This window comes from Nesterenkonia sp. AN1 (genome assembly GCF_000582475.1).
GTDB classification, from domain to species: Bacteria; Actinomycetota; Actinomycetes; order Actinomycetales; family Micrococcaceae; genus Nesterenkonia; species Nesterenkonia aurantiaca.
This window is the reverse complement of the sequence record NZ_JEMO01000023.1, coordinates 113,647-171,317: the sequence shown is the minus strand read 5'-3', so window position 1 is coordinate 171,317 and position 57,671 is coordinate 113,647. Positions and strand designations below refer to the sequence as shown.

At 68.9% G+C, this 57,671-nt stretch carries 46 protein-coding genes, 1 tRNA gene and 5 pseudogenes (2 of these 52 only partly in view); 27 read left to right on the top strand and 25 right to left on the bottom strand.

The window, feature by feature from the left end; all coding sequences use genetic code 11:
* The 4 genes from BG28_RS12480 to BG28_RS12465 form a co-directional block, all read left to right on the top strand.
* Positions 1–1,392 carry the 3' portion of a SulP family inorganic anion transporter gene (locus BG28_RS12480; RefSeq protein ID WP_036477326.1) on the top strand. 132 nt of this gene lie to the left of the window's left edge, so 1,392 of the gene's 1,524 nt are visible here — the last part of the coding sequence; the start codon falls outside the window, past its left edge; its stop codon occupies positions 1,390–1,392.
* Positions 1,393–1,489: 97 nt separating this feature from the next.
* The gene (locus BG28_RS12475) at positions 1,490–1,696 is read left to right on the top strand and encodes a Trm112 family protein (RefSeq protein ID WP_036477324.1); all 207 of its coding nucleotides are present in this window, start codon (positions 1,490–1,492) and stop codon (positions 1,694–1,696) included.
* 107 nt (positions 1,697–1,803) lie between these two features.
* A complete protein-coding gene (ahcY, locus tag BG28_RS12470) occupies positions 1,804–3,294 on the top strand; it encodes an adenosylhomocysteinase (protein ID WP_036477321.1) in 1,491 nt (496 codons plus the stop codon).
* 20 nt (positions 3,295–3,314) lie between these two features.
* The gene (locus tag BG28_RS12465; protein WP_036477320.1) at positions 3,315–3,578 is read left to right on the top strand and encodes a hypothetical protein; all 264 of its coding nucleotides are present in this window, start codon (positions 3,315–3,317) and stop codon (positions 3,576–3,578) included.
* A 6-nt stretch (positions 3,579–3,584) separates the two neighbouring features.
* Here the strand turns inward: BG28_RS12465 and BG28_RS12460 are convergent.
* The 7 genes and pseudogenes from BG28_RS12460 to BG28_RS12430 all read right to left on the bottom strand — a co-directional run bounded on the left by BG28_RS12460 (position 3,585) and on the right by BG28_RS12430 (position 13,367).
* Positions 3,585–5,065: pseudogene (locus BG28_RS12460) on the bottom strand (NAD-dependent succinate-semialdehyde dehydrogenase).
* A gap of 3 nt (positions 5,066–5,068) precedes the next feature.
* Positions 5,069–6,484 (bottom strand): 4-aminobutyrate--2-oxoglutarate transaminase, encoded by a 1,416-nt coding sequence (gene gabT, locus BG28_RS12455; RefSeq protein ID WP_051501421.1) that lies wholly within the window; start codon positions 6,482–6,484, stop codon positions 5,069–5,071.
* An 88-nt stretch (positions 6,485–6,572) separates the two neighbouring features.
* Positions 6,573–8,399 (bottom strand): amidase, encoded by a 1,827-nt coding sequence (locus tag BG28_RS12450; RefSeq protein WP_084479712.1) that lies wholly within the window; start codon positions 8,397–8,399, stop codon positions 6,573–6,575.
* Positions 8,396–9,484, bottom strand: a complete 1,089-nt coding sequence (locus BG28_RS12445; RefSeq protein ID WP_051501420.1) for an agmatine/peptidylarginine deiminase — start codon at positions 9,482–9,484, stop codon at positions 8,396–8,398. Before BG28_RS12445 ends, BG28_RS12450 begins: the two co-directional genes overlap by 4 nt.
* A 9-nt stretch (positions 9,485–9,493) precedes the next feature.
* Positions 9,494–11,019 (bottom strand): annotated as a pseudogene (locus BG28_RS12440) (APC family permease).
* Between the two features lie 14 nt (positions 11,020–11,033).
* Positions 11,034–11,915 (bottom strand): universal stress protein, encoded by an 882-nt coding sequence (locus BG28_RS12435; protein WP_051501419.1) that lies wholly within the window; start codon positions 11,913–11,915, stop codon positions 11,034–11,036.
* Positions 11,908–13,367, bottom strand: a pseudogene (locus BG28_RS12430) (flavin monoamine oxidase family protein). Before BG28_RS12430 ends, BG28_RS12435 begins: the two are co-directional and overlap by 8 nt.
* Positions 13,368–13,552: 185 nt before the next feature.
* Between BG28_RS12430 and BG28_RS12425 the strand changes: the two are divergent.
* A complete protein-coding gene (locus BG28_RS12425; protein WP_036477317.1) occupies positions 13,553–14,236 on the top strand; it encodes a TetR/AcrR family transcriptional regulator in 684 nt (227 codons plus the stop codon).
* Here BG28_RS12425 and BG28_RS12420 read toward each other — a convergent pair.
* Positions 14,217–15,647, bottom strand: coding sequence for a gamma-aminobutyraldehyde dehydrogenase (locus BG28_RS12420; RefSeq protein WP_036477455.1), 1,431 nt, complete (start codon positions 15,645–15,647; stop codon positions 14,217–14,219). The genes BG28_RS12425 and BG28_RS12420 overlap by 20 nt on opposite strands.
* Positions 15,648–15,777: 130 nt before the next feature.
* Here BG28_RS12420 and BG28_RS12415 point away from each other — a divergent pair, with 130 nt between their 5' ends.
* Positions 15,778–16,284, top strand: coding sequence for a DUF4188 domain-containing protein (locus tag BG28_RS12415; protein WP_036477315.1), 507 nt, complete (start codon positions 15,778–15,780; stop codon positions 16,282–16,284).
* A 269-nt stretch (positions 16,285–16,553) separates the two neighbouring features.
* Here BG28_RS12415 and BG28_RS12410 read toward each other — a convergent pair whose 3' ends face one another.
* Together BG28_RS12410 and BG28_RS12405 are read right to left on the bottom strand one after the other, a co-directional pair.
* A complete protein-coding gene (locus BG28_RS12410; RefSeq protein ID WP_036477313.1) occupies positions 16,554–17,366 on the bottom strand; it encodes an RDD family protein in 813 nt (270 codons plus the stop codon).
* Between the two features lie 49 nt (positions 17,367–17,415).
* Complete coding sequence (locus tag BG28_RS12405) at positions 17,416–18,189, bottom strand: isocitrate lyase/phosphoenolpyruvate mutase family protein (protein WP_036477453.1); 774 nt, start codon at positions 18,187–18,189, stop codon at positions 17,416–17,418.
* Between the two features lie 88 nt (positions 18,190–18,277).
* Between BG28_RS12405 and BG28_RS12400 the strand changes: the two genes are divergently transcribed.
* The 3 genes from BG28_RS12400 (at position 18,278) to BG28_RS12390 (ending at position 21,998) form a co-directional block, all read left to right on the top strand.
* Positions 18,278–19,267, top strand: a complete 990-nt coding sequence (locus tag BG28_RS12400; RefSeq protein ID WP_200869335.1) for a stage II sporulation protein M — start codon at positions 18,278–18,280, stop codon at positions 19,265–19,267.
* A 283-nt stretch (positions 19,268–19,550) separates the two neighbouring features.
* Complete coding sequence (locus BG28_RS14570; RefSeq protein WP_051501418.1) at positions 19,551–21,209, top strand: DUF1461 domain-containing protein; 1,659 nt, start codon at positions 19,551–19,553, stop codon at positions 21,207–21,209.
* 57 nt (positions 21,210–21,266) lie between these two features.
* A complete protein-coding gene (locus BG28_RS12390; RefSeq protein WP_036477311.1) occupies positions 21,267–21,998 on the top strand; it encodes an aspartate/glutamate racemase family protein in 732 nt (243 codons plus the stop codon).
* 105 nt (positions 21,999–22,103) lie between these two features.
* Here BG28_RS12390 and BG28_RS12385 read toward each other — a convergent pair whose 3' ends face one another.
* A complete protein-coding gene (locus BG28_RS12385) occupies positions 22,104–22,748 on the bottom strand; it encodes a VOC family protein (RefSeq protein WP_133726036.1) in 645 nt (214 codons plus the stop codon).
* A 138-nt stretch (positions 22,749–22,886) separates the two neighbouring features.
* Between BG28_RS12385 and BG28_RS16865 the strand changes: the two are divergent.
* The 3 genes and pseudogenes from BG28_RS16865 to BG28_RS12375 form a co-directional block, all read left to right on the top strand.
* Positions 22,887–23,192, top strand: a pseudogene (locus BG28_RS16865) (SURF1 family cytochrome oxidase biogenesis protein); the annotation flags it as partial.
* A 35-nt stretch (positions 23,193–23,227) separates the two neighbouring features.
* Complete coding sequence (locus tag BG28_RS14560; RefSeq protein WP_161634844.1) at positions 23,228–23,728, top strand: SURF1 family cytochrome oxidase biogenesis protein; 501 nt, start codon at positions 23,228–23,230, stop codon at positions 23,726–23,728.
* Positions 23,729–23,734: 6 nt separating this feature from the next.
* On the top strand, positions 23,735–24,256 hold the full coding sequence (locus tag BG28_RS12375; protein ID WP_133726038.1) for a DUF3817 domain-containing protein: 522 nt from the start codon (positions 23,735–23,737) through the stop codon (positions 24,254–24,256).
* 75 nt (positions 24,257–24,331) lie between these two features.
* On the opposite strand, the gene BG28_RS12370 is transcribed toward BG28_RS12375, so the two are convergent.
* A complete protein-coding gene (locus BG28_RS12370) occupies positions 24,332–25,717 on the bottom strand; it encodes an MFS transporter (protein ID WP_036477442.1) in 1,386 nt (461 codons plus the stop codon).
* Positions 25,718–26,043: 326 nt separating this feature from the next.
* On the bottom strand, positions 26,044–26,841 hold the full coding sequence (locus BG28_RS12365; RefSeq protein WP_036477440.1) for an alpha/beta fold hydrolase: 798 nt from the start codon (positions 26,839–26,841) through the stop codon (positions 26,044–26,046).
* A gap of 216 nt (positions 26,842–27,057) precedes the next feature.
* On the opposite strand from BG28_RS12365, the gene guaA reads away from it, so the two are divergent.
* Together guaA and BG28_RS12355 are read left to right on the top strand one after the other, a co-directional pair.
* The gene (gene guaA / locus BG28_RS12360; protein WP_051501427.1) at positions 27,058–28,608 is read left to right on the top strand and encodes a glutamine-hydrolyzing GMP synthase; all 1,551 of its coding nucleotides are present in this window, start codon (positions 27,058–27,060) and stop codon (positions 28,606–28,608) included.
* A 12-nt stretch (positions 28,609–28,620) separates the two neighbouring features.
* Positions 28,621–29,133 (top strand): DUF456 domain-containing protein, encoded by a 513-nt coding sequence (locus BG28_RS12355; RefSeq protein ID WP_036477307.1) that lies wholly within the window; start codon positions 28,621–28,623, stop codon positions 29,131–29,133.
* Positions 29,134–29,380: 247 nt separating this feature from the next.
* On the opposite strand, the gene BG28_RS12350 is transcribed toward BG28_RS12355, so the two are convergent.
* Positions 29,381–29,722 carry a hypothetical protein gene (locus tag BG28_RS12350; protein ID WP_036477305.1) on the bottom strand — a complete coding sequence of 114 codons (342 nt, stop codon included), beginning with the start codon at positions 29,720–29,722 and terminating at the stop codon, positions 29,381–29,383.
* Position 29,723: 1 nt separating this feature from the next.
* Between BG28_RS12350 and BG28_RS12345 the strand changes: the two genes are divergently transcribed.
* The 3 genes from BG28_RS12345 (at position 29,724) to cpaB (ending at position 35,004) form a co-directional block, all read left to right on the top strand.
* Positions 29,724–33,503 carry a DUF4011 domain-containing protein gene (locus BG28_RS12345; protein ID WP_133726039.1) on the top strand — a complete coding sequence of 1,260 codons (3,780 nt, stop codon included), beginning with the start codon at positions 29,724–29,726 and terminating at the stop codon, positions 33,501–33,503.
* Between the two features lie 134 nt (positions 33,504–33,637).
* Positions 33,638–33,874 carry a hypothetical protein gene (locus BG28_RS15720; RefSeq protein ID WP_161634843.1) on the top strand — a complete coding sequence of 79 codons (237 nt, stop codon included), beginning with the start codon at positions 33,638–33,640 and terminating at the stop codon, positions 33,872–33,874.
* A 344-nt stretch (positions 33,875–34,218) separates the two neighbouring features.
* Positions 34,219–35,004 carry a Flp pilus assembly protein CpaB gene (gene cpaB / locus BG28_RS15095; RefSeq protein WP_161634842.1) on the top strand — a complete coding sequence of 262 codons (786 nt, stop codon included), beginning with the start codon at positions 34,219–34,221 and terminating at the stop codon, positions 35,002–35,004.
* Here cpaB and BG28_RS12335 read toward each other — a convergent pair.
* The 4 genes from BG28_RS12335 to BG28_RS12320 all read right to left on the bottom strand — a co-directional run bounded on the left by BG28_RS12335 (position 34,984) and on the right by BG28_RS12320 (position 39,036).
* Positions 34,984–35,331, bottom strand: a complete 348-nt coding sequence (locus BG28_RS12335) for an FmdB family zinc ribbon protein (RefSeq protein ID WP_036477303.1) — start codon at positions 35,329–35,331, stop codon at positions 34,984–34,986. The two genes, cpaB and BG28_RS12335, sit on opposite strands and share 21 nt — an antisense overlap.
* 72 nt (positions 35,332–35,403) lie before the next feature.
* On the bottom strand, positions 35,404–36,108 hold the full coding sequence (locus tag BG28_RS12330; RefSeq protein ID WP_036477301.1) for a 5-formyltetrahydrofolate cyclo-ligase: 705 nt from the start codon (positions 36,106–36,108) through the stop codon (positions 35,404–35,406).
* A gap of 5 nt (positions 36,109–36,113) precedes the next feature.
* Complete coding sequence (locus tag BG28_RS12325) at positions 36,114–37,271, bottom strand: hypothetical protein (RefSeq protein ID WP_036477299.1); 1,158 nt, start codon at positions 37,269–37,271, stop codon at positions 36,114–36,116.
* Positions 37,272–37,362: 91 nt separating this feature from the next.
* Positions 37,363–39,036, bottom strand: coding sequence for a dolichyl-phosphate-mannose--protein mannosyltransferase (locus BG28_RS12320; RefSeq protein ID WP_036477297.1), 1,674 nt, complete (start codon positions 39,034–39,036; stop codon positions 37,363–37,365).
* A gap of 52 nt (positions 39,037–39,088) precedes the next feature.
* Between BG28_RS12320 and rsmI the strand changes: the two genes are divergently transcribed.
* The 6 genes from rsmI (at position 39,089) to BG28_RS12290 (ending at position 46,355) form a co-directional block, all read left to right on the top strand.
* Positions 39,089–40,012 carry a 16S rRNA (cytidine(1402)-2'-O)-methyltransferase gene (gene rsmI, locus BG28_RS12315; protein WP_084479708.1) on the top strand — a complete coding sequence of 308 codons (924 nt, stop codon included), beginning with the start codon at positions 39,089–39,091 and terminating at the stop codon, positions 40,010–40,012.
* Between the two features lie 66 nt (positions 40,013–40,078).
* On the top strand, positions 40,079–41,953 hold the full coding sequence (locus BG28_RS12310) for a long-chain fatty acid--CoA ligase (protein ID WP_051501412.1): 1,875 nt from the start codon (positions 40,079–40,081) through the stop codon (positions 41,951–41,953).
* 594 nt (positions 41,954–42,547) lie between these two features.
* Positions 42,548–43,090 carry an endonuclease domain-containing protein gene (locus BG28_RS15515; protein ID WP_152539290.1) on the top strand — a complete coding sequence of 181 codons (543 nt, stop codon included), beginning with the start codon at positions 42,548–42,550 and terminating at the stop codon, positions 43,088–43,090.
* Between the two features lie 167 nt (positions 43,091–43,257).
* On the top strand, positions 43,258–44,328 hold the full coding sequence (locus tag BG28_RS12300; RefSeq protein ID WP_235181100.1) for a TatD family hydrolase: 1,071 nt from the start codon (positions 43,258–43,260) through the stop codon (positions 44,326–44,328).
* A complete protein-coding gene (gene rsmA / locus BG28_RS12295) occupies positions 44,325–45,359 on the top strand; it encodes a 16S rRNA (adenine(1518)-N(6)/adenine(1519)-N(6))-dimethyltransferase RsmA (RefSeq protein WP_084479707.1) in 1,035 nt (344 codons plus the stop codon). Before BG28_RS12300 ends, rsmA begins: the two co-directional genes overlap by 4 nt.
* Positions 45,360–45,368: 9 nt before the next feature.
* The gene (locus tag BG28_RS12290; RefSeq protein ID WP_036477293.1) at positions 45,369–46,355 is read left to right on the top strand and encodes a 4-(cytidine 5'-diphospho)-2-C-methyl-D-erythritol kinase; all 987 of its coding nucleotides are present in this window, start codon (positions 45,369–45,371) and stop codon (positions 46,353–46,355) included.
* A 137-nt stretch (positions 46,356–46,492) separates the two neighbouring features.
* Here the strand turns inward: BG28_RS12290 and BG28_RS12285 are convergent, their stop codons facing one another.
* The gene (locus tag BG28_RS12285) at positions 46,493–48,364 is read right to left on the bottom strand and encodes an ABC-F family ATP-binding cassette domain-containing protein (RefSeq protein WP_036477291.1); all 1,872 of its coding nucleotides are present in this window, start codon (positions 48,362–48,364) and stop codon (positions 46,493–46,495) included.
* 128 nt (positions 48,365–48,492) lie between these two features.
* Between BG28_RS12285 and BG28_RS12280 the strand changes: the two genes are divergently transcribed.
* The 3 genes from BG28_RS12280 (at position 48,493) to BG28_RS12270 (ending at position 51,154) form a co-directional block, all read left to right on the top strand.
* Positions 48,493–48,564, top strand: a tRNA-Gln gene (locus tag BG28_RS12280).
* Between the two features lie 68 nt (positions 48,565–48,632).
* Positions 48,633–50,120, top strand: a complete 1,488-nt coding sequence (gene glmU, locus BG28_RS12275) for a bifunctional UDP-N-acetylglucosamine diphosphorylase/glucosamine-1-phosphate N-acetyltransferase GlmU (protein WP_036477287.1) — start codon at positions 48,633–48,635, stop codon at positions 50,118–50,120.
* Between the two features lie 53 nt (positions 50,121–50,173).
* Entirely contained in the window at positions 50,174–51,154 is a 981-nt protein-coding gene (locus BG28_RS12270; protein WP_036477284.1) for a ribose-phosphate diphosphokinase, read from the top strand.
* A 94-nt stretch (positions 51,155–51,248) separates the two neighbouring features.
* Here the strand turns inward: BG28_RS12270 and BG28_RS12265 are convergent, their stop codons facing one another.
* From BG28_RS12265 to BG28_RS12240, 6 genes are all read right to left on the bottom strand, one after another.
* Complete coding sequence (locus BG28_RS12265; RefSeq protein ID WP_036477281.1) at positions 51,249–51,890, bottom strand: TetR/AcrR family transcriptional regulator; 642 nt, start codon at positions 51,888–51,890, stop codon at positions 51,249–51,251.
* Between the two features lie 62 nt (positions 51,891–51,952).
* A complete protein-coding gene (locus BG28_RS12260) occupies positions 51,953–52,948 on the bottom strand; it encodes a phosphotriesterase (protein WP_051501410.1) in 996 nt (331 codons plus the stop codon).
* Positions 52,949–52,958: 10 nt separating this feature from the next.
* Positions 52,959–53,984 carry a DctP family TRAP transporter solute-binding subunit gene (locus tag BG28_RS12255; protein ID WP_036477279.1) on the bottom strand — a complete coding sequence of 342 codons (1,026 nt, stop codon included), beginning with the start codon at positions 53,982–53,984 and terminating at the stop codon, positions 52,959–52,961.
* 14 nt (positions 53,985–53,998) lie between these two features.
* A complete protein-coding gene (locus BG28_RS12250; RefSeq protein ID WP_084479703.1) occupies positions 53,999–54,904 on the bottom strand; it encodes a shikimate dehydrogenase in 906 nt (301 codons plus the stop codon).
* Positions 54,901–56,175 carry a TRAP transporter large permease gene (locus tag BG28_RS12245; protein WP_036477275.1) on the bottom strand — a complete coding sequence of 425 codons (1,275 nt, stop codon included), beginning with the start codon at positions 56,173–56,175 and terminating at the stop codon, positions 54,901–54,903. Before BG28_RS12245 ends, BG28_RS12250 begins: the two co-directional genes overlap by 4 nt.
* On the bottom strand, positions 56,172–56,711 hold the full coding sequence (locus BG28_RS12240; protein WP_051501409.1) for a TRAP transporter small permease: 540 nt from the start codon (positions 56,709–56,711) through the stop codon (positions 56,172–56,174). Before BG28_RS12240 ends, BG28_RS12245 begins: the two co-directional genes overlap by 4 nt.
* Before the next feature lie 221 nt (positions 56,712–56,932).
* Here BG28_RS12240 and BG28_RS12235 point away from each other — a divergent pair.
* Positions 56,933–57,671: pseudogene (locus tag BG28_RS12235) on the top strand (NAD(P)/FAD-dependent oxidoreductase) (it continues 730 nt past the right edge of the window).

The following is a 57,671-nucleotide window of genomic DNA, read 5'->3' as shown; positions in this document are numbered from 1 at the left end:
ATTCCCGAGGCCATCGCGTTCTCGATCATCGCCGGCGTGGACCCGCGGTACGGACTCTTCGCCTCCTTCACCATGGCGGTCTCGATCGCGTTCCTCGGCGGACGCCCCGCGATGATCTCAGCCGCCACCGCGGCGACCGCTCTGGTGATCGCCCCGCTGGTGGCGAGCCACGGCATTGAGTACCTCATTGCCACGGTCATCCTCGCCGGCGTCTTTCAGGTGCTGCTCGCGGTCCTGGGTGTGGCCAAGCTGATGCGGTTCATCCCGCGCTCGGTGATGGTCGGCTTCGTCAATGCTCTGGCGATCCTGATCTTCACCTCGCAGTTCCCCGACCTGATCGGCGTCCCCTGGCTGGTCTATCCGATGGTGGCGGTGGGTCTGGTGATCATCTACCTGTTGCCACGGATCACCACGGTGGTCCCGGCGCCGCTGATCGCCATCGCGCTGCTCACCGTGCTGGCAGTGGTCTTCGCGCTGAACGTCCCCACCGTGGGAGACAAGGGCGAACTGCCCGAGTCGATCCCTGAGCTGTTCATCCCGGACGTCCCCTTCACCATGGAGACCTTCCAGATCATCGCGCCCTTCGCGCTGGGCATGGCGGCCGTCGGACTCCTGGAGTCGCTGATGACCGCGAAGCTGGTCGACGACGTCACCGACACCCGCTCCGACAAGGTCCGCGAGTCCTGGGGCCAGGGCGCGGCAAACATCATCACCGGCTTCTTCGGCGGCATGGGCGGCTGCGCGATGGTGGGTCAGACCATGATCAATGTGAAGGCCTCTGGAGCTCGCACCCGGATCTCCACCTTTATGGCCGGCATCTTCATCCTGATCCTCGCCGTGAGCCTCGGAGATATCGTCGCCCTCATGCCGATGGCCGCGCTGGTCGCGGTGATGATCTTCGTCTCGGTGGCCACCTTCGACTGGCACAGCATCAAGCCTTCCACGCTGAAGATGATGCCCAAGTCCGAGACCTCGGTCATGGTGGTCACCGTGATCGCCACCGTCTGGACGCATAACCTCGCGATCGGCGTCGGGCTCGGTGTGCTCACCGCAATGGTGCTCTTCGCCCGAAGGGTGGCCCACCTGGCCACGGTGGAGCGCCGGATCGAGCAGCACTTCGGCGAGGAGATGGTGAAGTACGAGGTCTCCGGCGAGCTGTTCTTCGCCTCATCGAATGATCTCTACACCCAGTTCAACTACGCGGAGGATCCCGATCACGTGGTGATCGACATGTACAACTCCCACGTCTGGGACGCCTCCACGGTGGCCTCGCTGGACGCGATCACCGAGAAGTACTCCAAATACGGCAAGCGGGTGGAGATCTCCGGACTCAACACCGCCAGTGCCGCACTGCACGAGCGGATGGCGGGCAACCTCGGCGCCGGTCACTGACCCGCCCCGCAACAGCATGGCCTGACTGCACCCAGGGCCGGTGTCCTCGGATGACGACGCCGGCCCTGTGCCGTGGCCTGCGCGGTAGGCTGGGGCCATGCCCAGTGCCCAGCCTTCCGCCGCGCCGCACCCCGCCCCGGGGCCGCCCGCCGGCGCACTCTCTGAGAATCTGCTCAAGATCCTGCGCTGCCCGGTCAGTGGCAGCACCCTGCGCCAGGACGGGGATCAGCTGATCTCCACCCTGGATCCCAACCTGCGCTACCCGATTGAACGCGGCGTGCCGAAGCTTCTCGCCCCGCGCTGAGCCCGAACCTGAGCCAGACCCAGACCCAGAGCCCGAGCCAGCCCGCCGGACGTGACCACGCACGGCATCAGACCTTTACCCCAGACAGCAGAAGGACTTCTATACCTATGAGTTTCGACTACCGCATCGCGGACATCACCTCCCACGAAGCCGGCCGCCACCAGATCCGACTGGCCGAGCACGAGATGCCCGGACTGATGTCCCTGCGCGCGGAGTATGGCGAGTCCCAGCCGCTGGCCGGAGCCCGGATCGCCGGATCGCTGCATATGACGGTGCAGACCGCCGTGCTGATCGAGACCCTGACCGCGCTGGGCGCCGAGGTCCGCTGGGCCTCCTGCAACATCTTCTCCACCCAGGACGAGGCGGCCGCCGCCGTCGTCGTCGGTCCGCACGGCACTCCGGAGGACCCGCAGGGCGTCCCGGTCTTCGCCTGGAAGAACGAGTCCCTCGAAGAGTACTGGTGGACCGCCAGCCAGATCTTCGCCTGGCCCGGAGTCGATGAGGACCCCACGGTGGGCGCGAACATGATCCTCGACGACGGCGCCGACGCCACCATGCTGGTCCACAAGGGCGTCGAGTTCGAGGCCGCCGGTGCGGTGCCCTCGGCGCAGGACTCCGATCCCGAGGAGTACCACTACGTGCTGGCCACGCTGCGCAAGTCCCTTCAGGAGAACCCGCAGCGCTGGACCGGGATCGCGAAGAACCTGCGCGGGGTCACCGAAGAGACCACCACCGGGGTGAACCGGCTGTATCAGTTCGCTCGCGAGGGCAAGCTGCTGTTCCCGGCGATCAACGTCAACGACTCGGTCACCAAGTCAAAGTTCGACAATAAGTACGGCGTGCGGCACTCGCTGCCCGATGGCATCATGCGCGCCACCGATGTGCTCATCGGCGGCAAGGTCTCCGTGGTCTGCGGCTACGGCGATGTGGGCAAGGGTGCGGCCGAGGCGCTGCGCGGCCAGGGCTCCCGGGTGATCATCACCGAGATCGACCCGATCAACGCGCTGCAGGCTGCCATGGACGGCTACCAGGTCGCCCGCCTGGAAGACGTCCTGGAGACCGGTGACATCTTCATCACCACCACCGGCGGCAAGGACATCATCTCCGCCGAGGCGATGCAGAAGATGAAGAACAAGGCCATCGTCGGCAACGTCGGACATTTCGACAACGAGGTGGACATCGCCGGTCTGGCCGCGATCCCCGGCGTGCAGAAGGTCGAGATCAAGCCGCAGGTGCACGAGTGGGTCATGCCCGCCGACGGCACCCGCGCCCAGGGCCACTCGATCATCCTGCTCTCCGAGGGCCGGCTGCTGAACCTGGGCAACGCCACCGGGCACCCGAGCTTCGTGATGAGCTCCTCCTTCGCGAACCAGACCATCGCGCAGATCGAGCTCTTCGCAAAGACCGCTCCGGACTACACCGGGGCGGACCGCTACGAGACCGACGTCTACGTGCTGCCCAAGGTCCTCGACGAGAAGGTCGCCCGGCTGCACCTCGACGCCCTGGGCGCCCGGCTCACCGAGCTCTCCAAGGACCAGGCCGACTACCTCGGGGTGGACGTGGCCGGGCCGTATAAGCCGGAGCACTACCGGTACTGATCTACCGCCGCTGATCCCGCATGTACCGCTGGCGACTCACCGCGGCCCTGGTCTTCCTGGGGCTTGCGGTGGTGTCACCGGTGCTGCTGGTCGACTTCAACGACGACGGCGCGCCCGTGAGCCTCTGGCTGATGGGCGCGCCGTTCGTCTGCGGTCTGATCGGGGCCGGGCTGGCATTATGGGGCCGCAGCTGGGGGCTCGCCGTGGTCAGCGCCTTCGTAGGCTTCTTCGCCGTGCCGGCCTGGGTCTTCGCAGCCTCCGTGTCCGAGGCCATGACCCGGTGATCGCCTCTAGCTGCTCCAGGGGCTCTCGATCCCGATGTACTGGGTGCTGGTGTACTCGGCGAGTCCCTCCGCGCCGCCCTCGCGGCCCAGCCCGGACTGCTTGACCCCGCCGAAGGGCGCGGCGGCGTTGGAGATCACCCCGACGTTGAGGCCGAGCAGGCCGAAGTCGATCCGGTCCCCGATGCGCAGGCCGCGGGAGATGTTCTCGGTGAACACGTAGGAGGCCAGCCCGTATTCGGTGGCGTTCGCCATCGCCACCGCCTCATCCTCGTTGCCGAAGGTCAGCACCGGTGCCACCGGCCCGAAGATCTCCTCCTTCACCACCCGGGCATCGGGGGAGACGTTGCGCAGCAGCGTGGGCGCGAAGAAATGTCCCGGGCCCTCCACAGCGCCTCCGCCGAGGACCACCTCGGCTCCGCGCTGCACCGCGTCCTCGACCAGCTCCGCCACCGAGGCACAGGCCTTCGCGTCGATCAGCGGGCCGACGTCGACCCCCTCCTCGAGCCCGGAACCGACCTTCAGCGCGGACATGCGCTGCGCGAGCTTCGCCGTGAACTCCTCCGCCACCGATTCGTGGACCAGGATTCGATTGGCAGCGGTGCAGGCCTCGCCCATGTTGCGCATCTTTGCGGCCAGCGCCCCGGCCACGGCCTTGTCCAGGTCCGCATCCTCGAACACGATCAGCGGACCGTTGCCGCCGAGCTCCATGGAGGTTCGCAGCACATTCTCGGTCGCCTGATTCATCAGGTGCTTGCCCACGGCGGTGGACCCGGTGAAGGAGATCTTGCGCAGCCGCGGGTCGGCCAGCAGCGGCTCGGAGACCGCGGCGGGGGTGTCGGTGGGCAGCACGTTGAGCACCCCAGCAGGCAGCCCGGCCTCGACCAGCAGCGCGGTGAGGTACAGCGTGGTCAGCGGGGTCAGCGCGGCGGGTTTGAGGATCATCGTGCACCCGGCGGCGAGTGCTGGCGCGACCTTCCGGGTGGCCATCGCCAGCGGGAAGTTCCACGGGTGATCAGCAGACACGGGCCCACCGGCTTGCGGGTGACCAGCATCCGCAGGGTCCCCTCAGGGGTGTCGGCGTAGCGGCCGTGATCGCGCACCGCCTCCTCGGAGAACCAGCGCAGGAACTCTCCGCCGTAGACGACCTCGCCCTGGGACTGGACCAGGGGTTTGCCCATCTCGAGGGTCATCAGCAGGGCCAGCTGCTCGGCGTGGTCCTGCACCAGGTCGAATCCGCGCCGCAGGATCTCCGCGCGCTGCCGTGACGGGGTCCGGCCCCAGGAGTCCTGTGCCGAGGCCGCCGCATCCATCGCGGCACGGGCATCGTCGGCGCCCGCGGAGGCGACGCTGGCCAGGGTCTCCTCGGTGGCAGGGTTCTTCACCGCGAAGCGGGCCCCGGAGCTGGCCTGACGCCACTGCCCGTCGAGGAACAGGCTGGTCGGGGTCTGAGTGAGCAGCGCATCCAGGCGCTGTGGCGACACGTCCATGGTTCAGACCTCCTGAGCCGCGACGCTGTGCCGGCGCAGCGCGCCCTCCAGGACGTCGAGGGCCTCGCTGAGCAGCTCCTCGCTGATCACCAGCGGGGGCAGCAGCCGCAGGACATTGCCGTAGGTGCCGCAGGTCAGCACCAGGACGCCCTGGGCCAGACAATCAGCCGCCACGGCGCGAGTCGTCTCCGGGTCCGGCACGGTGCTGCCCGAGTGGACCAGTTCGATCGCCAGCATCGCGCCGCGACCCCGGACATCGCCGATCGGGCCCTCCGCGGTGCCCAGCTCATCTGCCAGGGCGCGCAGCCGGGGCAGCACCAGGGCCTCGATGGCTCGAGCCCTCCCGGCGAGGTCGTGCTCTTCCATGGTCTTGATCGCCGCCAGGGCTGCGGCGCAGGCCACGGGGTTTCCGCCGTAGGTGCCGCCGAGACCGCCGGGGTGCACGGCGTCGAGCAGATCCGCCCGTCCGGTGACTGCCGAGAGCGGCATCCCGCCGGCGATCCCCTTGGCCATGGTGATCAGGTCCGGGACGACGCCCTCGTGCTCAGAGGCGAACCAGTCGCCGGTGCGGCAGAACCCCGACTGGACCTCGTCGGCGATGAACACGACGCCGTGTTCGCGCGCCCACTCGGCCAGGGTGGGCAGGAACCCCTCGGCGGGAACGATGAATCCGCCCTCACCCTGGATGGGTTCGATCAGGATCGCGGCGAGGGAGCTGGCGCCGATCTGCTTCTCCATCTGATCGATCGCCCGCTTCGCCGCGGTCTTGCCGCTGATATGCGGGTGCGCGTCGCGGTAGGGGTAGCTCATCGGCATCCGGTAGACCTCCGGTGCGAAGGGCCCGAAATTGGTCTTATACGGCATGGACTTCGCGGTCAGCGCCATCGTGAGGTTCGTGCGCCCGTGATAGGCGTGGTCGAAGGCCACCACGGCCTGTCGGCCCGTGGCGAGCCGAGCGATCTTCACCGCGTTCTCCACCGCCTCCGCGCCGGAGTTGAACAGCACCGTGTGCTTGGCGTGATCACCGGGGGTCAGCCGGCCCAGCTCCTCGGCCACCTCGATGTATCCCTCATAGGGGGTGACCATGAAACAGGTGTGCGTGAAGTGCGCCACCTGCTCAGCCACCGCGGCGACGACGGCGGGGGCACTGGCTCCCACGGAGGTCACCGCGATCCCCGAGCCCAGGTCCACGAAGCTGTTGCCGTCCACGTCGCGGATCACGGCGCCGTCGGCGTCGGCGACATAGACCGGCATCACGGAGACCGCGCTGGAGGCCACCGCGGCGGCCCGGCGCTGGGCGAGCCGCTTCGAGGCGGGGCCCGGCACCTCGGTGAGCAGCTCACGACGCTGCGGAAGCCGGGTGGGCAGCGCCGAGAGTGCAGGGAGTGCGCCTTGGCGGGTGCTGGTGGGATCGGTCATCGGGGTCTGCCTTTCGAAGGAGGGGCGGGTGCGCAGCGGTGGTCTCAGCGGGGGCCCGGGGCGCAGGTGGCCTCGGCGCTGGACCGGCTCAGAGTCGGGGGGTCAGCGGGGGTTCGGTGCGGCGGGAGCCGGTGGATTCGAAGGCTGCCGCGATGCGCAGCAGCCGGGCATCGTCATAGGCGCGGCCGGCGAAGGTCAGCCCCACCGGCATCGAGGTGTCACCCATGGTGCCCATGGGCACCGTCACGGTGGGGATCCCCAGGTGGCGCCAGACCAGATTCCCGTTCGCGACCCAGACCCCGTTGCGCCAGGCCAGATCCGCGGAGTCCACCGAGTGATCGGCGTCGGCGGGTCCGACGTCGGCCACGGCGGGGAAGGCGATGACGTCGAGGCCGTGCTGCTCCATCCATCGGTCGAAGTCCAGCTCGCGGGTGCGCAGCAGCCCGTCGATGCCCTCCTGCATCCACGGCAGGCGCCGCAGCTGCAGGTCCGGGTGGGTGCGCACCAGGTCCGGCAGGCCCGCAATGTCATCCTCGAAGCCGTCATAGCGGTCCGGCAGAGCTGAAGGAGGAGCAGGGAAGATCTCGCGGCCGTCGACCCGGACCAGGCTGTGCAGCGCTGGATCGGCGTTGGCGGCCAGAAAGTCCTCGCAGGCCCAGGCCGAGAGCAGCCCCACCTCCTGGCGCAGATACTCCGCGGGGACCAGGCCCCGGGTCGCGATGCTCGGTGCCCCGGGCCGGTCGCCCTCGTAGTTCGTCACCACCGGCAGGTCACTGGGAGTGAGAGTCGCGCCGGCAGCGGTGAGGCTTGCCACGGCGGCCCGCCAGAGCTCCAGCACCGAGGCGCGTGGGATCACCGGGCGGCCGGTGGATCCGCCGATGCCGGTGATGCCCTCGGGTGAGGGCGGAGCGGTCCCCGCCTCGGGGTCCTCGCCCAGATACATCTGGGGAGCCCCGATGCGCAGCCCGCCAAGCGTCTCGCGGGCAGCCGCGGGATCCGAGATGTGCAGCGCGGCATAGGAGGCCGGTCGCAGCTCGGAGACCGGGGGCAGCGGGTGCCAGAGCTGGGTCCGCCAGAAGTCCCCGCGCGGCTGCGGGTCCTCGGCCACGATCACCTCCAAGACCTCGAGCAGGTCGGCCATCGTGCGAGTATGCGGCACGACGACGTCCATGGTCGGCACCAGCGGCCAGTTGCCCCGCATCGAGATCAGGCCCCAGGACGGGGTATAGGCGCAGAGCGCGTTGTTCGACGCCGGGGCTCGCCCCGAAGACCAGGTCTCCTCAGCCAGCCCGAAGCTGGCGAAGCTGGCCGCGGTGGCGGTGCCGGAGCCGTTGGACGAACCAGAGCCGAAGGCCGAGGTCAGATAAGCGGGGTTATAGGGGCTCTCGGCCCGGCCATAGAGGCCGCGCTGCATGCCTCCATTCGCCAAGGGGGGCATGTTGGTGAGCCCCAGCAGGATCGCACCGGCGCCGCGCAGCCGCTCCACCACGAAGCAGTCCCCGCCGGCCATCAGGTCCGCGAACGCCGGGGAGCCCGCGGCGACGCTCAGCCCGGCCACCCGATAGCTGTCCTTGGCGGTGTAGGGAATCCCGTCAAGCGCCCCGCGAGGCTGACCTGCGGCGCGGCGGGCGTCGGAGGCGCGGGCCTCATCCAGGGCGGCGGGATTCATCACGACCATGGCGTTGAGCCCCGGGCCCTGCCGGTCCTCCCGCCGGTCATAGGCCTCGATCCGGTCCAGATAGGCCTGCACCAGCTGCTCGCTGGTGACGCTGCCCTGCTCGAACGCCGCGCGCAGCTCGGCGATGCTGGCCTCGACGACGTCGAAGCCCGCCCCGCTGGTCGTGGCAGTCTCGGTGGTCTCCGCGCTCGCCGGAGGCCGGCTCGCAGAGGAGCCGCTCGATGGTGAGCCGCTCATCGGTCAGGGTCTCCGGGAAGGAGGTCCAGGGGTGCGGCGGGGTTCACCGCGGCGGGCTGCTGCTGGGTGATGCAGTGGATGCCGCCGCCGAAGCGCAGGATGTCCCGGGCGTCGAGAAGCTCGATGCGCCGGTCGGGGTAGGCCTTGGCGAGGATCGCGGCTGCTTCCTCGTCGGCAGGGTCGTCGTAGGCGCAGAGCAGCACCACCCCGTTGGCCACGTAGTGGTTGATATAGGTCCAGTCCACATGCTCCCCGTCCGCGAGGATGGTCGCCGGCGCCGGGACGTCGATGATGTCGAAGGGCTCACCGGCGGCGTCGCGGGCGGTCTCCAGGAAGCCGCGCAGCTCACGGGTGACCGCATGGTCCGGGTGGGCCGGGTTGTCCTGGCGGTGCAGCAGGATGCTTCCGGAGGGGGTGAAGGCCGCGAACATGTCCACATGGCCGCGGGTGCCGAACTCCGCATAGTCCCGGGTCAGCCCGCGCGGGAACCAGACGGCGTGGGTGGTGCCCAGCGCGGAGTGCAGCTCGGCCTCGATCTGGGCGTGGGACATCCCGGGGTTGCGGCCCAGATCGCGCTGGACCGTCTCGGTCAGCAGCACCGTGCCGCGACCATCGACGTGGAAGGCGCCGCCCTCGTTGATCAGCCGACTGGTGACCCGCACGGCCCCGGTCGCGGCGGTGACCGCGGCGGCGATGTGCTCGTCCTTGTTCCAGCTGGCCCAGCTCTGTGCGCCCCAGCCGTTGAACACCCAGTCCACCGCGGCGAGCTCGCCGTCGGACCGGTGGACGAAGGTCGGTCCGATGTCGCGCATCCAGGCGTCATCCAGCGGCAGCGGCCGCAGCGTGACCGTGTCACCGAGCAGCTCCTGGGCCACGGTGAGATCCATAGGGGCCACCACCACGGTGACCGGTTCGTGCTCGGCGATCAGCTTCGCCACCCGGACCCAGGCCGCCCGGGCGGCGTCGAGGGTGGCGGATCCAGGTGCACCGAAGGTGGCGTTGGCGCAGGGGAACGCCATCCAGGTGCGCTCATGCGGCGCCCATTCCGGGGGCATTCGCAGGTCGAGGTGGGGGGAGGAGGTCATGGGGCTCCGTCAGTCGGCGATGAACTCGGTGGTCTCGAAGCGCTGGCGGAAGAACTCGGGCCGCTTATGGTGCTGCCAGAACATCGCGGCGATGCCGAGGGTGAAGACCAGCATGCCCAGGATGAACACCAGGCCGATCCCGCCGATCTCCGAGCCGGAGCCGTAGTCCGGATCCATGGAGTCCCAGATGGTCTGGAAGAAGAAGATCAGCAGCAGGATTCCGCCCACCAGCGGGGCGAGCAGCTTGTTGAAGAATGCACCCGCGGAGGCGGTGGCCTCGTGGCGGAAGTACCAGACGCAGGCCAGCGCGGTGATCCCGTAGTAGAAGCAGACCATCATGCCCAGCGTGGTGATGGTGTCCCACAGGACGTTCTCCGAGATGATGCGCATCACCACGTAGAACACCGAGGCGATGATCACCGCGACCACGGTGGCGTATGCCGGAGTCTGGTAGCGCGGGCTGACCTGGGAGTACTTGCGGTTCAGCGCGCCGTAGTGGCCCATGGCCAGCATGGTCCGGGCCGGGGAGATCATCGTGGACTGCAGCGAGGCGGCCGAGGAGGAGAGCACCGCGAGCGACATCAGGATCGCCATCGGGCCCATCACCGGTCCGGCCAGGGCGGCGAAGACGTTCTCCTGGATGTCCGGGTTGCCCAGGCCGTACTCGCCGTCGGAGACTCCGGCGAAGGTCAGCGCGCCGAGGGTGACGATGGTGTAGAGGCTCACGACCACCAGGATGGTCAGGATCGCGGCCCGCCCCGGGGTGGTGGTGGTCCCGCGGGACTCCTCGTTCATGGTCAGCACCACGTCCCAGCCCCAGTAGATGAACACCGAGAGGGCGATGCCGGCGGAGAAGGCCGAGAAGGACTCGATGCCGAAGGGGTTGAACCATTCCCAGCTGAAGCCGGTGGCATCGAAGGCGGAGCCGGCCGAGACCTGGCGGAACGCCGCCACGGCGAACCAGAGCAGCACCAGCACCTGGAAGGAGACCAACACATACTGCACGGTCTTGGTGGTCTCCATCCCGCGGTAGGAGACATAGGCGGCTGCGGCCATGAAGATCACGCAGGTGATCACGTTGACCGGGACGTTGCGGGTCAGCTCGGCGATCGAATCGACCCCGGTGATCTGGCTGATCGCCAGGTAGAAGAAGTCCACCGCGATCCCCGCCAGGTTGGAGAGCACCAGGATCGTGGCGGCGAGCAGTCCCCAGCTGCCCATCCAGCCGATCCACGGACCGAAGGCCTTCGATGCCCAGGTGAAGGTGGTGCCGGCGTCGGGCATCGCACGGTTCAGCTGGCGGTAGCCAGAGCGACCAGCAGCATCGGCAGGAACCCGACGATCAGCACCGCCGGCAGATGGTCCCCGACCGCTGAGGCGGTGGGCCCCAGGGCCCCGGAGAGCGTGTAGGCCGGAGCGATCGTGGAGACGCCGATCACCACGGCGCCGAGCGCGCCGATGCTGCCGACGCTGAGCCCCTTGCTGTGGGTGTGCTGACCGGGTGCCTTGACGACGGGGCCGCGTGGTTCGCTCATGATGGTCTCCTCGGTCAGCGCGCGGGTGACGCGCTGGGGTCAGGTTCGCGGTTGTCAGACGCGCTGGGTTCGGGCTCGCGGGGCAGCAGGATCATGGGGATCGGCAGGTGGGAGAGCACCCGGGCGGCGGTCATGCCCAGGAAGATGTGCCGGCGGCGCGCCAGCGGGGACGAACCGATGAGCAGGATCCCGCCCTGCGGCCAGTCGACCGTGCCCACTGCATGGCGCAGCGACCGCCCGGTGGCGTAGATGTGCTTGCCGGGCTGGGAGCTGCCGGAGTCGAGGGCTGGGTCTGCATCCGCTGAACCTGCGACGGATCCAGACTCCTTGTCCTCGAAGGTCACGCGGGTCACCGCCGCCCCCAGCTGGCGAGCCCAGGACTCACTGGATCGGGTGACCTGGTGATCGGGGTGGGCCGCCGAGACCGCGGCCATCACGTCAGTGATCTGCGTGTTCGCCCGATAGCCCGAGGGGGCCAGCGCCACCGGAACCGGGGAGCTGTGCAGCAGGGCGGTGACCGCCGGGTGGGTCATGATCCGCCCGAACCCGATGCCGGAGCCGGTGACCAGCACGTCGGAGTCCAGCTCCTGGACCGCGGCGACCAGTCCTTCGGCCACGGAGCCGCCGGGGCGTATATGACTGTGGTGCCGGATCTCTGCGGGGATGACCGCCTCGGCCTCGGCGATCCACTGCTGGGCCTGTTCGGCGATGATTCCGACGACGCTGCCCACCGGGGGGTACTCCTGCTTGAACGCCGAGTCCTGACGGATCACCAGGATGAGGTCGAGCCGCGCCCCGGCAGAGCGGGCCAGCGCGATGCCCAGCGCCAGGGCGTCGTGGCTGCGCTCATCGCCGCCGAAGCCCACGGCGACTCGGTGGATCGTAGGTTCAACCATGACGCACCTCCATGTGGTCTAGGTGTTCTTCCTGGTCGGAGGCAGCGGCGGGACGATCCGTGGTCTCCGCGAGGCGATGCATGATGTCCTCGGCGGCCCGGCGTCCCTGCCGCAGCGCGCCGTCGACGTGCTGGTAGCCCTCCGCGGCCAGATCGGAGCAGGCCCAGTGCAGCGGGCCCACTGCGCTGCGCTGATGCGCGCCGTAGCGCGAGAGGCCGCCGAGGTCGAAGCTGGCGGCGTAGGCGCCGCGGGTCCATTCCTCGGAGCCGAAGTCCGACTCGTAGTAGACCTCCGGGGTCAGCGCCTGATCCCCCAGGTAGGCGGAGAGGGAGCGCAGGATGGCCTCTCGGCGCTCCTTCGCGGAGAGGGTGAACATCTGGTCGGCCACTTCATCAGAGATGAAGCCGACCAGGGTGCCGCGGCTGTCCTGGTGGTTGGTGTTGTCGTAGACCTCCTGGCAGATCTCGTTCGGGCCGAAGCCGGTGCCGGAGAGCCCCTGTTCCCGCCAGAAGGGACGGTCATAGACTGCGTGGACCTTGATCACCAGGCCCATGGACTGGTGCTGATGCATCTGGTGCTGAAGCCGCGGCAGCGGAGGTTCGAAGCTGATCCGCGAGTACAGGTTCGGCGGCACCGCCAGGATGACCTGGCGGGCCCGCACAGTGACCCGATCGGAGAACACCGTCGCCCCGCCCTCAGGGTGCCAGGCGATGGTGCGCACCGGGGTGGAGAGCTGCACCGAGCCTGCGGGCAGCCGGGCCTCCAGCTCCTCGGAGACGCTCTGCATCCCGCCGACCACGCGTCGGTCCAGGATGAAGTCCTCGTCCACCAGGTTGCTGAACGACCCCGCGGAAGCTGCCATCAGGACCGCCTGCAGCGCGGAGAAGGCGTGATCGGGTTTGGTGAGCATCCCCCCGGCGAGGAAGATCGCGATGTTCTCCCGGGCGGCGGTGTCCTGGGTCTGGCGGCGCAGCCATTCGTTGAACGTCACGGTGTCGAGCTCGCGCGCCAGCGGGTGCGCCCACGGCTCCTCCGGACCGATCGAGGCGGCCAGCTCGTCGAGGGTCTCGATGATCCGCTGCATCTCCGTCACGGTCTGCTCCGGTGCCGGGAACATCTCTCCGGTGAACTCATGGCGGACGCCTCGCGGTCCAGGTAGATGTTCGCGCCCTCGCGGTGGCGGGTGAAGGTCTCCATCCCCAGCTCCTCGAGCAGCCCCAGGAGCACGGTCTGGTCGGGGGAGACCCACTGTCCGCCGACCTCCAGGAAGGCCCCATCGATCTCCTGAGACCAGGTGCGGCCGCCGACGCGGTCACGCGCCTCCAGCACGATGGTGGAGAGCCCGGCGGCATGGAGCGTCCGGGCGGCCATCAGTCCGGCAGGTCCCGCTCCGACGACGACGACGTCGCACTCCTGCGCCTCGCTGCTGCCCAGTGATCGCTTGGGTTCCATAGTGTTCCCCTTCACAGATAAATTAACTATATTCATTAACGGGCAGTCCGGAGCGGTTGTCAAGACCTGCCGGAGATTTTCAACGGCGCGACGCCGAGCTCTTAGACTTGCCCCTTGTGAACGGCGCGACCATCCGCGCGACGAGTCAAGGAACGACCAGCGCGACGAGCGAAGGAACAGAGACAGTGACTGCGGAGAAGACGCGACCCCGGGGGCGAGGGCGACCCACCTCGCCGGTGCTCTCGCGAGGCGTGATCGCGGGTCGGGCGATGACCCTGGTCGCCGAGCGCGGGTACGACCACCTGACCATGGCAGGCCTGGCGCGCAAGCTCGGGGTCTCGGCCTCGGCGCTGTACAACCATGTCTCCTCCAAGCAGGAGGTGCTGGTGCTGATCCAGGATCGGCTCAATGAGGAGATCGACTGCAGCGCCTTCGACCGGCTTCCCTGGCCCGAGGCGCTGATGGCCTGGGCGCGCTCCTACCGGGAGTGCTACATCGAGCACACCGAGCTGATTCCGCTGATCGCCGTCCTGCCCATCGCAGACGCTCCGCAGTCGCTGCGGATGTATGAACGCGTCTTCGAGGCGCTGCATTCGGCGGGGATCGATGACCGCGACGCGGTGGACATCATCGTCGGGATCGAGGCGCTGGTCTTCGGCGCGGCCTTCGACGCCTCGGCGCCGGCGAACATCTTCGACCCCGGCGACAGCGTGGAGATCGCGCCGACCTTCGCACGCGCGGCCGAGCTGCGCGCCGCCGACGCCCGGGCCTCGTCAGACCGGGCGTTCGAGATGACGCTGGAGATCCTGGTGGACGGGCTGGTCCGGCGGATCCAGGACGGCGAGACGTTCAGTCCAAGGCGTGCATGACGTGCTTGACCCGGGTGTATTCCTCCACTGAGTACAGCGAGAGGTCCTTGCCGTATCCGGAGGACTTGAACCCGCCGTGCGGCATCTCGGCCACCAGCAGCAGGTGGGTGTTGACCCAGACGCAGCCGAAGTCGAGATCCCGACTCATCCGCATCGCCTGACCCTGATTCGTGGTCCAGACGCTGGAGGCCAGCGCGTAGTCCACGCCGTTGGCCAGGGTCAGGGCCTCCTCCTCGGTGCTGAAGGGCTGCACCGTGAGCACCGGGGCGAAGGTCTCCTCCTGGACCAGCTCGTCCTCCTGGCGGACCCCGGTGATGATGGTGGGTTTCACGAAGAATCCCCGCCCACCCTCCGGGGGCACGCCTCCGGTGATCACCGTGGCGTGGTCGGGGATGTTCTTGAGCTTGGCGCAGACGGTCTCGAAGTGGCGCACGTTGTTCAGCGGCCCGTAGTCGTTCAACCCGTCATCGAGCTCTCCGGTGGTGAGCTTGGCCGCCTGAGCGGCGAGCAGCTCGACGAACTCGTCGTGGACGCTGTCCTGGACCAGTACCCGGGTCACCGCGGTGCAGTCCTGGCCGGCGTTGAAGGTTCCGAAGGTCAGGATCAGCTCGGCGGCCTTGTGCAGGTCCGCGTCGGCGAAGACCACGGCGGGCGCCTTGCCTCCGAGCTCGAGGTGGGTGCGTTTGACCGACTTCGCGGCAGAGGTGGCCACGGCCTGGCCTGCGCGCACCGAGCCGGTGATCGATACCATCGCTGGGGTGTCATGTTCGGTGAGCAGCTGACCTGTGCTTCCGTCGCCCAGGACCACGTTGAGCACGCCGGGTGGCAAGACCTCCCCGGCCAGACGAGCCAGCACCAGGGTGGACTCCGGAGTGGTCTCCGCGGGCTTGAGCACGATGGTGTTGCCGGCGGCCAGGGCCGGGCCGATCTTCCAGATGGCCATCATGAGCGGGAAGTTCCATGGAGTGATCTGCGCGACGACGCCCACCGGCTCACGCCGCACATAGGAGGTGTGGCCCTCCAGGTACTCTGCGGCCCCGCGGCCTTCCAGCAGCCGGGCCGCACCGGCGAAGAAGCGCAGCTGGTCCGCGCCCGCGGCGACCTCCTCCTGCGCGATGATCCGGCGTGGCTGTCCGGTGTTGCGGTGCTGGGCCTCGACCAGCTCGTCCGAGTGCTGCTCCATCCTGTCCGCCAGAGCCAGCAGACAGCGCTGACGCTCTGAGGGGGTCACGGACTTCCAGGAGGCGAAGGCGCTGCGTGCCGCAGCGAAGGCGGCGTCGATGTCTTCCGCATCGGAGACCGGTGAGAGCGCGACGCGCTCGCCGGTCATGGGGCTGAGGACCTCCAGCTCCGCCGTGCCCTTGGCCGCGACGAACGATCCGTTGATGTAATTCTCAAGCCGGGAGTTCACAGAGGTCTCCTCCACCATCAGATAATGATTCGTGTTCATTTTACGACGGGTTGATGTGATGCGCAACACTGAGAGGGAATTCGCCGAAGCAGGCTGAGGAGCAGCGATTCGCGAAGCGGAGGAGGCTCAGATGCGCAAGGTGATCACGGGACGACGGACGCACCACCACAAAGGTGACCTGGTGGTGTTCATGGTGGGGATGACGATCCACAAGCCGTGGCGGGTGCGCGCGTGGTTCCCGGTCTTCGCTGCCATGCCGAAGATGCTCGAGGAGCTCACCGCGGACCCCGACTCGGGGCTGCTCGGCCACCGACTGGTGTTCGGACGCGGAGGCCCGTTGTGCATCCGGTACTGGTCCTCCACCGAGCAGCTCTATGCCTACGCCTCCGACCGCGAGGGGCTGCACCGCCCGGCCTGGGCGGAGTTCAACCGTCGTGCGAAGAAGATTCCGGGCGCGGTCGGGATCTGGCATGAGGGCTGCCAGGTGGCGCAGGCGGAGTCGGTCTACGTGGACACCCCGGCAGCGGGGCTCAGCGAGGCGACGGAATCCGTGGAGGTGGGTCGCGATCAGGGCAGCGCGCGAGATCGACTACGCCGGATCCGCCCTGCTCAGGCCGGTGCTCCCGGATCGCCATAGCCTGGCACGGCGCGTACCCGGCCCGCGCCTGCTGCGCCCGCACCTGCTGCGCTCTGTTCCGACCGGCTGCGAGATCCATTGTGCAATTTGAGCGCATTTTGCGGCGGTTTCGGCGGATAAACCTGCACAAATTGCACTATCGATGTGGGGGAGCGGGAGAGTGGCCGCGCGGGAGAGTGGCCGTGCGCGGGAGCGGGAGCACAGGCGAGCAGACCCCCTCCGGTGCCGTGGCCAGGGGCCGACGCCCGGGCTCGTGGACGTGGTCCAGCTCAGCTGTAGGGCAGCTGGTGCAGCCGCTGGCCGAGCCGCTGCTGCCGCTCCGCCTGGATGCGAAGCCGCCGGTACTCCCGGTTGCGCCGCTCGGCCATCACCGCCACCAGGAACTCGGTGGCCGAGGAGGGCGGGGCCGGGGGAGCCACGTGGCCAGCGACCTCGTTGGCCAGCCGGTGCGCGGTGTGCTCCAGAGCCTGGGCGTTGTGCCCGCGCGGGTTGTCCTGGATGGTGCGCAGGAACCGCGAGGCCCGGGCCGCCACGGCGTCCGGGATCCGGCCCAGGTCAGCGATCTGGGTCCAGGAGGTCAGCTGGGCAGGCACCGGCAGCATCATCGGCTTCACGGCCGGCTGCCGGACCCGGATCACATAGGTGCCCGCGACCATATCGCCCAGGCGCCGGGTCCGCCGGCTGAACATTCCGGCGAAGAGCGGGATGATGCCGAAGCTGAGGTAGATCTCTCCGAAGCCGACCAGCGCGCGGATACCGGCGTGCCGGAGCCGGATGGCGCCGCCGTCGTCGCGCACCACTCGGGTGCCGAAGATCAGCCGTCCCACCGAGCGGCCGCGGGAGAGGGTCTCCACCGTCATCGGCAGGATCACCAGGCACAGCACGGCGCCGCCGAGCATGACCGCAGCCTCCATGGCCGGATCCAGGACCCCGGCCCCGGCCGCCAGGCCGGAGAGGATCAGGAAGGCCAGCAGCGCTGCCCACGCGATGATCAGGTCCACGATCAGCGAGGCGGCGCGGGTGATCAAGGACGCGGCCGGAAGCTCCAGCTCCACGCCTTCACCGGTGATCACATTGCGCATGGGTCAAGCCTAGCGTCGCCGGGGCGGGTTCGGGCGGCGCAGTGAAGGCTCAGGTGCTCGGGGTCCACGGCTGGAGGATCTCGTTCATGGCATCGGTGAGGCTGCGCTGCAGCAACGGGCCGAAGGAGACCCGCTTCACGCCCAGCGTGGTGAGTTCGGCAATGCTGAGTCCGCCGGGGATGGCGCCGTTGACCGGGTGTGCCGTGACATTGACCGGGGTCTTCACCGCGGCCAGGATCTGTTCCAGGTAGTCCCGGGACGGGACCTTCACCGGGTAGAGCGAATCGGCTCCGGCCTGTTCCAGCAGACGCAGCCGGTGCAGCGCGTCCTTGAGCTGGGCCTCCGGTCCGGCGTCGGTGGTGAACGCATCCGTGCGGCCGTTGATCACCAGGTGGGTGCCGGTGGCGTCCGCGGCGGCCCGGATCGCGGCGATGTAGCCGGCGTGCTCCTCGGGGGAGCGCATCTCATCCATCGAGTGCACCGTGTCTTCGATGTTGATGCCTGCGGCGCCGGCCTCCAGGGTTCGGTGCACCAGCTCCTCGGCAGGGGTGTCGTATCCGGACTCCAGGTCCACGGAGACCGGGATGTCGACGACGTCGGTGATCCGCCGCACGACGCGCAGCACCTCGGCAAGCTCCATGGCCTCGCCGTCGGCCTCGCCGAGGGAGTCCGCCACCGGGTGGCTGCCGATGGTCAGGGCCGAGAATCCGAGCGAGGCACAGGTCTCAGCGGACCAGGCGTCCCAGACCGTGGGCAGGATGACCGGGGTGGCCTGGTGGTGGAGATCCAGAAGGCGCTGGGCGTGCTGTTCTATGGAAGTCATCTTGGCATCGTGGCACATGCGCGACGCCGAGGGAAGGCAGTTTCACCGGCACCGCGGTGACGCGCTGAGCACGGGGTAGTCTCGTGGCGTGGATATCGACGCCTTCATCGCCGTGCATCAGCACGAGTGGGACCGGCTCGCGGCGCTGGCCTCGCGCCGGCGGCTCGCCGCCGCCGAAGCCGACGAGATGCTGCGGCTCTACGAGCGGACCTCCACCCACCTGTCCATGATCCGCGCCGCCGAGCCGGATTCTCCGGTGGTGGCCTCACTCTCGGCCCCGCTGGGACGGGCTCGCGCGCATCTGACCGGGTCCGGGGAGAACGTGTTCGTGTCCAGCGCCTATTTCTTCACCCAGACCCTGCCGGTGGCGTTCTACCGGATCCGGTGGCTCACCGTGATCCTGGGTGCCGCCTTCATCGCCGTGGCGGCGGCCTTCGCCTTCTGGACGATCCACCACCCGCAGATCGATCTGCTGATGCCCCAGGAGGCTCGGCAGAGCTACGCCGGCACCGAGTTCGCCAACTACTACTCGGAGCACCCCAACTCCAGCTTTGCGGCACAGGTGTGGACCAACAACGCCTGGATCGCCGCCCAGGAGGTCGCCTTCGGGGTGACCGGCGTCTTCGTGCCCTTCGTGCTCTTCGTCAACGCCCAGGGCCTCGGCATGGCCGCCGGGGTCATGGCGGAACAGGGTGAGGCGTCCACCTTCTGGCTCTACATATTGCCGCACGGCCTGATGGAGATCACCGCGATCTTCATCGCCGGGGCGGCCGGGCTGCGAATCTTCTGGGCCTGGGTTGCGCCGGGCCAGATGCGACGCTCTGCCGCGCTGGCCGCCGAGGGGCGCAAGCTCATCACGGTGGCCTTCGGGCTGGTGCTGATCCTGCTGATCTCCGGAGTCGTGGAAGGCTTCGTGACCCCCTCGGATCTGCCGCACTGGCTGCGCATCGGCATCGGCGCCGCGGTGCTGGCCGGGTACTGGGTCTACACCCTGGTGCTGGGCGGGCGCGCCCACCGGGCCGGGGTCACCGGGGACCTCGGCAAGTACGACGCCGGAACGGTGGAGCTCACTGCCTGAGCCTGGGTCGGTCGAGCTCGAACCGCTGAGTTTTTCACCTCAATTGCCTGGAGACGCCGGTGTCCGCCGGGGCCCAGAGTGCTCCGCTGATCCTGCTGCGCCGCGCGGTGATCGCGGCCGGAGTGATCCGGACACGAGCCCGAAGCGCCCGAAGGCTGTCCGAGTGCGGTCCTTCCGCGGGATCACAGGGATGCTCATCGCCGACTCTCCGGGCTTCCTCCCCGCATAAGTGGCGTCACGCTCATACTGTTGGGGAGAGTCAGTAATGCGTGGAGAGGCAGATATGAGCGCGAATTCCGATCGGAACGAGGCCGGCAGGCCCGCCGACGAGAACGAAGATTTTGAATCCGGGTTGGACTACGGTGCCTTCGCATCCGAAGAACCCGATTTCCCCGACGACAACCTGAGTGCGGAGCGAGACCAGCGCCCGGCACGGACCGGTCAAGGCCAGCCCGATGACCAGGCCACCCAGGCCATCCCCGCGACCCGGGCACCGCAGGGCGGTCCTGGCCGTCAGGACCAGGATGCCCCCACCGAGAACATTCCGCGCACGCCCGACCAGGGAGCAGCTGCGCAGAACCCCAATGCCACGCGTTCCCTCGATGATGTGCGCACCTCCCGGGACACCCGTTCCATGGAGGACACGACCACGTTCACCGGGGCGGCCGCAGCAGGTGCCGGCGGAGCAGGTGCTGGGGGAGCAGATGCCGCCAGCTCAGGCGCCGCGAGCTCAGGTGCCGCGGCGGAGCCCGGGGCAGCGCAGCAGGGCGTGCCGAGCCCTACCCCGGCAACCTCGAACCAGGGTGCTGATGCCCACCAGCCCACAGAGAATGCCGCCGAACTGAGCCGACGTGAGCAGCGCCGTCGTGATCGGGACGAGGCGAAGTCCGAGGATCAGGACACCGCTGTGGTTCCCGCCACCGCCGGAGCCTCGGGCTCAGCGGCCCCGGCGGCCGCCGGGGCTGGCGCCGGTGCAGCTGCAGGCACTGCGGCAGGTGCCGGGGGCGTTGACCGCTCCGGTCGCTCGGCCTCCAGCCCGACCCACGCGGCCTACGGCTCGGATGAGTCGGTCACCGACGCGGATCTCGACGATGAGGTCGCCCGCTCCAATCGCGGGGTCTCACGGTTCTTCCAGGTCCTGATCGCGATCTTCACCCCGATCCTGCTGCTGGTCGCCGCCGTGCGCCTGGTCGCCTCGCCGCTCTTCCTGTGGGTGGCCTACAACCGCCCCTGGATCCCCGACGGGGCCTACAGCATGAACGCCGATGACCGGCTGGTCTACGGCTCCTACGGCACAGACTTCCTGACCAACCTGGCGAACGGCCGGTACCTCTCGGAACTGGCCCCCGGTGGGGAGCAGCTGTTCACCGACGGTGAGGTCTCACACATGATCGACGTGAAGTTCGTGGTCCTCTGGGCCATGCTCATCGGCGTCATCCTGCTGGTGATCACCCTGATCCTCGCCCTGCTGCTGCGCGCCTGGCGTCCCGGAGGCACGGCCCGCGGGCTCTTCGCCGGCGCCTGGGTCACCCTGGGCATCATCATCGCCGTCGCGGTCCTGGCGATCATCGACTGGCAGCTCTTCTTCGCCGAGTTCCACCGGATCTTCTTCGCCGACGGCACCTGGACCTTCCCGGCCGACTCCACGCTGATCCAGCTCTACCCCGAGCAGTTCTGGATCGACGCCGGCGTGGCCGTGGTCGCGCTTGCGGTGCTCTTCGCCGTGATCCTGCTGATCGCGACCTGGCCGACCCGCCGTCGTCGTGCCCGCCGGGCAGCCCGCCTGGCCGAGGTGCACGAGCGTCGCAAGGTGAAGCTGGTCGAGGAGCTGAACAAGGGCAACGCAGAGTACAGCGAGGCACCTGCTCACACCCCTGCCCGCGGTCGCAAGCGTGATCGCAACCTGGACCGAGAGCGGGATCAGACCACTGCGGTGGGCTGACCCGCCGGTGCCCGAGGGCGCCTGTTCAGCAGGCGCCGAAGGGTACACTCTTCGCTGATGACCAGTGACAACACCGCCGCCACCCATGCCGCCCAGGGCCCCCTCGTGGGGATCCTGGGCGGCATGGGTCCTGCCGCCACAGTGGACTTCTATTCGAAGCTCATCGCAGCCACCCCCGCCGCCACGGACCAGCAGCACCTGCGGGTGATGATCTGGGCCGATCCCACCGTCCCGGACCGCTCGCAGGCGATCGTGGGCCACGGGGAGGACCCGACGCCGAAGCTCGCGGAGGGCGCCCAGCAGCTCAAGGACGCCGGCGCGGCGTTCTACGTGGCCGCCTGCAACGGGTCCCATGCCTTCCTGCCGCGCGTCCGCGAGCAGGTGGACCTGGAGTACGTCTCCATGATCGAGGTGACCGCCGAGCACCTCAGTGCGCTGCCCTACGTGAAGGCCGCCGGACTTCTGGCCACCGATGCGACGCTCACCGCAGGCCTCTACCAGGACAGCCTGGCCGCCTACGGGGTGCAGCCGATCGTCCCTGAGCCCGCCGACCAGCACACGGTCATGGAGGCGATCTACGCGGTCAAGGCCGGAAGCCTCGGGCCCGAGCTGCGCGCCGGCCTGGTCCGGGTAGCCCGGTCTCTGGTGGCCCAGGGCGCTGATGTGATCGTCGCGGCATGCACCGAGATCCCGCTGGCCATGACCACCGAGGAGTCACCGCGACCGCTGGTGGACCCTGCGGTGCTGCTGGCGAACCACGTGGTGACCAAGGCGAACAGTCTGCGCTGAGCCGCTTCGAGGTGCGCGGCTTCAACGCTGCTGCGCCCTGGGACCGCTGCGTACAAGGCGCGGCCGAGGGAGCGGCGTGCCGGTAGGCACGCCGAGGACGCCGGCTCAGATGGTGACGTCGCCCTTGGGGCTGCGGAAGGTCACCGACATGATGCCCGGTGTGCCTGAGGGTGCGATCCACTCCACGTCCACATCCTCGAACGGATCCACATTCGGGCTGGCGAGCCACTGGGTGACTCGGTCCGGGGAGCCGGCGATGCTCAGCTTCGTCAGGGCGGCCTCCGGCGGATAGGCCTGCGAGGGGTGCAGCCCGTCGCTGCCATCGTTCCAGCGCAGGAGATAAGGCACCTGGGGATCGGCGATGAGCCCCTTGATGCCGATCTGCTGCCAGGTCAGCTCCTGGCCGTCGGGGAACTTGCGGTTGCCCGGGACGGCCTTGCGGCCCAGCCGCTCTTCGAACGGGGTGAGGTCATCGACGCTGACGCACCAGCCCATCCAGCCGCCGCCCACCAGGGAGCGGTTGCGCACGGCCTGACCGAAGGGCGCCTTGTCCGCGCTGGGATGGTCCAGCACCTCGACGATCTCCAGGTACTGCCGGTTCTCCAGCGGAATGATGGCGTTGCGGGTTCCGAAGCGCGGATGGATCCCGCCGCGGACGCGTTCTACGCCCAGGGCATCGGTGATTCGTGCCACCGTGGCTTCCATTCCATCGGGACCGACTGCATAGGAGACGTGATCGAGGCGCATCATGAGGCCATCATGACACCACTGACCGCACAGGTATAAATCGAGTTGAATATTCATACTTATCCGGGATTTTTCTACCGATTGTAGAAACATCGCGACCATGGCGCCCGGAGTGCTCTGCAGGGCGCGTATCCTTGATGAGTGCTCAAGACCGCTCTGCAGCCCAAATGGATCGGGACCCTCGCCCTGGCGCTGGTCCTGGCCACGGTCTTCGTGGTGCTGAGCGCCTGGCAGTTCAGCGAATCGAGCTCCGAGCCGCCGCCGACCCAGGAGATCACCGAGAACCCGGTCCCGCTCACCGAGGTGCATGCGCCGATGCAGCCGATGACGGTGGCCCAGGCCGACCAGATCGTGGAACTCAGCGGCGAGTTCCTCGCCGACACCCAGGTGATCATCGATGAGCGCCTGCAGGATGGGACGTCTGGCTACTGGGTGGTCGCGGCCTTCCGCCCCGAGGACGCCCCGGATGAGAACATCATCCGGTGGTGCGAGGCTGGGTCTCCGATCCGGCCGATGCCGAGGAGCTTCCCTCCGGCGAGGCGCTCGAGGTCCAGGGCCGGCTGCTTCCTCCCGAGGCTCCCGGCCCGGGTCAGCGCGGAATGTCAGCCGATGGAACGCAGATCTTCCCCACGCTGTCCCCGGCTGAACTGATCAACGTGTGGGATGAGCCGGGCTATTCAGGCTTCGTCGTGGCCTTCGAGACGCTGGACGCCAGCGGCGCGGAGGTGGGAGCGACGTCGTCCTCCGCCATGGAGCCGGTGCAGGTTGACCCGCAGCCCGAGACCTCGGACATCAACTGGCTGAACCTCTTCTACGGCGTGGAATGGACGGTCTTCGCCGGATTCGCCTTCTACCTGTGGTGGCGCCTGGTCAAGGACGCCCATGAGAAGCAGCTGGAGGAAGAGTGGCTCGACCGTGAATGGCAGGAGCAGTGGCGCGCCGAGCAGCTCGCCCTGCGGCAACAGACCCAAGCGAAAGACTAGAGACGCATGAGTGACTCCCGTACCGGCGACGCCCATCTGACCGATCCCGCGGCGACCGATGACATCCCGCCGGCTCCGCCGCGGCCCAAGCAGCGCCGCTTCGGGGGCACCGCCGCGCAGATCCAAGGATCGCTGAACTTCTACAAGGCCTTCGCCTTCATCACCGGCATCATGCTGCTGATCCTGGTCGCCAAGATGACCATGGACTACGGCTTCGGCTACGAGCTCTACGCCGGCGGCACCACCGCCGCAGGAGCCGAGAACTCGCTGGGCTTCCACCCCAAGGACTCGGTTGTTGACGGCACCGGGATCTCCTACTGGATCGCGGTGATCCACGGCTGGATCTACGTCATCTACATCATCGCCGGATTCCGACTCTGGTACCTGATGAACTGGAAGGTCGGCCGGCTGGTCACCATCGTGCTCGGCGGCGTCGTGCCGTTCCTGAGCTTCGTGGTGGAGCGCAAGATCGCCCGCGAGGTCCGGGTCGACATGGAGTCCAACCCCGAGGCCGTGCGCCGCTACTGAGCGGCCCACCGCATCGACGCCTGCCCCGGGAGGGCGAGAGTCCGGCCCGGGCGGGCTAGCGGAGCGCCGGAACGGTTAGCGGGGCGCCGGAACGGGCCGCGCCTGCGCACGACCGGCCCAGAAGAGCACCGGGATCAGCAGCAGCGCGAGCAGCCCTCCGCCCAGCGAGAGATGTTCGAAGCTCGTCGTGGACATCACCACCCCCGACATCGCCCCACCGCCGGCTCCGGCAAGGGCGATCAGCACATCCACGCCGCCCTGCGTGCGGGCACGGTTCTCCGGGACCGTGGCGTCCACGACCAGCGCAGTGCCGGAGATCAGCCCCACGTTCCAACCCACCCCCAGCAGGATCAGCGCCAGGATCAGCAGACCCAGGGAATCCCCGGGGGCTGCGGCGCCCACCACGCCGGCGCCGAGCAGCAGCACGGCAGCCGCGACGCTCATCGGAATCCGACCGAACCGGTCCACCAGGACCCCGGTGACCAGCGAGGGCAGCCACATGGCCCCCACATGCAGCCCGATCACCAGTCCCACCGATCCCAGTCCGTGGCCGTGGGCCAACATGTGGATCGGGGTCATGGTCATGATCGCCACCATCGCGATCTGGGTCAGCACCATCACGGTCGCGCCGATATAGACGCCGGGCTCGGGCCTGGGGGCAGGGGCGGAATGCGCTGAGCCGGTGGAGCCTGCGCCGGCGGCGAGCTCGGAGACAGGTTCGGCCGCGTCTGCCGCCGTACCCCCGTGGGTGCTGGCGGCGGGTTCCCCGGCCATGCCAGGGGTTTCCGCAGCTTCGATCTCGGCGAGCTCCCGCGCCAGCAGGAACGGGTCCGGGCGGAGGAAGGCGAGGAGGATCGCTGCGGCGGCGAGGTAGGCCGCGGCCGCGAGCAGGAAGGGTCCTGCCAGCGGCGGGATGCCCAGGCTCGTCGCGAGATCTCCCAGCGGCTGAACCAGGTTCGGGCCGGCCACGGCCCCCAGGGTCGTGGAGACCATGGCGATGCTGATCGCGGTGGCGCGGCGTGATTCCGGCGCCAGGTCTGTCCCGGCGTAGCGGGCCTGCAGGTTCGTCGCGGTCCCGGCCCCGTAGATGAACAGGGCAAAGAACAGCAGCGGGACGTGATCCGCGATCGCCGCGGCCACCACTCCGATCGCGCCGAGCCCTCCGGCGGTGAACCCGAGACCCAGCCCGATCCGGCGACCCCAGCGCTGACTGACCCGCCCCACGGAGAACGCCGCAAGCGCGGAGCCCAGCGTAAACAGCGCGATGGGCAGCCCGGCCAGGCTCGCTGAGCCGAGCATCTCCTGGGCCAGCAGAGCGCCCACGGTGACCCCTGCGGCCAGTCCGGCGCCGCCGAGGATCTGGCTGAAGACGACGACGGTGAGCGTACGCCGCTGCACCTCGGCCCGCTTCGCCTCGGATTGCTGCGTGAGTGTCCGCGGCTGGGCGCCCCCGTGAGTCATGCCCGAATCATAGACCGCCGCCTGCCGCGACCCTCCGCCGAGGAGAGGGGTCATCCCGTCTCCGGGGCGGAAACGGGTGCTCTCAGCTCGCGTGAAGGGGCGATTCCGCCCGTTCGCGCCCCAGCGCGGCGGTCGAAAGCCCTGAAGTCCGCTGAGCGGAGACTTCATCCCCGTCACTGGGGCGCAAACGGGTGTTCTCAGCTCGCCCGACACAGCCATTCCGCCCGTTCTCGCCCCAGCAACACGAAAGACGGCGCGCGGGCGCGAAAGACGGCGCGTGGGCGCTGAAAAGCAGGGCGCGGGCGAGCGTCGTCGTCGTTCTGGGGCTAGTCCGCCGTGAAGAAGGCCTTGAGCACGGCCGAGAAGACCTCGGGCTTCTCCGCGTGGACCCAGTGACCCGCGTCCTTGATCGTCGTCAGGCTCACGCGCGGGAACAGCGCCCGCATGGCAGGAGCGAAGTCATCCTGCACATAGTCGGACTCGGCTCCGGCGATCCAGAGCACGGGGCCCTCGAACGTCTCGTCCGTGAACTCCGGGAAGCCCCCGATCTGCGGCAGCGACTCATGGAGCAGGTCCAGATTCACCCGCCAACGGAACCCCTCGCCGTCGCGCGCCAGGCTCTGCAGCAGGAAGCCGCGGACCATCCGCTCGGGGATCGGCTCCTGCAGGAGCTCATCAGCCTCGCCGCGGGAGGAGAGGCCTGCCAGGTCCAACCGGCTCAGACTGCTGATGAGATGATCGAATTCACCCATGGACTCCCGGGCGACCGGTGAGATGTCGACGACGGCGAGGCGGCTGATCAGCTCCGGATGGCGCAGGGCCAGCACCATGGCGACCTTGCCCCCCATGGAATGCCCCACCAGATGCACCGGAGCCTCGCTGGCCACGGTGCGACGCAGGTGATCCGCGACCATATCTGCCTGCTCGACATAATCGAAGCGCTGGGTCCAGTCGGAGGCGCCGTGGTTGGGCAGATCCAGCAGGACAGAGCGCAGCTCGGGGGAGAGCGCCTTCGCGATCTGGGTGAAGTTCTTACCCTGCCCGAACAGCCCGTGCAGGAACACCACGGTCTCGCCAGACTCACCCAGCTGCGCAACGTTGAGTGAGAATGTTTCGGCAGTCACGATGAGTCTCTCCTGTTCACAGGTGTGCATCTGGTCCCGATCATCCTACGGCGGGCCCTCGACGGGTTTTCAAGCAGGCGACCTGTGAGCAGGACCTCCGGGGCAGGGCGGTGCGCCGCGGGTGCTGTCGCTTAGGATGGGACGGTGACTTCTCAGCCTGATTCCGCAGACTCTGCCGTTCCCGCCGTGGAGCGCTCGAACTCCGAGGCCCAGACCGTGCTGGTGGTGGACTATGGCGCGCAGTATGCCCAGCTCATCGCCCGCCGCGTCCGCGAGGCCCGGGTCTACTCCGAGGTCGTCCCGCACACCCTCGCCGCGAAAGAGATCATCTCGCGCAATCCCTCCGCAGTGATCCTCTCCGGCGGGCCCTCTTCGGTCTACGCCGAGGGTGCCCCCGAGGTGGAGACCGAGCTCTTCGAGGCAGGCATCCCGGTGATGGGCATCTGCTACGGCTTCCAGGCCATGGCTCACAGCCTCGGCGGCGAGGTGGCCCGCACCGGCGATCGCGAATACGGCAAGACCGAGGTGCGCAGCGTCAACGCCCCGCATTCGCTGCTCACCGGCACCGATACGGTCCAGTCCACCTGGATGTCGCACAGCGACTCCGTGCAGCAGGCACCGGAGGGCTTCGAGGTCCTGGCCTCCTCGGAAGGCGCTCCCGTCGCAGCCTTCGCCGACGAGGCGCGCAGGCTCTACGGCGTGCAGTGGCATCCGGAGGTGCGCCACTCGCCCCAGGGCCAGATGGTCATCGAGAACTTCCTCTATAACGGTGCCGGCCTGACCCCCGAGTGGACCACCGGCAACATCGTCGAAGAACAGGTCGCCGCGATCCGCGCCCAGGTCGGGGACGCCCGCGTGATCTGCGGACTCTCCGGCGGCGTGGACTCCGCCGTGGCCGCCGCCCTCGTGCAGAAGGCCATCGGAGACCAGCTGACCTGCGTGTTCGTCGATCACGGATTGCTGCGCGAAGGTGAGGCCGAACAGGTCGAACGCGATTTCGTCGCCGCCACCGGCGCGAAGCTCTATGTGGCCGATGAGCGGGAACGCTTCCTCGCCGCACTTGAGGGCGTCACCGATCCCGAGACCAAGCGCAAGATCATCGGCCGGGAGTTCATCCGGGCCTTCGAAGGCGCCGAGAAGGCGGTGCTCGCCGAGGCGGCCGCCGACGGCGCCACGGTCGAGTTCCTGGTCCAGGGCACCCTCTACCCCGACGTCGTGGAATCCGGCGGCGGCGAGGGTGCGGCGAACATCAAGTCCCACCACAACGTCGGCGGGCTGCCCGAGGACATGGTCTTCAAGCTGGTCGAGCCGCTGCGCGCGCTGTTCAAGGACGAGGTCCGGGCCGTCGGTGCCGAGCTGGGACTGCCTGCCGAGATCGTCCAGCGTCAGCCGTTCCCGGGGCCCGGGCTGGGCATCCGGATCATCGGTGCGGTCTCCGAGGACAGGCTGCGGATCCTGCGCAAGGCCGATGCCATCGCCCGTGAGGAGCTCACCGCCTCCGGGCTGGACCAGGAGGTCTGGCAGATGCCGGTGGTGCTGCTCGCCGACGTCCGCTCCGTGGGAGTCCAGGGCGACGGCAGGACCTACGGCCACCCGATCGTGCTGCGCCCGGTCTCCTCCGAGGACGCGATGACCGCAGACTGGTCACGGCTGCCCTATGAGCTGCTCGCCAAGATCTCCAACCGGATCACCAACGAGGTCGAAGAGGTCAACCGGGTCACCCTGGATGTCACCTCCAAGCCGCCAGGCACCATCGAATGGGAGTGAGTCAGACGACTCATGCTTGATGCTCCCTCCGCCGAGGCGATCACCACCGTCGTCGCCGGACTCCTGCTGGTGCTCGGCGCGCTCGGCGTGGTGCTCCCGATCCTGCCGGGTTCGCTGCTGATCGTCATCACCCTGATCGTCTGGGCGGTGCTGCTGGGTGGCCCGGTGGCCTGGCCCGCGGCGATCTTGGGCGTGGTCCTGGCCGTGATCGGCTGGGGCAGCTCCACGGTGCTCACCGGTCGATCGCTGCACCGGCAGCAGATTCCGCGCGGGCCGATCATGATCGCGATCCTCACGGCACTGATCGGGCTGATCGTGTTCCCGCCGCTGGGGCTGTTCATCGGTTTCGCCGCAGGGCTCTTCGGCGCCGAATTCGTGCGCCGGGAGCGCGACTGGCGTGCCGCTGGGACCGCGAGCCTGCATGCGCTGCGCGCCGTCGGGCTCGGGATCGTGCTCGAATTTCTGCTCGCCGGGCTCGCGATCTCCTCGTTCCTGATCGGCTCGCTGATCCACTTCTGGCCCTGACCCGCGGCCGACCGGCGGCTTCAAGGTCAGGCTGAGACCGATTGCGGGTTGTGCCGCCGGGATCATTAGACTTCACTGCATGTAATTATCGGCGATCCTCGTCGTCCCTGAGGGAGACGAGGGTGCCGGAATGGGCGTGAGCCCATTCCGGTGGGGATTGTGGAAGGTCGTCTGTGAGCAAAGAACCAGCCGCTGAGGAGTGGGACCTGCCGTCCGAGAATGGGCCCGCAGCAACTGCGCTGGAGCATCAGCACCGTGACAACGAGGACGACGCCGCCCCTGCGGCCTCGGACTCGCCCGGTTCCGCGCAGTCCCCGAGATCCGCGCAGTCTCCTGGATCCGTAGACTCCGCGAGCTCGGCTGCATCGGCGTCGACCCCAGAGTCGCCCGGATCGGCCGATTCCGCAGACTCGGCCGGGTCGCCCGGCTCACCGGACTCAGCAGACTCACCGGCGTCCCCGTCCTCACCCGCGTCCGCGGGCTCTGCGGCGTCCCCAGATTCGACGCCCTCGGCACCCTTGGCCAAGAACGGCCGCGACCCGGTCGCGGCCTGGCTGGAATCCGTGGGCTCGGGGACCGAGAACGACACGATGCTGCGGTTCTCACCGAGCCAGCACAATGCCATCGACCTCACCGACGCAAACTCTTCGGGGATGATGCAGCTGATGGCGGGGCGCAAGACCCGGCTCTCCACGCTGCTCAACGATCAGCACGCCTTCACCATCGGCAAGCAGGCCGCCCAGGGCATCCGGGCCAAGACCCGCGAGATGTCCGAGGAGCGCGGAATCGACGTCGGCTTCCTCGCCGCCGGCGTGGTCAGCTGGACCGAGGATGCCGGTCAATCCTCCTCGGGGGAGCAGTTCACCGAGGACTTCACGGCTCCGGTCATGCTGGTGCCGATCACCCTGCGTCCGCGGGAGGACGGCAGTGGCGACTTCGAGATCCAGTTCAGCGCGGCCGCCCGGCTTAACCCTGCCCTGATCCGTCACCTCGCCACCCGACATGGCACCCGGCTGGACCCGGTGGAGTTCCACAGCTCCGGCTATGTGACCGCCCGCTTCGATCCCAGCCGTCCCGCAGATGCGCTCGCCCGGATCGCCGGAGGCGTGGACACCATGCACTCGGTGCAGGTGTGGCGACAGCTCTACGTCTCGACCTTCGCGGACCTGACCTTCCTGGGAGACCCCACCGGGCTGGATCTGGATCACCCCGTCATCCGGGCCATGGCCACCGGTAAGCCGCTGGGCCAGGCTCGTGCCGAGCTCGCCCGCAAAGACCTGCCCCCGGTGGATGAGCGGGAGCCCCGCGACGAGCGCCTGGTCGCGGACGCCGATCCGCACCAGCAGGCAGCGCTGGACGCGGTGCTCGCCGGGCAGTCCGTGGTGGTCTCCGCCCCCGCCGGCACCGGTCAGACCCAGACCGCGATCAACGCCGCGGCCGGTCTGGCCTGGCAGGGCAGACGGGTGCTGGTCCTCGCCGAGCGCACCGCCACCCTGGAGCAGTTCAAGAACCGGCTCTCCGAGGTCCATCTGGGCACGCTGGCCGGCAACATCTCTGCCGCCGGGACCTCCGAGGAGATCCGGGATCAGCTGATCCGCGCCATCCGCCGCAATGAGCGGGCCGAGCCGCCTCGGCTGGGAACCCTGCAGACGAAGCTGAAGAAGTCCCGCCACCAGCTGGTGGAACACGTGAAGTCGCTGCACAATGTGCGCCGCCGCTGGGACTGCTCGCCCTACCAGGCCATGCAGGCCCTGGCCGCGCTGACCAGCCTGAGCCCGGCGCCGTCGACCTCGGTCCGGCTGAAGCGCTCGGTGCTCGACAACACCGTGGACCGCAGCCAGATCACCGTGAAGCTCAAGCGCGCCGCCGAGCTGGGTGCCTTCTCCGCCGAGACCCGCGACAGTCCCTGGTTCAACGCCCGGCTCTCCAACCGACAGGAGACCCGGGACGCGATGGCCCTGGTCATCGAGCTGCGCGAGCAGCTCCCGGAGCTGAGACAGATGATGGTCTCCGCCTGCGAGGCCGCCGGGATCACCCCGGGTGCCAGTTTCAGCGAGTGGAACAGCCAGGTGCTGCTCTTCCAGCGGGTGCAGGAATCCCTGGGCAGGTTCAGCCACGACGTCTACGCCCGCGCGGTGGACGATCTGATCGCTGCCACCGCCCCGGGGTGGTGGCGTCGGCAGAACAACGTCGAGATGACCTCGGTGACCCGCTCCCGGCTGCGTCGGCTCGCCAAGGAGTACGTGCGCCCCGGCGTCGCCATCGGTGATCTGCACTCCTCGCTGATCGATGTGCAGTCCGAGCGGGAGGAATGGAACCAGTGGTCCCTCTCCGGCTCCGCGCCCAAGGTGCCGCACCGGTTGGACGCGCTCTGTGACGCCTTCGGGAAGGTCCAGGCCCGGCTGCAGCGTCTTGATGAGGTGCTCGAGACCGGGTCGCTGACCGAGATGCCCATTGAGGTGCTGCTGGACACCGTGGAGACCCTGGCTGCCGATGAGAAGCCGCTGGAGACCCTGCCCGAACGCACGCTGCTCGGGGAGCAGCTGCGCGAGCAGGGCTTCCGGGACCTGATCGAGGACTTCTCCGAGCGCGAGATCAGCGCGAGCGTGGTCGCCGAGGAGCTGGAGCTCGCCTGGTGGCAGTCCGCGCTGGAGGCGATGATCTCCGGGGACGACTACCTGGCGATGACCACCGGTGAGAACCTGCGCAGCGTCGAGGAGACCTTCCGCAGCTCCGACGCCGGCCACATCGAGTCCAGCGCGCAGCGCCTCGGCCATGCCCTGGCGGTGCGCTGGAAGTCCGCCGTGGAGGCCCATCCCCAGGCCGCCGCGGATCTGCGCGCCCTGCTGCGCGACGCCACGCCCACCATCGAGGCCCTGGAGACGATCAATTCCAAGGTGACCCAGCCGCTGGTCCCGATCTGGACCACCTCGCCGCTGGGGCTCGGGGAGCAGTTCCCGCCCGAGTACCGCGCCGATGTCGTGATCCTGCTCGACGCCGAGTCGCTCGCCGTGCCCACGGCGCTGAACGCGGTGACCCGGGCCGAACAGGTGGTGGCCTTCGGTGACCCGGTGGCCGGTTCGCCCACCCCCTTCCACGTCTCCGCCGACCCGGTGGCGCGCGAGACCGAACAGCCACGCCCCGCCTCGATCTACGACGAGCTGGCCGCCGTGCTGCCGCACCATGCGCTGCGTCAGGTCCATCGCGGAGTCGACCAGGAGCTCACCGGTCTGCTCTCCTCCGCGCTCTACGACGGCGAGCTCACGCGACTTCCCGACGCCGCGCAGCTGACCGGTCAGGATCGCCGCTTCACCGTGGAGCTGGTCGCAGGCATCCAGGCCGGGTACCGCGACGCCGTGGAATCCCCGACCGGTGAGGTCAACCGGGTGGTGGACATGGTCTTCGAGCATGTGCGCTCCCGACGCGGGCACTCGCTGGCCGTGATCACCGGCTCCGCCTGGCACGCCCGCCGGGTCGCCGACGCGATCCGGTTGAACCTGGCCAATCATGCGTGGGCGAAGCCGTTCTTCACCGAAGGCGCCCACGGCGAGAGGTTCGTGGTGACTCCGGTGGAGCGCGCCTCCGGCCTGGTCCGCGACGACGTGATCTTCAGCCTCGGTTTCGGCCGCTCGGTGAAGGGCGAGGCGGCGACCCGCTTCGGGGAGCTCTCCGAGGTGCGCGGCCGTGAGCACTTCGCGATCGCGCTGACCCGGGCTCGGGAGCATCTGCGCGTGGTCACCTCGCTCTCGAACGCGGATATGTACCGCGACTCGCTGACCTATGGCGCCCGTGAGATCTATGACCTGATCAGGCTCGGCCTCGAAGGCTCGGACAACCCCACTGCCTCGGCGCAGCTGACCGATCCGCTGGTGCTGGATCTGGTGGACCGGATCCGGGCGCGCGGCGGGCGGGTCGAGGACGGGTTCCGCGGGACCCTCGATCTCGCGGCCTGCTCCCGCAGGTTCACCTCGGATCAACCCATGGTGCCGGTGGCGATGGTCTCCGACGGGACCAAGAGCTACGGCGCCATGTCGGTGCGCGAGCGCTCCCGTCAGCGTCCCGCCGCCTTCGAGGCGCTGGGCTGGAGCTATATGGCGCTGTGGACCATCGAGGTCTTCTCCAACCCGGTGCGCTGCACGGAGGTCGTGGCCGAACAGGTCGGCCTGGCCTCAGGGCCGGAGTTCGCCGAAGCGGGCCGGATCACCGTGCAGACCGCAGGTGAGACCCCGCGCGGCCGCCGAGCCCGCGAGCAGGATGCCCGCGGCGAAGGCATCCGCTTCGGAGGCGCGGCGGACCTCGAGGACGAGGATTCCCACCGCAAGTCCAAGAAGTGGCTGCCGCCGCGGGAGCGCGGGGCATGGAAGCCGTAGGCAACGGGCCTGATGAGGCCGGTTCGGATCACGCTGCCTCGGGGAGCGCCGGTCCTGGCGGGGCCGGACGGGCCGGTTCTGGTGGCGCCGGACGGGCCGGTTCTGGCGGGGCCGGGCGGAGGCCACGACGGCGCGTGGTCGCGCCGCCGACCTCGGGACAGTCCCATGCCGTGGAGTCTGACTTCACCGACCCCTTCAGCCAAGACGAGGTGCCCCTGGGGCACGGCGCCGGGTCCTCGGAACAGGCTCCGGATCCTGCGGGGGAGCGGGCCCCTGGCGAGCCGCGCCCCTCGCAGCGCCGAAGCCCCGAGGCGCCCTTGACGGACCATGAGCAATGGATCCTGAGTCAGCGGCCCCCACACTGGGGTTGATCCTGGACCTGCCGGGTGCAGCCGGTGCACTTTTCCCCAGCCCACCGTGCGGGCGCAGACCGCGCCCCGGCTCCACAGAGCGATGAGTCGCGGCAGCTGCGGCGCCCCCGTGGGCGACGCTGGTGGACATGTCCAGCCTCAGCCCCGTTCGACGTACCCGGCCTCGCGGTGATCCCCGGAGCGGTCTCCGCAGCGATTCCCGCGACGCTGGCCCTCACCAGGAGCCTGCTGGTCCGTTCCTTCCGCAGCGTCCCCGACGGGTCCGGACCCAGCCGGCTTCGCCGAGCAGGGGGCGAGCGCCGCAGAGTCCAGCCTCGAAGCGCAGCGTCGGTCCGGCACCAGCTGTGCGGTCTCCCACGACACAGATTCCTGCCCACCGGACCCCCGCGGTCCGGGATCAGAGGCGCAGGTCCCCGAGGATCAACCGCCGTCTGCGCGGCTCCGGGCTGCCCCGGCTGATCCAACGGTTCCGGATACCGCTCGCTCTGATCCTGGGTCTGGGGGTCGCAGGGGCTGCGGTGCTCACCGGTGCCGAGGGGCAGGTGGAGACCACCGCGGCGCTTCGGGTCAGCGCCGATATCGGGGCAGGGGAGCGGCTGAGTGCCGCCGTGGTGGAAGAGGTCCAGGTCGATGTGGCGGCGGTTCCGCACGACTACTCCGTGCGGGCCGAACAGGTGGTGGGACGCCAGGCCGCCGTGCCGATGCCGGCAGGTGCGCTGATCCACCCGGATCAGCTCGTGGGTCCTGGCCTGCTCGCGGGACAGCAGCGCGGCACTGTGGCAGTGCCGGTGCGTCCGGCAGATCCGGCGATGGTTGCGCTGGTCAGACCGGGTCAGCGGGTGGATGTCCTGGCCTCGAGCGACACCCCGGAACGCGGTTCGGCCTCACAGCTGGTGGCGACCGCCGTGCCGGTGCTGTGGACCCCGCAGGATGATTCGGAGAACTGGCTGCCCAGCGGGGCCGAGGCCGGCGGGGTCGTCATTCTGGCCGTGGATCCTGCTGCGGCGGAGTCCATCGCTCAGGCCACTCAGGAGGGAAGCCTGCACCTGAGTCTTCGCGGAGGCGGACCGCCCGCAACGGCTCGGGAGGGGGTGAGCCCTCCCGAAGAGTCAGCTGGAAGTGCCCGATGAGCCCGAGCCTGCGGACCCTGAACCCGAGGAGCCTGCACCGGAGGCCGCTTTGGTCGAGCTGGAGGAGGAATCGGAGGAGCCGCCGCTGGGACGGGCCGCTGACCCCTCGGAGCCTGAGCTCTTCGAGGTCTCGCCGCCGGAGCTGGCTGCGGCGCGGGAATCTGTCCGGTAGAAGCCGGAGCCCTTGAACGAGACTCCCACGGAGCCGAACTTCTTGCGCAAGGTGCCCTGGCATTCGGGGCAGACGGTCAGCGAGTCTTCGCTGAACTTCTGGGCGATGTCGAAGGCATGGCTGCAGTCCTTGCAGGCATAGGCGTAAGTGGGCATCGAGTTCCTCAGAGGTGAAGGGTGCTGGACGGTCGGGTGCACCGGCCAGACTGTGGCAATACTGCCAATCAATTATAAGGGCCGCGGCGTGGTGGCTTCGCGTTCGGTCACGATGGTGTGCACGCGCAGGTCATGGGGTTCCACCGGGAATGCTCCCGGGCGGAGGACCTCCTCGGCGTGCACCACGGCGATGAAGCGCAGCGGGCCGAGGTCGGACGGGTGCCCCACGGCGGACCCGCCGGACGTGGAGACCCGCTGATCGCTGCCGGCTCCGAAGGCGGTGTCGTAGAAGCCGCCGCCCTGGCCCATGCGTGCCCCCTGATGGTCCACTGCCAGGCCGGGTACCAGAACCGTGAGCCCCTCCGGGTGATGTTCGCGCAGCGTGACGGTGTCGAGCCCGTCACCCAGGGGCTCCTCGACCGCCGCGAAGGCGCTGCGTCGCAGCTGCGCCGCAGGCGACCACGGCGCCCACGTCAGGAGTCGATCTGTTGAGCTGGCGATCACCGGGACATAGACCAGACCGCCGACCTCGGCATGGTCGATGAGGAACGGTCGCACGTCCGGCTCGCCGGGCATCGGGAGATACCCCGCCACCGCGGAGCCAGCCGGCACCACCGTCTGGAGGACCTGGGCCAGTGCCCTGCCGCGGATCGAGATCTGTTCCGCGGTGAGTTCTCGGCGGGCCGCCCGGAGCCGGGACCGCACGGCGGCTTTGGTTGCGGCCGCGGATTCGGCTCTGGGGTCCCCGGATTCGGAGCCAAGGTCGGCTGTGTGCATGGACCTCAGCCCCGCAGTTCCGGCTGCAGGAGGCTGGCTCGCAGAGACTCTGCGGCGTCGGCCAGATTGGGGGAGAAGGTGAACTGGGCGCTCAGGCGCAGCAGGGCAGGCCGCTCATAGGCCTCCAACGCATCTGCGGCGACACCGTTCCGGTAGGCGGCGTCGTTGATCAGTCGGAAGACCACCGCGCGACGGGGAGCGTCCCACAGCCCGCGCAGCTCGTTCCACTTCGCGCAGGCACGCAGCCCGCCCAAGTCCAGTGCGGGGTGGGCCCAACCGGCGCTGGAGACCTTCACCAGTGCCGGTCCCACCTCCGGGGAGTAGAGCAGATCTTCATCGCGCAGCTGCCGGTGGGCAGGCACCATCCGACGCTCGGGGATCGAGGCCAGCGCTTCACAGGCAGTCCTCACGTTGCGCTGGAACAGCTCCGAACCGACGATATAGGGCCTGACCAGGGCCTCCCAGCGCTGCAGGCGGCGGATCTCCGTGGCGGCCCCGTGCACCGGGGTGCTCGCGGGCAGCTCGCCCGGGTGCTGGATCGCGGTGGACCACGCGTCCAGGGACTGCTCCCAGGCGGTCTCCCATGCCTGCGCGCCGATCCGGTGAGGTCGGTGCAGCGAAACGCCGGTCAGCGCCTGGAACGTGGCGGTGGAGTCACCATGACTGATCAATCGGGGAAGCCTGAACGGACCGGAGAACGCCTGCGCCCGCCGCATGCCCGCGAGCAGATCGCTCGCCCCACCAGCGGGCAGGACGACGGTGTAGGTCTCATTCGCCTCGTCGCGATGCCGCACCACTGCACGCAGGCCGGGTTCGTGGGCGATCACGAGACCGCCCCGGGCGGCCTGCTGCAGGGCGGGCAGGGCGGGATCCGTGTTCGGCGGAAACAGTTCCAGGTGTTCCCTGTGCCTGGCGGCACCCCCGTGGTGCTCGACCCGGAAATACCCGGCTCGTCGGGCGCGCCGTGACCCGCCGGGGCTCGAGGCTGCCGGGCCTGATGCTTCTGCGGCTGAGGATCCGGCGGGCTCGGGATCCTCTAGGGCGGTGACCTCCACCGTCAACACCTGCGGCCGTCCTGGGACCGGCCAGGCTCGCTCGACAGACCAGCGTGCATCCTCGGCCCACAGGGGGCGCGAGGGCAGCGATGCGGCGGGGTCAAGCATGCTCGGGGCGTTCCTTTCGACCGGTTCGGCTCCCACCAGCTTAGGCCCGAGGAGCCGGAGGGGATCGAGGCAGGCCGGGTGCCCCGCGATTTCAGAGCCAGGAATCGATCCAGATCCGCATGCGCCATTGCTCGTAGGGAATCAGCTCTGCGGTCCACAGCGGGAGGAAGAACACCGACACGGCCACACACAGCATCACGAAGCAGAGCAGGATCACGGTGTTGCGCTGACGTGCGGCCACGATCGTGGCCGCGGGGCGCTGGGTCCCGCCAGGACGCTGAGCCGCAGTGCCGACGCGCAGCACCAGGGCGGCGATCGCGGTGAGCGCCAGGATCAGGAACGGGTGATAGCTGATCGCGTAGAAGAAGAACGTGGTCCGGTCCGGGAAGAGCAGCCAGACCAGGTGTCCTGCCACGAAGCCGGAGAGGATCGCGCCGTAGCGCCAATCTCGGCGCCCGGCCCAGAGCAGCGTCACCAGGATCAGCGCGATCAACCCGCTCCACCAGATCAGTGGATTCGCCAGGTCCAGGACCGCTGAGGAACAGGTCTCCGCGGCGCAGGTCTCCCCGGTCTGTGCGTAGGTCTCTCCGGCGGAGACCGAGTCGTAGTGCATCGAGACCGGTCGGCCCATGAACGGCCAGGTCCAGGGGGTGGAGGCGTAGTCATGTCCGCTGCTGAGTCCCTGATGGAAGTCCGTGGCGGAGACATGGTAGTTCCAGAGTGATCGCAGCGGATCCGGCACCAGCCGGGCCAGCCCCTCAGCCGGGTGGGAGAGGTGCCATTGCCGGCCCCAGCCTCCCTGCGTGGCCAGCCAGCCGCTCCAGCTGGCCAGGTAGGTGCTCGCCGCGAGGGGCAGCACCGTGACCACCGCCGGGAGGGCGTCCTTGAGCATCCCGGATCGGGCCCAGCGTTCGATCCCGGCAAGGCGTCTGGCCTGCAGGTCCCAGAGGATCACCATGATGCCGAACACCGCGAGGAACGCCAGCGCTGAGAGCTTGACCGCCACCGCCGCGCCCAGCAGCACGGCCGCCAGAAGCCGAAAGGGCCGAACTCCCAACCACGGCCCGCCGGCCCTGTGCCCCTCGGCGCCCGGGTCGACCGCCCAGGCGGCCAGCCGCCGTCGTCCGCTGTATCGATCCAGCAGCAGCGCGCCGAAGGCCGCGAGGCAGAAGAGCATCATGAAGATGTCCAGCAGGCCCACTCGGCTCATCACCAGGTGGTGGCCCTCGATCGCGGTGAGGATCCCGGCGAACGCGCCAAGGAAGACCGAGCGGAACATCCTCTGCGCGATGAGCGCGATCAGCAGCACCGCCAGGGTGCCCGCCAGCGCCCCCGAGATCCGCCAGCCGAACGCGCTCTCGGTCCCGAAGACCCGCAGCCCCAGCGCGATCAGCCATTTGCCCAGCGGCGGGTGCACCACGTAACCGCCCTCACCGGTGGGCTGCGGCTCACCGGCCAGCCAGGAATCGTCGGCGTCCTCCGGCCAGACCAGCTCGTAGCCGGCGAGCATCAGCGCGTACGCATCCTTGGCGTAATAGGTCTCGTCGAACATCAGCAGGTGCGGGGTGGCGAGATCTCTGATCCGCAGGATTCCGGCGAAGAGCGTGATCATCCCGGGCAGGATCCAGCCCCAGAGCCCCGGCCGGTAGGCCTCGGCCTCGAGCCGGCGCTGCATCCGGGAGAGGCTGCCGGACTCCGGCTCGGTGAGGCGTCCGGTCACCCCGGCGGGGGCCGGAGTGCTGCGGACAGGCTCGGCGGGGTTCACTATGGGTATGCTACTTGGCGCAAGCCGGTCACCGATCAGAAGCGGGCGTGTCATGGAGTCAGGCGAGGCAGAGCAGCCGCAGCACACCCAGGAGCCCGATGATTCCGGCCTGTGGGACACCCCGATCGTGCTCGCCGCGACGCCGATCGGCAACCTTGGGGACGCGACCGACCGGCTCAAGCGGCTGTTGGGCACCGCGGAGGTCATCGCCGCCGAGGACACCCGGACCGCGCGCCACCTGGCTCGGGCGCTGCAGGTCAGGTTCCACGCCCGGGTGGTGAGCCTGCACGAGCACAACGAGGCGGCGCGCTCCGAGGAGCTCGTCGAGCAGGCGCGCCAGGGGACCCGGATACTCGTGGTCTCCGACGCCGGCATGCCCTCGGTCTCTGATCCGGGGTTCCGGCTCGTGGAGACCGCCATCCCCGCCGGCGTGGGGGTCACCGTCGCGCCGGGCGCCTCTGCGGTCACCACTGCGCTGGCGCTCTCCGGTCTGCCCACCGACCGGTTCACCTTTGCCGGGTTCGTCCCGCGCAAGGCAGGTGAGCGCAAGAAGCTGCTGGACCGGCTGGCGGCCGAGGAATGGACCACGGTGCTCTTCGAGTCCCCGCACCGGATCGCCGCCACACTGCGTGAGTTCGCTGCGGCGCTGGGGGAGGACCGCCCGGCGGCGCTGGCCCGGGAGCTGACCAAGCGCTACGAGGAGGTGCTGCGCGGCGGCCTGGGCGAGCTCGCCGGCGTGGCGGCCGAGCGCCACCTGCGCGGCGAGATGGTCCTGGTCCTGGGTGGAGGTTCAACCGCCGGAACAGGCGGTGAACCGATGAGCCTGCAGGAGCTGGCCGACGTCGTGCTTCACCGGGTCGCCGAGGGGGCCAAGCTCAAGACGGCGGCCAAGGAGCTCGGGGCCGCGCATGCCGTCCCCGCCAGCAAGATCTATGATGCGGCACTTGCCCGGAGACGCGCCGAAGAGTCCAGTTGAACAGTAGAATGACGTCCAGAGCGGAGAGGCACTCCACCGCAGGGGAATCGATGGGCAGGCGGGGTCATGACCGAGGAGCACGTGGGCAGCGAACATGCCGCCGAGACGAGCGGCAACCAGATCCGCGAAGCTGCCACCGCGCAGGTCGCGTGGCTGGATCCGCACACCAACGCTACTGACGGGGTCCTTGACCTCTTTGCCGCCCGCCCGAACCAGCCGGTCTACGCCGTGCCCAACGGGACCGGCGGCTGGGTGGACGTCTCGATCACCAGCTTCCTCGACCAGGTTCGTGGAGTCGCCAAGGGTCTGATCGCGCTCGGCGTCGAACCCCAGGACCGGATCGCGGTGATGGCGCCCACCGGTTACAGCTGGGCGGTGGTGGACCAGGCGATCTGGTTCGCCGGAGCGATCTCCGTGCCGATCTATGAGACCAGCTCCGCGCATCAGATCAGTGCCCTGCTCCAGGACTCCGGTGCCAAGCTTGCGCTTGCGGGAACCGTGGAGCTCCAGGACCACCTCCGCGCGGCAGCTGCGAAGCTCAATGGGAAGCGCCCCACGGTGCTGCCCATCGGCGAGGTGCTCCAGCTCGATGACCTCACCGCCTCCGGAGAGCACATCTCCGATGAGCGGCTTGAAGCCGCCCGCTCACGGGCCGGCCTGGACGACGTCGCCACGCTGGTCTACACCTCCGGAACCACCGGTCGGCCCAAGGGAGTGCGCATCACGCACCGCAACCTGGCCGAGGGCGCGGCGAACATGCTGCCCTTCGCGGATCAGATCCTTGGCGAGAACGAGTCCCGCACGCTGATCTTCCTGCCGCTGGCCCACGTGCTGGCCCGGGCGGTGCAGCTGATGTGTCTGCAGCGCGGCGTGCAGGTGGCGCACTCGGCCAGCTCCGAGAAGCTGCTCGAGGACCTTGCCAGCTTCCGCCCCACCTGGCTGCTGGCGGTGCCGCGAGTCTTCGAGAAGGTCTACCACGGCGCCTCCGCCAAGGCCCGCGCCGAGGGCAGAGGAAAGATCTTCGAGACCGCCAAGGAGACCGCCGTGGCGTATTCGAAGGCGCTGCAGGCCGAGGCCACGGGAGAGGGCCCCGGCCCCTCGATGCGGCTGCGCGCGCGGCGCGCCATGTTCGCCAAGCTGGTCTACGCCAAGCTCCATGCCCGCCTCGGCGGCAGCGTGCGCTACATGATCTCCGGCGCCTCTTCGCTGAACCCGGAGATCGCCCACTTCTTCACCGGCGCGGGACTGCCGGTCCAGGAAGGCTACGGGCTCACCGAGTCCACGGCCCCGATCACGCTGAACATCCCCGGCGCCACGCGCATCGGCACCGTGGGCATCCCGGTGCCAGGCAACACGGTGAGGATCGCCCCGGATGGGGAGGTGCTGCTCAAGGGCCCGGTGATCTTCGACGGGTACCACGGGCAGCCTGAGGCCACGGCCGAGGCCTTCGACGCGGAGGGCTTCTTCCGCACCGGGGATCTCGGCGACCTGGACGAGGACGGCTTCCTCCGGCTGACCGGGCGCAAGAAGGACCTGATCGTGACCGCCGGCGGCAAGAACGTCTACCCGATGCCGATGGAAGAGGTCATCCGGGCGCATCCGCTGGTCGCGCAGGTCATCGTGGTCGGAGACGACCGGCCCTTCGTCGCCGCGCTGATCACCCTGGACGCCGATGCAGTGGCCGACTGGTGCCGGGCTCAGGGCTACCGCTCGCTCTCGCTGATCGACGCCGCCAAGCACCCCCGGCTGCGCCAGGAGATCGGTCTCTCGGTGGAGGTTGCGAACCGCAGGGTCTCCCGCGCCGAGTCCATCAGGAAGTTCGAGCTGCTCGACGTCGAACTCTCCGAAGAGTCCGGTCATATGACCGCCTCGATGAAGCTGCAGCGGCATCGGGTGCTCGCCGACTTCGAGGGCGTCATCGATTGGATCTACGCGAACTGAGCCGGGCTGCGGGCCGTTTGGCTGCTAGCGCCTGCGAGCGTGCGCCTGCCTGCGCCTGCCTGCCTCTGCGGGGCGCAAACAGGCGGAATGAACCGTTTTCCAGAGGTTGTTCCACCCGTCTGCGCCCCAGCGATCTCGGGGTTCGTGTCTCGAGGTTCAGGCCTGTGGAGAACTCGGATGTGACGCTCGGGATGGGCCAGGATGTCTCCCATGCGGGAGCCTCGGGAACTGCCATCAGACCTCCAGAACACCGTCTTCACCCGTGCGGATCTGCGATCGCTGGAGCTGCATGAGGATCGGGTCCGCCGTCGGGATATCCGCTGCCTGGCTCATGGGTTCCACGTCTCAGCCGCGACGCAGCGGACCTCTCTGCAGGATGCCCTAGCCCTGGCTCGGGCCTTGCCCGACTGCTGGATCTCCCATGCCACTGCCGCCCGCCTCTATGGCTGGGAGCCGCCTCGGCGGTTGGGGGAGAGCGAGACGATACACCTGACCCAACCGCGAGAGTCGAACCGGCGGATACGACGCCCCGAGGTGATCAGCCACCGGCAGTCCGCTGTGCTCGATGATCAGTTAACACTCGAGGGGGCTCGTGTGGCGAGCCCGGCGCGCACCTGGCTGGACCTTGCCGCCGCGCTCCAGGAGGTGGAGCTCGTGTGCTTCGGTGACCACCTGGTGCGGTCCCCGTACCCGAAGTTCGAGGGCAGACGGACTCCGTACACGACGATCGATGAGCTTCGGGCGACCCTGGCGCGCGTGATCAGAGTTCCAGGCCGAGCGCGGGCGCTTGCAGCTCTGCCGCACGTCCGGGTGGGGGCTGACTCGGGGCCCGAGACCCGGCTGCGACTCGCGCTGGTCCGCGCAGGGCTTCCCGAGCCGGGGCTCCAGGTGCCGCTGTCCGCGGATGATCCGCGGTCCCGATGCGCCGACCTGGGATATCCGGGACTTAAGATCGCCATCCAGTACGAGGGCGCCAGCCACTTCACCCCGGAACAGGCGATGGCCGATCAGCGGCGGGACAACGCGTTCCTGGCTGCCGGATGGATCGTGCTGCGCTTCAACGCCAGGGACCACGCGGAGGGCTTCGTCTCCGCGACGCGTCAGTTCCGTGGCGCCATCACGCACCGCCGGGACTGACTCGCTGCGGTTCGCGGGGCGATACCGGGTGCTGTGGAGGGTTTCGCGCGGGATATGGCACCTGTTCTCGCCCCAGCAAGGGGAGACCAGGTCTCACGGGGCGCGAGCAGGCGCGAAGGCCGGGGTGTGGAAGGCGAGGCAGGGGGTGAGCGATAGAGTTGATGACCGTGAGTCATCAGCAGCGAATCCTTCCAGACGCCGAGTCGAGCCCCGCCGCGGTGGCGGGGGAGACCCCGCCCGCCTACCGGCCGGCACCGTCCGACGACGACGGCGCGCGCCCGGTCTCGGCCGGAGCATCCCCCGCGTCGGAGGCTTCCGCTGACGCCTTCTCCACTGAGGCCGCCACCGGGGCGGCCACCGGCCCCGCTCGCGATCAGGCGGAGGAGAAGTCGGGGAAGAAGCGCCGGCTGCAGTACCCGCCTGCCCCCGAGCCGCTGGCTGTGCCGGTGATCGACAACCACGCCCACCTGGACTTCCGGGACGGAGAGATCTCGGTCTCGGTGCAGCAGGCCCTTGAGGCCGCCCGGGCCGTCGGCGTGGTCGGCGCGCTGTGCGTGGGTTACGACGTGGCGTCCTCGGAGTTCTCGGTGAACGCCGCCGCCGAGCACCCTGCGCTGAAGGCCGCTGTCGCGCTGCATCCCAATGACGCGCCGGTGCTCGCTGCCCAGGGGGACTACGAGACCGCGTTCGCCCAGATCACCGAGCTGGCCCGCCATGATCAGGTGGTGGCGATCGGTGAGACCGGGCTGGACTTCTACCGCACCGGCGAGGAGGGCATCGCCGCCCAGCGACGCAGCTTCGAGGACCACATCGCGCTCGCCGTCGAACGGGGACTCGCCATGCAGATCCATGACCGCCAGGCCCATGCAGAGGTGGTGGAGGTGCTCAACGCCGCGCCCACGCTGCCCAGCTCGGTGGTCTTCCACTGCTTCTCCGGCGACGCGGACCTGGCTCGAATCTGCAACGCCAACGGGTGGTACATGTCCTTTGCCGGCTCGGTCACGTTCAAGAATGCCCGTGCTCTGCGCGAGGCGCTCGCGGTCGCTGATCCGCAGCTGATCCTGGTGGAGACCGACACGCCCTTCCTGACGCCACATCCTTACCGCGGTCAGCCCAACGCGCCGTATCTGATCCCTCAGACCATGCGGCTCATGGCCCAGGTGCGCGACACCGGACTGGACTCGATGTGCCAGCAGGTCATGTTCAACACCACCCAGGCCTATGGGAGCTGGACATGAGTGATTCCCAGACACCGCCGGCTTCGCCGCAGCCGGAGCCCCAGCCGCAGCCCCAGGCGTCACCTCAGTCGTCACCGCCGCAGCTGCTCTCCGCAGCCCATGTCCGTGCGCTGGCGGATCAGCTCGGCGTGCGCCCCACCAAACAGTGGGGGCAGAACTTCGTCATCGACCCCAACACGATCCGGCGAATCGTGAGCCTCGCCGATCTCGACGGCAGTGAGCATGTGCTCGAGGTCGGACCGGGCCTCGGGTCGCTCACCCTGGGTTTGTTGGATGAATCGACGCTGGTCAGCGCCGTGGAGATCGACCCCAAGCTGGCAGGTCAGCTGGCTGAGACGGTGCAGAGCTTCCGCCCCGAGCGTGCCGGGAATCTACGTGTGATGGAACAGGACGCGCTGAAGCTCACTCCCGAGTCCTTCGCGGACTTCGGCGACGGGCAGGGCCCGGAGGTGCTGGTCGCGAACCTGCCGTACAACGTGGCGGTCCCGGTGGTGCTGCACCTGCTCCAGATCCTGCCCTCGCTGCGCAAGGGCCTGGTCATGGTCCAGGACGAGGTCGCGGACCGGCTCTGCGCCGGGCCCGGCTCCAAGATCTACGGCGTGCCCAGTGTGAAGGCCGCCTGGGACACCACCATGCGCAAGGCCGGCGTGGTCGGCAAGCGCGTCTTCTGGCCCGAGCCCAGGATCTCCTCCGGCCTGGTCCGCTTCGACCGGCGCGCCGAGGCCTCCGCCGAGCTCAGCCGTGAAGAGGTCTTCGCCGTGATCGACGCCGCCTTCGCCACCCGACGCAAGACCCTGCGCGCGTGCCTGGCCGGCATTGCCGGTTCCCCGACCCGCGCCGAGGCGGTGCTGCGCGCCGCCGGGGTGGACCCCTCCGCCCGCGGTGAGACCCTGGATATCACCGGCTTCACCGCGATCGCCGCCGCGCTGCGAGATGCCCCCGCCGAGGACCCGACGTCGGCCCCCACCGCCGACGACGAGTCCGGCTCAGGTCCGGACCGCGCGGTCCCACATGTCAGTGGCGAGAAGTAGGGTCGAGGCATGCGCGATAGCGAATTCTTCGGACATGTCACCGCCGTAGCTCCGGGCAAGATCAATGTGAGCCTCCGGGTCGGTCCACTCCGCGAGGACGGCTACCACGAGGTCGCCACGCTCTATCTGGCGGTTTCGCTCTATGAGGAGGTCAGTGCGGCGCGGCGTGAGGACGGCGCGATCACGGTGAGCCTCTCGGAGCGTTCTAGCTTCACCGAGGTCCAGACCCGGGATCCGGAGACCCAGGAGATGGTGGCCGCGGCGATCCCGCTCGATGAGCGCAACCTGGTGCACCGCGCCGCCTCGAAGCTGCGTGACCGGCTCGGCATCACCGACGGGGTTGACCTCACGATCACCAAGAACGTCCCGGTCGCCGGCGGGATGGGCGGAGGCTCCGCCGATGCCGCCGCCGCCCTGGTGGCCTGTTCGGCACTCTGGGAGGCGGGGCTCTCCAAGGAGCAGCTGGCGGAGCTCGGCGCCGAGCTCGGCGCCGACGTGCCGTTCGCGATCCTGGGCGGGGCAGCCGTGGGTCAGGGTGTGGGCGACGAGCTCTCGCCGCTGCTCAGCCGCGGAGAGCTTCACCTGGTCCTGGTCCCGGCCAACACAGGGCTGTCCACGCCCGGCGTATACGCCAAGCTTGATCAGATGCGCGCCGAGGCCGGAGTCGAGGCCGAGGCTCCGGTTCTGGATCCAGACCTGGTCCGAGCGGTGTGCACCGCCGACGCCGAGCTGGTGGCCACGCTGATGGCCAATGACCTGCAGGCTCCCGCCGTGGCCAGCCTGCCCTCGCTCGAAGACATGATGGACATGGGCATGATCGAAGGTGCGCTGCAGGGGATGGTCTCGGGCTCCGGCCCTACCCTGGTGTTCCTCGCCCGGGACGCGGAGTCCGCCCATCAGCTCTGCACCAGCCTGGAGGAGCGCACCGAGGTGTGGGCCATCCCGGTCACCGGGCCGGCCCCTGGCGCCCGGCTGATCAACGGCCGCGAGATCTGAGGCCGGAGGGAACTGCGCTGAGGCGCCGCCGGAGAACATCCTTGGCGCCTCGCAGGAGACCGGGACCCCCTGGAAGCAGGCTGAGAAGGGGCGTGACCTGAAGGCCACGCTCACGCGTGGCCCGCAGCCTGACCGGCTCAGCCCACCTTCTCGGAGAGCTCCAGCCAGCGCTCCTCGAGCGTCGCGTTCTCGCCCTGCAGCCGACTCACATCGGCGGTGAGCTTGCCCAGGCCCTCGAAGTCGCTGGGATCATGATCGGCCATCTGGCGCTGCTTCTTCTCCATCTGGGTGATCAGCTTCTGCATCTTGCGCTCGAGCGCGCCGACCTCCTTGCGCACCTCGCGTTCCTCGGCGCTGCTCAGCGCCGGGCCACCAGCTGACGCGGCCGAGGCCGACTTCATCGCCTCTCGGCGTGCCACGGCCGCCGCCTTGCCCGACCCGCCGCCGGCGCTGCCGCCGGACCCGGAGCCGCCAGTCCCTGAGGCGTCCGCGGAGGCGCCGTTGGCCCGGGCAGACTTGAGTCGCAGGTATTCCTCCACGCCGCCGGGCACGTGGCGCATGCGTCCGTCGAAGATCGCGTACTGCTGATCGGTCACGCGCTCGAGCAGGTACCGGTCGTGGGAGACCACGATCAGGGTGCCGGGCCAGGAGTCCAACAGGTCCTCCATGGCGGCGAGCATGTCGATGTCCAGGTCGTTGGTGGGCTCATCGAGGATCATCACGTTGGGCTCGGAGAGGAGCACCAGCAGCAGCTGCAGGCGTCGTCGCTGGCCGCCGGAGAGCTCGCCCACTCGGGCGGAGAGGTGGGCGGTGGAGAAGCCGAGGCGCTCAAGGAGCTGCGCCGGGGTGTGCTCCTTGCCGTCGATGACCACCTGGGTCTTCTCCCGCGCCAGCACCTCGCGGACCCGGTCGCCCTCGATATCAGCCAGCTGGGAGAACTGCTGATCCAGGGTCGCCAGGCGCACGGTCTTGCCGCTCTTGACCCGACCCGTGTCGGGCTCCAGCTTCCCGGCGATCAGGTTCAGCAGCGTGGACTTGCCGGCGCCGTTGGCACCGAGGATCCCGGTGCGCTCACCGGGCCCGATCCGCCAGGTGACCTCATTGAGGATCTGCTTATCGCCGAAGGCCAGTGAGACGTCGAGGACATCGACCACGTCCTTGCCCAGCCGAGCGGTGGCCATCTTCTTCAGCTCGATCGGGTTGCGCGGGGGCGGGACATCGGCGATCAGCTCGTTGGCCGCCTCGATGCGGAACTTCGGCTTGGTGCTGCGGGCGGGGGCGCCGCGGCGCAGCCAGGCGAGCTCCTTCTTCATCAGGTTCTGTCGCTTGGCCTCCACGGTGGCCGCCTGCCGGTCGCGCTCCACCCGCTGCAGCACATACGCGGCATAGCCGCCGTCGAAGGGCTCCACCAGACCGTCATGGACCTCCCAGGTGGTGGTGCTGATCTCATCGAGGAACCAGCGATCGTGGGTGACCACCAGCAGACCCCCGGAGCTGCGCGGCCAGCGTCGGTTCAGGTGGTTCGCCAGCCAGGAGATGCCCTCCACGTCGAGGTGGTTCGTAGGCTCATCCAGGGCGATGATGTCCCATTCGCCCACCAGCAGCTTCGCCAGCGCCACTCGGCGGCGCTGCCCGCCGGAGAGCTCGGAGATCTTCGACTCCCAAGGGATGTCGGCCACCAGTCCGGCGATCACGTCGCGGATCTTCGCATCGGAGGCCCACTCGTGGTCATCGGCGTCCCCGACCACCGAGTAGCCCACGGTGTGCTCATCCTGGAGATCATCCGACTGGTCCAGCACGCCGAACTGCACGCCCTTGCGCCGGGTAACCTGCCCCGAGTCGGGCTCCAGCCGGCCGGTGAGCATGGCCAGCAGCGAGGACTTGCCGTCGCCGTTGCGCCCGACGACGCCGACGCGGTCGCCTTCGTTGATGCCGATCGTCACCGAGTTGAACACGGTGCGGGTAGGGAATTCCAGGTGTAGGGCTTCGGCCCCGAGAAGATGTGCCACCCATCCAGGGTAATGCCACGGTGGGGTCGCAGTTTCATCCCGCGAGGCGGCCCATGCAAAGATGGACCAGCGCGTGGCCGGAGATGAGGGTGTTCGCAGCGCCGAGCATCCTTAGACCGCCGTCGCACTCCGCCTTGGTGTAATGGCAGCACGCCAGCCTTTGGAGCTGTGCAGTCTAGGTTCGAATCCTAGAGGCGGAACGGCAGTCGAGATCGCCGGACCTCTCTACACTGAGGAGTCCCAAATACCGCGTCGAGGAGCAGCCTTCGTGACCAACACCCAGTCATCCCAGCCCACCGCAGTGATCGTGCTCGCGGCCGGAGCCGGGACCCGGATGAAGTCCAGCACCCCGAAGATCATGCACCCGATCGGCGGCGTCTCGATGATCGGGCACGCGCTGAGCGCGGCGAAGGGCCTGAACCCGCAGCAGCTGGTCGCCGTGGTGCGCCACCAGCGCGAGAAGGTCGCGGACCACATCGTCTCGGTCGAGCCCCGCGCCGTGATCGCCGATCAGGACGAGGTCCCGGGCACCGGCCGCGCCGTGGCCTGCGCCCTGGACGCGCTCACCGCGGCAGGGGCTCCCGCCGAGACCGGCACCGTCGTCGTCACCTACGGCGATGTCCCGCTGCTGCAGACCCAGATGCTCGCGGAGCTCGTGGACACCCATGAGCGGGACGGCAACGCCGTCACCGTGCTCACCGCGGTGCTCGAGGACGCCGCCGGCTACGGCCGGATCCTGCGCAGCGCAGAGGACCCGCAGGACGTGCTTGGGATCGTGGAGCATAAGGACGCCACCGCGCAGCAGCGCAGCATCACCGAGATCAACTCCGGGATCTACGCCTTCGACGCCGCCGTGCTCACCCGCGCGCTGGCCCAGGTCACCACGGACAACGCGCAGGGTGAGATGTACCTCACCGATGTGCTCTCCATCGCGCGCGCCGAGGGCGGGCGAGTCTCTGCCGTCATCACCGAGGACCGCTGGCAGGTCGAGGGGGCCAACGACAGGGTCCAGCTGCAGGCGCTCGGCGCGGAGATGAACAAGCGCATCGTGGAGCGGGCCATGCGTGCCGGCACCACCGTGATCGATCCGGCCACCACCTGGATCGACGCCACCGTCACCTTGGAGGAGGACTCCACCATCCTTCCTGGCACCCAGCTCCACGGCGCCACGCATATCGGGCGCAACGCCGTTGTCGGCCCGGACACCACGCTGCGCGACGTGATCGTCGGAGAGGCCGCGACGCTGACCCGGGTCCACGGCTCCGGAGCCCAGATCGGCGCCGGTGCGAGCGTGGGACCCTTCACCTACCTGCGTCCGGGCACAGTGCTGGGAACCGAGGGCAAGATCGGCGCCTTCTACGAGACCAAGAATGTGGAGATCGGGCGGGGCAGCAAGCTGAGCCATCTGGGCTATGCGGGCGACGCGACGATCGGGGAGTTCACCAATATCGGCTGCGGCAACATCACCGCGAACTACGACGGCGAGAACAAGCACCGCACGCAGATCGGCTCCCACGTGCGCACCAGCTCCAACACCGTCTTCGTCGCACCGGTCTCGGTGGGCGACGGCGCCTACACCGGGGCAGGCGCCGTGGTGCGCAAGGATGTGCCCGCCGGAGCGCTGGCGCTCTCCATCGCGCCGCAGCGCAACGCCGAGGGCTGGGTCCAGGCCAAACGGCCAGGATCCGCAGCCGCCGACGCCGCCCAGGCCACGGCCGCCGACGCCCCGGCGTCCACGCGGCCCGAAGCCGTCTGAAGACCACCTACTTAACCCACCCACAGCAACGCCGGCGAGAGGCAACAACACCCATGGATGAAATCAGGCTGAGCGGGGAGAAGACGCTGGTGCTGGCATCGGGGCGCGCACACCCGGAGCTGGCCGAAGAGATCGCGAAGGAGCTCGGCACCGAGCTGCTGCCGATCAGCGCCTACGACTTCGCCAACGGAGAGATCTACGTCCGATCCTCTGAATCGGTCCGCGGCAAGGACATCTTCCTGCTGCAGTCCCACCCGGCGCCGATGAACAACTGGCTGATGGAGCAGCTCATCATGGTCGACTCCATGAAGCGCGCCTCGGCCAAGCGGATCACCGTGGTCTCCCCGTTCTACCCCTATGCCCGTCAGGACAAGAAGGGCCGCGGTCGCGAGCCGATCTCGGCGCGACTGGTCGCGGACCTCTATAAGGCGGCAGGCGCTGACCGGATCATGAGCGTGGACCTGCACACCGCGCAGATCCAGGGATTCTTCAACGGCCCGGTGGACCACCTCTTCGCGGTCCCGCTGCTGGCCGATCACATCCGCGGACGCGTCGCCGACGACGAGGTCACCGTGGTCTCCCCAGACACCGGCCGGGTGCGCGTGGCGGAGCAGTGGGCCGAGCGCCTGGGCGGCGCGCCGCTGGCCTTCGTGCACAAGACCCGCGACGTGACCCAGCCGAACAAGGCAGTCTCGAAGCAGGTCGTGGGCCAGGTCGAGGGCCGCACCTGCGTGCTCATCGACGACATGATCGACACCGGCGGCACCATCTCCGGCGCCGTGCAGGTGCTCAAGGACGCCGGGGCCAAGGACGTCATCATCGCCGCGACCCATGCTGTTTTCTCCGACCCCGCCGCCGAGCGGCTGGCCAACTGCGGGGCGCGGGAGATCGTGGTGACCAACACGCTGCCGATCCCCGAGGAGAAGCGCTTCGAGACCCTCACCGTGCTCTCGATCGCGCCGATCCTGGCCCGGGCGATCAAGGAGGTCTTCACCGACGGCTCGGTGACCTCCCTCTTCGACGGTCACGCATAACCAGCAGCACAGTCCCACACACCCCGCGCTGAGGGGCGGATTCTGCGACTATCTGAAGCCTCTTGAGGGGTCAGATGCTCGCAGAATCCGCCCCTCAACGCGTGGGGTGGGTGGCCCAGGCGACGACGACGTCGCCGATGAACCGGCGCATGTGCTCCTGGCGGGACTCGGTGGTGAAGTCCGGATCGAAGAGGTGCCCGAAGGTGTAGCGGTTCGCGACCTGGAACACGCAGTAGGAGCTGATCAAGAGGTGCAGGTCCAGCGCATTGACCTCTTCGCGGAAGGCCCCCTGCTTCTTGCCCTCGGCGATGATCCCGTCGAGGATGGTCACCGCCGGCTTGCCCAGGTCGCCCAGGGACTCCAGCTTCCGGATGTACTTGCCGCGGTGGATGTTCTCGATCGAGACCAGCCGGATGAAGGCGGTGTTGCGCAGGTGATGCTCGTAGGTCAGCTCCGCGAGTTCGCGCAGCGCGTCGATCGGCTGCATCTCATCGACGTGCAGGGACTGCTCGGCCTGCCGGATCCCGCGGTAGGCGTTCTCCAGCACGGCGAGGTAGAGCTTTTCCTTGCCGCCGAAGTAGTAGTAGATCATCCGCTTGGTGGTGCGGGTGCGGCGGGCGATCTCGTCGATGCGAGCCCCGGAATATCCGTCATCGGCGAAGGCTTCGGTGGCTACCGCGAGGACCTCGGCGCGGGTGCGCACGGCGTCTCGCTGTCGGGCGGGCGTCTGCGTCACAGTGTTCTCCTCTGGCTCAGCCGCGACAGTATCAGATGCCTCAGGCTCAGAAAGGTGGCCCGTCATGCTCCTGTCAGCATCCGACGCGGGTTCTCCACCATCAGCCGGTGCTCCAGCGCAGGGTCCAGGCCCTGCGTGCGCAGGCGGGGCAGGATCCGTCGGTGCAGATGATCCATCCGCCAGTGCGGGGCGTGCGCTGCCCGCCAGGAGGGCGGGGTGATCCGGCTGAAGACGGCCGCATCATGGGAGAGCAGCAGCTGGTCCTCGAGACCGAGCTCCAGGAGGTTCAGCAGCATCGTGATCCGGTCCTCATCGGAGCCGGTATGACGCATCCCGAAACGGTCGAAGCCCAGGAAGGACCCGGCCTGGGCGAGCTCCTGAAGGTAGCCCAGGTCGGTGGAGTCCCCGCTGTGCCCGATGACCACCCGGGTCAGATCCACGCCCAGGCGCCCGAGCAGCCGCTGCTGATCCAGGCCTCCGCCTGATCCCGGGTCCGAGTGGGTGGTGATCGGCACCCCGGTGATCCGGTGCGCCTCGGCCGCTGCGGTGAAGACCTGGGCCACGTCCTCGGTGATTCCGGCCCTGTCCGAGCAGACCTTGATGAGTGCCGCCCGCAGCTCGGTGCCGGCGATGCCCTCCTGGATGTCGCCCAGGAACAGTCGCAGCAGCGGATCCGGGCCATCCACCAGCCGCCCCGGGCCGTTGAGGTGGAAGAAGTGCGGCAGCACGTCGCTGGTGTACCAGCCGGTGGCGGCCAGGATCCGGACCGAGGTGCGGCGGGCCAGTTCAGCGACCCGCCGCACATCTCGTCCGAGACCGGGGACGGTGAGGTCCACGATCGTCTCTACGCCCAGCTCTGCCAGCCCCTGCAGCTGCCTCACGGCCTCGGCCATGACCGCGGTGGAGTCCCACTCGGGGTGGGGCAGGTCCCGATCCAGCTGAGGATCACCGACGATCAGGTGCTCATGCACCAGCGTGGTGCCCAGCTCTGCGCCGGTCACCTCTCCGGTGAGCGTGGGGACCGTGCCGGGGATCAGGCCGGGGTTCGGGCTGGACATAGAGGTGGTGTCACTCGCTCGCGGAGCGGATGGACTCGAAGGCCTCCAGAGATTCGCCCTCGAGAGCATCCTCGAGGTTGCTCACGGTCTGCTCCTGGAAGGCCTCCACGTCGACATCCTCGATGACCTCCCAGTCATCGCCCGAGCGCCATTCCTCCAGCGTGACCTCCTCGTCCTCGACCACACAGTCGGTGACCTGGGTGACCGCGGAGTCCACGGCGGCGCTGAGCGCCTCCTGCTGCTCCTCGTCGAGGTTGTTCCATTCCTCGGACATGATCACCAGGTTGGTGTTGAGCTGGTGCGCGGAGAGGTTCAGGTAGTCCTGGACCTCGGCGAGGTTCTCCGACTCGATGTTGGTGATCGGGTTCTCCTGGCCGTCCACCGCGCCCTGCTGCAGCGAGAGGTAGAGCTCCTCATAGGCGACCTCCACCGCGTCCGCGCCGAGCGCCCGGGCGTTCATCAGGAACTGCGGCGATCCGGGGAAGCGGATCTGCATCCCGGCGAGGTCCTCAGGGCTGCGGATCGGCTCATTCGAGGTGAAGTGCCGGGCGCCGGCGGACCATGCGCCCAGGGTCTGGATCCCAGCCTCCTCGGCGAAGGCCTCGGTGAGTGCCGCGCCGTCCTCGCTCTCCATGAACCGGGCGAGGTGATCGGCGTCGTCGAAGGCGTAGGCGGCGTCGAGCACGCTGATCGGCTCGTAGACCGCGCCCAGGGCGGAGGCGCCCTGGATGTCGATGTCCACGTCGCCGGAGGCCACCGAGGCGATCCGGTCGGCGTCGCCGCCGAGCTGGCTGGCACCGTAGATCTCGATGCTCAGTCCGACGTCGGCGGCCTCGACCTCTTCCTTGATCACGTCGGCGCCGCAGCGGGCCTGGGGCTGGTCGTCGTTGTAGCTGTGCGCCAGGGTCAGCTCGGTGGTCTCGCCATCGCCGCCCGCGTCTCCGCCGTCGCCGTTGCCGCCGCAGGCTGTCAGCGCCAGGATCGGGACTGCGGCCAGCACGGCTGCCTTGCTGAGGGTCTTCTTGGACTTGAGCATGGTGGGTGTTCCTTTCATCGGTGCAGCGCTGCACCAGGGTGGAGTGATTCGGCTTCGATCAGGGCATTGAGGTCTTGGAGCATGGCGGAGCGGTCTGCGGTGTTCCCGGTGAAGATCTCGAAGGCGTCGGCGGCCTGGTGCATGGCCATGCCGAGTCCCGAGATGGTGAGGCAGCCGCGCTTCTGCGCCGCAAGCAGCAGCGCCGTGTCCACCGGGCGGTAGACGACGTCGGCCACCCAGTGCCGGGGCTGCAGCAGTTCGGGGTCGAAGGGTGTGCCGGGGTGGTGCGCCATGCCGAAGGGGGTCGCGTTGACCACGCCGTCGGCGCGTGCCAGCAGCTGCGGGAGCTGGTCCGGGGTGGCCTGGCCGATGCTGAATCCGTGAGCCGCGTGCACGCTGGCCGCCAGCGCGGCGCACTTCTGTGCGTCCACATCGACCACCTGCAGGCTCTCGACCCCGCGCATCACCAGGGCGTGGGCGACGGCGGACCCGGCGCCTCCGGCTCCGACGAGCACCACGTGTCCGCACCGGTTCTGCGCGAGCGCGTCATCGATGGAGGCTTTGAAGCCGGTGACGTCGGTGTTGTGCCCGACGGCGGCGCCGTCCTCGTCGAACAGCACGGTGTTCACCGCGCCGATCATGGCCGCCGAGGGTCCCAGCCGATCCAGCAGCGGCATGATGTTCTGCTTCGCGGGAAAGGTGATGTTGAGCCCGTTGAAGCCCAGCCGGCGCGCCATCTCGAGCAGCCGTTCCAGATCCGGGAGGGAATCGGCGCCGCCGGCGAATTCGATGCTGCGGTAGATATAGCGCATGCCATGTCGGGAGCCTTCGAGCTCGTGCATCGGCGGGGTCAGCGAGGGTCCCACGCCGTGGCCGATCAGACCGGCCAGGATGCTGCGTCCGATGTCGGGGTTGCTCACAGTCCGAGCACCTCCGGGAAGAACATCAGCGCGTTGGGGAAGATGATCACCAGCAGCAGCACGATCACCGCCGGCATCGCGAAGGGCAGCGCGCCCTTGAAGACCTCGCCGACGCGGGTGTTCGAGACCGAGGCGGTCACGAACAGCGCCGTGCCCACCGGTGGGGTGAGCAGGCCGATCATCAGCGAGAGGATCAGCACCACGCCCAGCACGATCGGGTCGATCTGGTACTGCAGCGCGATCGGAAGCAGGATCGGGACCACCAGCACCAGGATCGCGGTGGCGTCGATGACCGTGCCCAGGATCAGCATCAGCAGCGCGACCAGCAGCAGAAAGACCATCGGACTCTCGGTGATCCCCAGCAGCGTCTCGGTGAGCAGCTGCGGCAGCCGCTCCAGCGCCATGATGTGGCCCAGAAGCGCGGCCGAGGCCACGATCAGCATGATCGCGCCGGTGGTGATGACGGTCTCGCGGACTGCTGCGAGGAAGCCCTTCCAGGACAGCGAGCGCTGGACCAGCGAGATCAGCAGCACCCAGAAGACGGCGACGGCGGCTGCTTCTGTGGGGGTGAACAGGCCACCCAGGATGCCGCCCAGTATGATCACCGGAGTCACCGCGGGCAGCAGCACGCCCTTGGTGGAGGCCAGCAGCTCCTGCCGGTCGAAGCGGCCCGCGGTGAGCTGCGGATTGCGCCGGACCAGGATCCAGACCACCAGGCACAGGCCCACCGCCATGAGCAGCGCGGGGACCACGGAGGCCGCGAAGAGCGCGCCGGTGGAGGCCGCTGCGAGGCCGGCGTAGATGACCGCGGGGATGCTCGGCGGCATCACCGGGGCGATCAGTGAGGAGGCGGCGGACAGCCCGGTGGCGAAGCGGCGGGTATAGCCGTTGCGCAGCATCGCCGGGATCTGGACCTTGCCCAGCGCGGCTGCATCGGCCACCGCGGAGCCGCTCATCCAGGAGAAGCCGACGCTGGCGCCCACGGTCACATAGCCGAGGTTGCCGCGGATCTTGGCCAGGGCGGCCATGGCGAAGCGGAAGAGCCGGTCGGCGAGTCCCGCGTGGTTGGCCAGGGTGCCCAGGAAGACGAAGAGCGGCACGGCCAACAGCGGGAAGCTCTGCACGGCGTTGGTGACCTGGCGCAGGCTGGTGCCCGAGGCCTGTCCCTCGAAGAGCATGTAGACCAGGGAGGGACCGAGGAAGGCGAAGGCCACCGGGACCCGGATCAGCAGCAGTACGGCGATGGCCACGCCAAGCAGTATGAGTGTCACGAGCGGTCCTCCACGATGGCGGGCGTCAGTTCAGCGGTGGGCAGGATCGGGCCGTGCCGGGCGATCATGAAGGCGGCGACCAGGGAACGGACGACCGTGCTGAGCATCCCGGTGAGCACCGGGATGTAGACCAGTGCCATGGACATGCCCAACACGGGGGAGCGCAGCGCCCCCTGGGTCTGGACCAGCCCCCAGGCCTCCCGGGTCAGCCCGATCGCGATGACGGCGACGATGAGCAGCGAGGCGACCTGCACGGTGCGGATCAGGCGCGGCGCGGGCAGGGTGTCGACCACCTCGAGGGCGATGTGCCCACGCAGGGTGATCAGCACCCCGGCCACCGAGAAGGTCATCCATGCCAGCCCGAACCGGGAGATCTCACCGGTCCAGGCGATGCCCTCGAAAGAGGTGTAGCGCTGGGCGGCCTGGGTGAAGACGAGGACGAGGATCACGAGCAGCATCACGCCCGCGAAGCCGAGCTCGAGCCGCGTGAGCGTGTCCACCACTCTGCGGCTCAGGGGTTTCCTGGTGTCGGTCACGGGATTCCTTTGATCAAGAAAAGTGGCGCATGCCACATCGACTGGAATAAACGTACCGGTTCGTACATTAGGTGTCAAAGGTCACAGCCTCGGCTGGGTCCAGGCGTGATGAATAGAGCGCGTGGGTGTCGCGTTGAGCACTAGAACAACGCGCAGCGGCATCTCGTGCCGCCGGGCCGAGCAGCGACCGGAGAGCACTCCAGCCATCTCAAGGAGCAGTCATGGAATCCCAGGCAGAAGCACCGGATCAGCAGTCTTCGGCGGGCCAGGTCTACGACCTGATCGTCATCGGGGGAGGAGCCGTCGGTGAGAACGCCGCCGACCGCGCCGTTCAGGGGGGCCTCAGCGTGGTGATCGTGGAGGCCGAGCTCGTCGGTGGGGAGTGCTCCTACTGGGCATGCATGCCCTCGAAGGCGCTGCTGCGCTCGGCCCAGGCGCTGCGGGCCGCCCACGGAGTCTCCGGAGCCGCCCAGGCGGTGACCGGGGAGCTCGACGTCGACGCGGTGCTCTCCCGCCGCGACTCCTTCACCAGCGGGTGGAAGGACGAGGGGCAGGTGAGCTGGCTCGAGGGCGCTGGGATCGAGCTGCTCCGTGGTCATGCCCGGATCACGGGGCCCCGGCAGGTCAGCGTCACCTCGGCCGACGGCGGCGTCCAGACACTCACCGCTCGCCATGCGGTGGCCATCGCCAGCGGCTCCGCAGCGGCGATTCCACCCGTGACCGGCCTGCACGAGTCACATCCCTGGACCAGCCGCGAAGCTACCAGCGCGCAGCAGGTTCCTGGCCGCCTCGCCATCATCGGCGGGGGTGTGGTGGCAGTGGAGATGGCCACGGCGTATGCCTCCCTCGGCTCCGAGGTGACGCTGCTGGCGCGCAGCGGGCTGCTCGGCGGAATGGAGCCCTTCGCCGGGGAACTGGTCGGCGAGTCGCTGCAGGCCCAGGGGGTGAGCCTGCGGCTGA

Bases quoted from the DNA above. Each gene is read 5' to 3' on its own strand.
- BG28_RS12475 (WP_036477324.1), top strand. From the start codon at position 1,490: ATGCCCAGTGCCCAGCCTTCCGCCGCGCCGCACCCCGCCCCGGGGCCG.
- ahcY (WP_036477321.1), top strand. From the start codon at position 1,804: ATGAGTTTCGACTACCGCATCGCGGACATCACCTCCCACGAAGCCGGC.
- BG28_RS12465 (WP_036477320.1), top strand. From the start codon at position 3,315: ATGTACCGCTGGCGACTCACCGCGGCCCTGGTCTTCCTGGGGCTTGCG.
- gabT (WP_051501421.1), bottom strand. From the start codon at position 6,484: ATGACCGATCCCACCAGCACCCGCCAAGGCGCACTCCCTGCACTCTCG.
- BG28_RS12450 (WP_084479712.1), bottom strand. From the start codon at position 8,399: ATGAGCGGCTCACCATCGAGCGGCTCCTCTGCGAGCCGGCCTCCGGCG.
- BG28_RS12445 (WP_051501420.1), bottom strand. From the start codon at position 9,484: ATGACCTCCTCCCCCCACCTCGACCTGCGAATGCCCCCGGAATGGGCG.
- BG28_RS12435 (WP_051501419.1), bottom strand. From the start codon at position 11,915: ATGGTTGAACCTACGATCCACCGAGTCGCCGTGGGCTTCGGCGGCGAT.
- BG28_RS12415 (WP_036477315.1), top strand. From the start codon at position 15,778: ATGCGCAAGGTGATCACGGGACGACGGACGCACCACCACAAAGGTGAC.
- BG28_RS12410 (WP_036477313.1), bottom strand. From the start codon at position 17,366: ATGCGCAATGTGATCACCGGTGAAGGCGTGGAGCTGGAGCTTCCGGCC.
- BG28_RS12405 (WP_036477453.1), bottom strand. From the start codon at position 18,189: ATGACTTCCATAGAACAGCACGCCCAGCGCCTTCTGGATCTCCACCAC.
- BG28_RS14570 (WP_051501418.1), top strand. From the start codon at position 19,551: ATGAGCGCGAATTCCGATCGGAACGAGGCCGGCAGGCCCGCCGACGAG.
- BG28_RS12390 (WP_036477311.1), top strand. From the start codon at position 21,267: ATGACCAGTGACAACACCGCCGCCACCCATGCCGCCCAGGGCCCCCTC.
- BG28_RS12385 (WP_133726036.1), bottom strand. From the start codon at position 22,748: ATGATGCGCCTCGATCACGTCTCCTATGCAGTCGGTCCCGATGGAATG.
- BG28_RS12375 (WP_133726038.1), top strand. From the start codon at position 23,735: ATGAGTGACTCCCGTACCGGCGACGCCCATCTGACCGATCCCGCGGCG.
- BG28_RS12370 (WP_036477442.1), bottom strand. From the start codon at position 25,717: ATGACTCACGGGGGCGCCCAGCCGCGGACACTCACGCAGCAATCCGAG.
- BG28_RS12355 (WP_036477307.1), top strand. From the start codon at position 28,621: ATGCTTGATGCTCCCTCCGCCGAGGCGATCACCACCGTCGTCGCCGGA.
- BG28_RS12345 (WP_133726039.1), top strand. From the start codon at position 29,724: ATGCTGCGGTTCTCACCGAGCCAGCACAATGCCATCGACCTCACCGAC.
- BG28_RS12335 (WP_036477303.1), bottom strand. From the start codon at position 35,331: ATGCCCACTTACGCCTATGCCTGCAAGGACTGCAGCCATGCCTTCGAC.
- BG28_RS12330 (WP_036477301.1), bottom strand. From the start codon at position 36,108: ATGCACACAGCCGACCTTGGCTCCGAATCCGGGGACCCCAGAGCCGAA.
- BG28_RS12325 (WP_036477299.1), bottom strand. From the start codon at position 37,271: ATGCTTGACCCCGCCGCATCGCTGCCCTCGCGCCCCCTGTGGGCCGAG.
- rsmI (WP_084479708.1), top strand. From the start codon at position 39,089: ATGGAGTCAGGCGAGGCAGAGCAGCCGCAGCACACCCAGGAGCCCGAT.
- BG28_RS12310 (WP_051501412.1), top strand. From the start codon at position 40,079: ATGACCGAGGAGCACGTGGGCAGCGAACATGCCGCCGAGACGAGCGGC.
- rsmA (WP_084479707.1), top strand. From the start codon at position 44,325: ATGAGTGATTCCCAGACACCGCCGGCTTCGCCGCAGCCGGAGCCCCAG.
- BG28_RS12290 (WP_036477293.1), top strand. From the start codon at position 45,369: ATGCGCGATAGCGAATTCTTCGGACATGTCACCGCCGTAGCTCCGGGC.
- BG28_RS12270 (WP_036477284.1), top strand. From the start codon at position 50,174: ATGGATGAAATCAGGCTGAGCGGGGAGAAGACGCTGGTGCTGGCATCG.
- BG28_RS12260 (WP_051501410.1), bottom strand. From the start codon at position 52,948: ATGTCCAGCCCGAACCCCGGCCTGATCCCCGGCACGGTCCCCACGCTC.
- BG28_RS12255 (WP_036477279.1), bottom strand. From the start codon at position 53,984: ATGCTCAAGTCCAAGAAGACCCTCAGCAAGGCAGCCGTGCTGGCCGCA.